The following is a 57,018-nucleotide window of genomic DNA, read 5'->3' on the forward strand; positions in this document are numbered from 1 at the left end:
CTTTGGTAGCGGCGGCACCGGAAACGCCGTTTTGGAGCGCGGCGCTCACGGCCCGGAATGACGAAAACCGATGGATTGCCGTCATTGCAAAGGCTGAGAATGATAGCGTAAGCAGATACAATGCGCGTCCGGAAGAACATCATCATGTCGATTGCTGCCTTCACTTTGGCAGCCTTTCCAGCGCTCAGCACAGCCACGACACCGATGGCCATCACCTACAACTGCCAATCGACCCACGGCAGGCCGGACCGCCCTCTGGTGAGCACTTACTCGGCTGCGGAAGCTATCTTTCTTGCTGTGGAGCCAGCTACCAATCCCCACGCCGATAGTGCAAGGTTTCCGGAAATCTCCGTACGAGAAAAGAAATGGTCTTGGGAAGTATTCCGCTGGAATTCCCGGAATGGGGACCGAGATAGCCAACTTGCTATCCGCATCGACCGGTGCAGTGGGGAGATATCCAATGTCGAATTTGGGCTGCGCCGCTGACAAGCAAATGACCTGACGGTTTCCGTTGGCTGGCAAACCGTCGTTATCTTGTTCTGAAACCGTTCAAGCGAGAGGGGCAATCATCAAGCGCGGCTGTCATGCGCCATCGTTTTCCAGTCCACCGAAACATACCAGTACACTCTTCTAGGCTAACTTCTGTCGCGATGCTCGTAACGCCTTTTCCCCGCATATAGTCTTCGCTTGAGAATAAAAACGTGCAACGCACATTACGATTTCCGGCGGGGGAGCAGTCAATTTCGCTGACACGGGTTGCGAAAGGCCGCGTGCAACTTACGGATGGGCGACAAGAGTGCTCCGATAGATAAGCGCTATAGAGAGAATTAATTACATCACTTGATGGCGTGAATGAAAAATGCTCGCTCTCAGCGTCTGACGCGACAGCTTCGTCCGTAAACCCGTTAAGGAAGGCGCAGCTGAGTGCCATTCCGAGTACTATGTTGACCCTCATACGCGATGAATCGCAGAAACGTCTAAGGTCCGCAACAGGACGCTTTCCGCTGGATCGGTTTGCCGATTAAAATCCTGCAAGGCGGTTATTCCGGTTTCGGCGACCGGGTTTGCGCTGCCTGATGACCGAGAGGGGTGGTAACCGGACGCGATGTGCATCCCACTAAGCGCGCAATATTTACTTTTCTGAAGCTCTCATAGCGTTACTGCGACGACATCTTGGGAGCCAGTGAACCGTATGCTGAAGTTTGTTGACTGCTGGGGGCGGGTTGGTGCCTTCACTTTTGTGGTAGCCTGCTCATGGGCGGTAGCATTGGAGGCGCAGCCCGCTCAAACCAAGCCTGTCGAAACATGGGATATATATCAACGCACGCATGGCTGCGTGATCGCAAAGTCTGACTTTAAAGAACCGACCTTAGAGCCAGCCTACCTTCGACAGTTCCGAGGTCCGACCTTAATTCTTTTCAAGATTCCCATGCCTGTCGGAGCACCATTATCTCGAGGGGATGAAAGGGGGAAACTCCAACCGTCAAACTCTCCGGGAATACCAGTTCAAGTTCGCTGGGGTAGTTCGATGGACCCGCACAAGCCTAATTGGCCCGTCGAGCGCCTTATGTCAGTTGCATTAGAGCAATCTGCTCTACCGGCCTTTACGAGAGCGCTAGAGGATAATCGCACACTTTGTCTGGTCAGTAATCAAGTACAGGTTGAGATTGCCGTTCCCAAGGCGGATCGTTGGAGCCAGACCACGATTTGCTTGGAAAAAGTTGGCAACCAGTTGCTAACAGCTTCACCGAAAAATGCAAATGGCAGTACGGCGAACGTTAGTCGAGACGTACCTCTTCCCCGCGGATCCGGGAAAGAATGGTTTTCGGTGAACAATTATCCCGCCAGAGCGCGCGCAGCTAATATACAAGGAGATGTATCTGTCGCCGTAAGTGTTGATAAGTACGGTTACCCCGTAGGCTGTAGTGTTGTCGAATCGTCTAATAATAAAGATTTAGATGAAGGCGCATGTTCCCGCCTCGTCGCCGTGGCGCGATTTTTTCCCGCACTGGAAAAAGACGGCAGAGCAGTTAATGGTGTATGGAAAACCGTCATACGTTGGCGACTTTAGTGCGAATGCGGGACGCTGAGTAAAGTCGGCTCGCCTGAGATCATCGGCATGTCCGCTTTGGGGCGTGTCCGGTCAGGCCGTTTTTTCACCTTCCGGTGCTTAGCGGACCCCGCAGACGATCGCCCCGAACAGTTCGCCGTCGGGCGTAGCAGGACCATGGCACCGAAAATCCTTCGCGCGTTTTTACATCGTGACGACCTCCAAGTTCGGATCCCCAAGTCTGAGCCATTTCACGCGTACCGTCAGCCGGTCCGCTACAACCTCACATCCGGTCGCCGCTCCCACGCGGCTGCACCATAATCCCGCTTTCGCCGGGTCTGGCTCAGGTGACGAGACCAATCTCTACGAGCGGCATATGAAGCCAGAGGAGGGGGCGGTTCGTCTACCTGGATCCCGCGAGGTCGATGCCTCGCTGGATATTCGAACTAATTCGATCAGGCTGCCTTTAAGATGGCGCCTTTGGGCACGACGCCGGCCGTGGAAAATTGCCACAGCGCGATAAGCAGCTTTCGTGCCATTGCTACGATCATGACCCGGCGAATGCGTCCGCCGCCGTCCTAAACGCGCTGATTGAACCACTGAGATAATTCGGAGCCTGGTTGATGGCGAAGCCAGAGCCACGCGACCTGAATCATCGTCGTTCGAAGACGCTTGTTGCCCGCCTTCGATACTCCTTGCTCGCGGTCGATAGTACCGCTCCTCCATGGCGATGGTGCTAAACCTGCATACGCTGCAACCTGCCGTCGGTTGGCAAAGTGGCGGTAAAAGCCTTCACTGTACAAAGTGCCGGCGAACTCATGGCCGATACCCCGTAGCTGAAGCAGGAGCCCTGGCGCGTTTGCCGTCCCCACGGCCTCAACCGTAGGCAACATGGCGTCCCGGACTTTGTTGACCTCGTCGATCTGAGCTATCACCATCTCCAGGCGATCGAGTTCACGTTCGATCTGGCGACTGATGTGGTTCGGGAGAGGCCGGCCATCGCCGGTTCGCAGTTCCTCAAGAAGCGCCCGCCGATTCGCCTTCACTGGCTCGTATCCAGTGATCCCTTGGGCAAACAGCAATCCCTTGATGCGATTGACATGCTGGATGCGCTCGCCAACGAGTACCCGTCGTTCGCGCCCGATCCGCCGACGGTCTTCGTCCTCGACACTAGGCACCGCCACCATGGCACATACCCGCGGCTCGCCACGTTTGTAGGCGAGCAGCGCGCGCACCAGCGCCTCGCCATCAAGGCGATCGGTCTTGGCCCGCCGACTGCGCCGAGAGGTGGCAATCGAAGCCGCATCCACGACGTGGCTTTCAATGCCTTCATTCACAAGACAACGGTGAATCCAGAAACCGTCGAGACCCGCCTCCTGAATCACGACCAAACTATAGGAGATACCGGTGCGCTCGCGCACCTTCGTCTCCAGCTGACAAAATCTTGCGAGAAGAGCTACGATGTCACCCCCCGGTACCGTATGACGGGACATCCGCTCACCATTACCGGGCGCCAGTGAAGTGACGAGCCAAGTAGATCGGCTCAATTCCAAAGAAACGAAGATTGCATTCAGCTGCGTGCTGATGGTGGCATGAGATGAAACTGACACGAGCTACCTCCTTCACGATCTGCGTGCGCCGATCTTATCATCGCTGGCACCGTCCCGCGCCCATGGTATCTCTCTTCTGCGTCTCGAGGGCTTCGAGCGCCTGTGCCCAATCTTTGTAGCCCTTGGGGAAATCGACGCGGATCACGCGGTTGTCGCTGGCGTAGCGATGTGATGCCCGGTTCACGGCCCGGCGCCCCGCTATGTCGCAGTCGCCCGCCAGGATCAGTTCAGTCACGCTGTCGGGAATCGTCGCCAGGCCGAAACGTCGCGACCCAAGCGTTGCCCAGCACGGAAGCTTATGGAGCAGGCTCCAAGCCCGCGCCGTCTCGAACCCTTCGGCAAGCCCGATCGTGGGACCGATACCGCCCCCGCGCCATGCGCACATGCCGAGCGAACCGATGGTGGCCTTGCCGGTGTAGCGCGCGGTTTCGGGATCTAGGAAGATCCGCTGCAGGGCAACGAGCCGCTGGCCTTCGCGCACGGCGACAAGCACGGCGGGCTTGAACACGGTGTTGGGCTTCGCACCATGAGGGCATCGCGGAGGTGGGTTCAACGGGTGGAGGCAACACTTTAATTTTTTGCGGAAGATGGAGTGTCGCAATGAAGCAGCGTCGTCGGATCTATTACACGGCCAGTCAGCGAGCAGAGATATGGGATCGCTGGCAGCGCGGGGAGTCGATGAGTTCGATCGGACGAAGGTTTGATCGAGAGTAATCGTCGGTACTTTCGGTGATTTCGCCGACAGGCGGCATCCGGCCTGCCGCTTGCAAGCGCGGCAGTCGTGCGCTGAGCCTTGCCGAGCGCGAGGAGATATCGCTTGGCCTGAGCGTCTGCGAACCCTTGCGTGCGATAGCACGGCGACTGGGCCGCTCGCCCTCGACAATCAGTCGCGAAGTCAGGCGTAATGGCGGCGTTGCGCGGTATCGGGCGACCATATCCGATCAGGCGGCATGGGACCGCGCCTTGCGGCCCAAGCCCTGCAAGCTGGCTTGCTCGCCATCGCCGGCACAGGCAGTAACAGTCAAGTTGCGCCGCAAATGGTCACCGGAACAGATTGCGGGGTGGCTCAGGCGCAGCTTTCCCGAGGAGCCGCATAAACAGGTGTCGCACGAGACCATCTACAGAAGCCTGTATATGCAGGCGCGTGGGGTTCTGAAGAAGGAACTGCTGAGGCATCTGCGCGCCCGGCGCACGATCCGCATGTCGCGGCCGAAGGTGCCTTGGCCTATCGCCGGGACGACATCGTCGGGATGATGGACAACATGCAACGTCCTGGGAGCCGCGAAAGACGAGGGTGGCCCGTCGGCTCCCCCCTGTCCTGCATTAGCCCAGCGTCTTGGCTATCAGGCGTTCGAGCCGCTGCGCGAAGGCACGGGGGTCCGCGGGAGCTTCTCCCTCAGCGATACGCGCCTCGTCGAACAACAGGAATGCGATGTCCCGCCGCTCATCCTCGCTCGCCGTCGACTGGTCCAACCTGGCGATCAGCCCATGGCGCGCATTCACTTCCAGCACCGGCTTTTCGCGTTCGGGCGCACGGCCGGCGGCGGCCAGCATCTTCTCAAGCTGAAGATCCATGGCGTTGTCCGGCGCCACGATGCACACGGCGCTGGTGGTCAAACGGTCGGAGATACGGACGTCGGAGACCTGATCCGCCAGCACCTGTTTGGCAAAGGCGATGAATCCGCTGACATCTTCTGCCGGGTTCGATGTGTCTGCGCTCTCCTCTGCTAAAGGGATCAGGCTGAGGTCGCTGGCGCCCTGAGTCACCGACTTGAAAGGTTTGCCTTCATAATCGACGCCCATCGTCGTCCAGAAATTGTCGACCTGGTCGGGCAGCAGCAGAACCTCGATGCCCCGTGCCTTGAACCCTTCGAGCTGGGGAGACGTCGCGATCCGATCGAGGTCATCGCCGGTGGCATAGAAGATCGCAGTCTGATTTTCCTTCAGCCCCGCTACATAATCCTTGAGCGAGCGCCACTCGCCGTTCGATGCCGTGGTCTTGAACCGGGCGAGCCCAAGCAACTGAGCGCGTCGCTCGTAATCTTCGTAAAGCCCTTCCTTGAGCACTGCCCCGAAATTGTCCCAGATCGCTGCGTAGCGATCGGCGTCACTCTGGGAGAGCTTGTCGAGTTCCGAGAGGATGCGATTGCTCACGCCTTTCTGGATGGCCGTCAGCACGGGGCTTTCCTGGATCATCTCGCGCGACATGTTAAGCGGGAGGTCCGCGGAATCGACGAGGCCGCGCACAAATCGCAGATAGCGCGGGAGGATCTCCGCTTCATCGGTGATGAAAACCCTTCGCACATAGAGCTTGATGCGGCCATTGCGGTCGGGGTCGAAGAGGTCGAAGGGCTTGCTCTCCGGGATGAAGGTCAGCACCGAATACTCGTGCCGCCCTTCGGCCCGGTAGTGCAGCGTCATCGCCGGTTTGTCGAACTGCCCCGCCACGCTGCGATAGAAGTCGGCATACTCATCCTCGCTGATGTCCGATTTCGACCTGGCCCACAGCGCCGCGCCGTCGGCAAGCTGCCGAGCTTCTTCCTCGCTCCCGGTTTCCTCCATGAATATCGGCACCGGGACATGGCCCGACTGAGCCTTGACGATCCGTTCGATGGTGTAGAGCTCGGCATAGCTTTTCGCTTCGTCGAGCAAGGTCAGAGTTACCCTCGTTCCCCGCAAGGGAGCGGCAGCGGGATCGACCGGAGCTATGGTGTAAGTGCCCGAACCATCGGATGCCCAGCTCGCCGCCTCGTCCTCACCCGCGTGGCGGGAAACGACCTCGACTTTGCCCGCGACCATGAAGGCCGAGTAGAAGCCCACGCCGAACTGGCCAATGAGCTGCTGTCCCTCGCCGTTCTTGTCGGCGGCGAGCCTGTCCATGAACGCCTTCGTCCCCGACCGGGCAATGGTGCCCAGGGTCTCGGCCATGTCGATCGCGGACATCCCGATGCCATTGTCCGTGACGGTGAGGGTTCCGGCCTCCTTGTCCAGCGTCACGGTGATGCGCGGCTGGGCGTCGTCGCCAAGCAGCTCGGGCCGGGAGATCGCTTCATAGCGCAGCTTCTCGCAGGCATCGGCAGCGTTGGAGATAAGTTCGCGCAGGAACACGTCCCGGTCCGAATAGACCGAATGGACCATCATGTGCAGGAGCTTGGAAACATCGGCCTCGAAGGCGCGGGTCTCAGGGGCGGCAAACGTCTCGGTCGTCATCGTCTCTTCGGCTCACATGTTTCGGACTTACGCCAGCCAGATGGATCGGAGCGTTTCCACGTTCAAGAGGGCCGACTCTCGGATAGGCGGGTGAGGACTGGCAGCCCCGCCCATTTGATTTAGGAGGCTCGCATCAGCGCCCCCAGCTGTTTTCGCAGAGACGGTCCTTCCAAATGAGAATCCACATTGGTGAAGCCCTCTTTCGCAAGTGCGATAGCCAGGCTTTGCAGGTTCTTGCAGCTGCCTTCTCGAGCGATCTCGAAAGCGCGCTCCATAATCGGACGTCCAGTTATCAAGCAATCCTCCCGTTCCCAATTCGTGCATCGTCACCCTTCATCAAGGTGACGGAAAAATGAGGCCTGGCCGGTGTAGAAGATACATCCCGCGACCAGGCCCCAGGGAATCTCCAGTTGCGGGTTAGGTCAACCAGGATGAGGGTATGTGATAAAGGCAGACCGGCAAGAACGGTTGCTGCGATCTGAAAATATTCTCCGCCCAGGTAGTATCCAAACCTTGGTGGTCTCGATGCTGATAAAGTGGCCCGGCGCTAGCTTGCGGAACGTGCGCCGGGCCCAGGTTTTCACGTCAACCATGACTGTTCCTCAGGATAGGAACGTCTGGGGGATCCGCCTGGTTTACGTGGTTCATGCCCCGATCGGCGGAGGCTCAAAAATGCGTAAGGGATAGCTGCAGTTGATCGTCCTGTTTCGGCTCGGTGTTGGCCAACCGTGCGATCCTCGCCGCATCAGACCGGTCGTTGTCCTCGATGCAGACAAGATCGCGCGTGATCTCCGCCTTCTCCCTCAGGCGCTGCAGAACGGCGGGAAAAATGTCGCGCAGCTGGCGGCAGTCCTCATGCGTGGCGTCGGCCCTATCGGCTTGGTCGAAGCGGTGCTGGGCCAGCGCGATTAAGACATCGTCGGCTATCGGGCTGGTCACCACGATACCCAATCCATCTCGGCGTCGTCGACCGCTTCGAACATTTCTGGATCCGCGCCGGTGTCTCCCAGGCGCTTGCGGACCGCATCGGGGGTGCCGTCTTTCGGGAACCCACGATCCGATCTGGCGATCGAGGCGAGTTGGCCAATGAAGCCGCCTCGCTCGCTCTGTTCCAGTATCCAGCGCCCGAAAGGCAAGGATTTCGAACTGGTCTCATAGCCTCCGAGGTCAAGCGGACCATCCATCTTCGATAGTGCAGGCATCGCAGAATCACTCCTTGGTGGAATGACGCAATGCTATATGTTCCTCATTTGTTCTGCAATCCGTTACGGGACGGTTATGGGAACGAAACGGTTCGAGACAGTCTTCGAGTACTCGCAATGGGGCTTTGACACCGCGGTCGAGTGCCGCTGTGGGCACCAGGCGGGGCTGAAGTGCAAGCCTGCGGTAGCCGCGACGTGCAGTGCAGCCCGTCAGAGCGACGCTGATGCCACGCCGGTTTTGCACTTCGAATGGCGAGGAATCCCCGCTCGACGAGGTGGCCGCCCGCATGTGGGCATCGTGCGAGACGTGAGACCCGGCGACGCAGTGGACCAAGAAATAGGACTATGCTGGGCCGCACTGGCAGTTCGTGTTCCGGAACTATGCGCACACATTCCTGGCAGCGGCGCGCGGGGATCACGATCGCGACGGTTAAGCCCAGCCCCCCGGCCCGGATGAACCCCTTCGCGATTGACTTTATCGATATCGCCGGGCGCGAGGCGGAGCAGGAGCCCATCCAGCCCTGCGGCTGGCGCTTGCCTAGCTCTCGACCAGCCTCATCGCAGTGGACTGGCAAATAGAGCGCTTTTGGACCCGCTTGACGTAACCGCCCGGCACCCACGGCATGAACCTTTACTTTCAGACGCGGGATGTTTCGATCTATCTCAACCGCTGGAAAATCCTGGCTAAGGAGCGATCAGAGCCACGAAAGCGAGGGAGCTCAACGCCCGGTCAAGGCTGAGAAACGCGACCGGCAAACCGATAAGGATCGAGGCGACGGCAGCGACGCCCCAATAGCGCCGGGTCATTCGCGCTCTCCCGCATGATCAACCACAACTATGTCGATCATCGCTCGAAAGAAGGCGAGCAAATCCGCCGCCGGCATCGCAGGAACTTGGAAGGCTCCGTGATCGATGGCGCGCTCCACATCTTCTTCCGTTGCCTTGCGGCGAGCAACCGATACGTCCATCCGACAATCTCCGATTTCTGTCGGTCAAATCATCGACTTGCATAACATAGATTAATCTCGCACGACGTTGCATTCGTGCACACAGGATTTGAAATCCGGCAGAAGCTTGTGAAATTTTTGTTCCGCAGGCCCGGCCTATCGCGGCAGCGCAAACGCTTTCCTCGTAAGCCTCAAGATGCCTAGTTGCCTTCCTCCCGATACGGGCTCGGCTGTTCGAAAAAGCCCGTAGCGACCGCCGCAATCCCGCCTGCGACGATCAGAAAGATTATGGCCCCCACCACGAAAAAGCGGAGGACTGGCCGCTTCCCGCCAAGAGGTGTCACGAGGCCTTTATCCATAATCCACATCATATGCCCCGGTAGCTGAAAACCGCCGTCACGGGTGGCTTTCCAGAACCGCCAACTCGTGCTGAGGTTTCCCGACATCCTTACGTTAGGTTGAGAGGATCAAGACCGCAAAGATTGCGGTTCATAGCGAACTAGCGGGCTTTCGGTTAGTTGGTTGGGAAGCGTAACCGAGATCGGCGATTCCGGTTACGCCCCATTGTTGCCGTTCCGGCTCCTGAGGGCGCTTCCCGGAAGCTGCCGTTGTAAAGTCGGCCGCGGCAAAGCTAATCTTGACCGTCGGCAGCCCGGACTCCTGCTCCTTGATCATCCCGACGATTTGCGCCTCGGTAAAAACGGCTCTTCCTCATGTGCCGATTCCTTCTCGTGCGCAGCCTCTACATCAGAATTAGGGTTCTCTCAGCGGGTGCTGTCGTGGGTCAAAAGCAACGATCTTGCCGCCCGCCATCCGTCCAAGCTGGCCAAATTGACAGTGTGTTGAGATTGCTGAGACGGGCCCGATCGTTCATGAGCTTCATCGACTGGCGCAGCGACTGCCAGCAGGCCCAGAGCATCAGGATGGTGTCGCCGCGCCCGAGCTGCGCGACCTGCCGTTGCGCAAGGTCTTCCCACATCATGGTACCGGCATGCCCGCGGTCAGGACGCGGCTGAAGTGCAAGGCCTGCGGCAGGGGTGACGTACAATGCTCGCCGGCGCAGCGTGACCGGCATGGGTGATGGCCCCCTCACCCTTCCTTCGTTGGACGTCTGAACCGCCTTACCCTCGACATCGTAGAATATGCGCGGCACCGTGCCGAGCACGCCCCAATCAAGCCGGGGCCGGAGATCCGCCTGGTGCTAGACGTCCTGATGATGCCACGGGCAGCAACAGGCTTCGAGGTCACCCGCTTCTGGGCGGCCTGACCTAGAAACCTTACGTTGCCTGCACCTGGCGGGATTTCAGGGAGATGAACCTGAACTATCCGGTGCAAGCATGGAAGGAAACCGCCAAGAAGCGCGGGTGACCGCTATTGTCATGATGCGGTGCAGCGAAACCGTTCACGCCGCACATGCGGCCCGAAGGGCTTTACAGCCCTTGCAATCAACTGGCCCAGCTCTCGCAAGAGGTCCGGGCCTTATTGCGGTTCACGATAACGCCCATATTCCAAGGGCGATCACCGCCCAAAGCCCGGTATTGATGCCGACGATCCAAAACAGCCCGTTCACTTTTTTGGGTGTTTGCGGGGGCGCGTAATAGGTGATTTCAAAAGCGTGAGGCATAACCGACTCCTCGCGTCTCAATTGAGCGAGAATGGCATTGCGGCGCGCCAATCCAAGATGGAGATAGGTTCACACCTCTTCGTTCTTACCGCCGATCCGGCGGCATTGCCCCGCATTGCCGAGGTCGGCAGCGTCGCCGTCATCGATGCATGCGCAATCTTTACCGCATGCGGAGAAAGGACGCCGAGGTCGCGATGTTCTTCTGCACGCGTAAAACCCCCCGCGCGAACCATGCGGAAGAGATCTGGCAGCGCTACCCCGGCCTCGTCGCGGTCGATGGCGAGCCGAGCGCCATGTCCTGGGGCTTCCCGCCCCACGGCCGTCAGCAAGGCGGCCGGCAAGCCGCTCAAGCCCTCGCCGGTCAACAGCGCCCGCGACGACAAGCTGCCGATCTACCTGATCTGGAGAGGCAGCTTCCGCGAGCGACGCTGCCTGATCCCGATGACGCAATGTTGCGAGCCCGAAGGCAAGGACCGGCACAGCACCCGCACGTGGCACTCGCTACCCCGAGAGAAAATCTCCGCCATCACCGGGATCTGGCGACCGCTCGACGAGTGGGGTGACGCCTATTCCATGGTCATGGTGCCGGGCTGCGAGCAAATGTCCGACATCCACAACCGAATACCAACCATCCTGCGGCGCAAGGACTGGTCAGGATGGACCGATGAAACGCCGGATGAAGCCTTAGCGCTTCTGCGCACGTGGAAGGGGCCGCTGGTCGTAGATCGAACCGAAGGACTATGGTTTCAAAAGCGCCCGTTCGCTGCAACGCTCCAAGCACCGCGGCGGGGCTGCCGAGTGGAAGCGCCACGTACGAACCTTCCAGAGCCCGCTCGATGTCGTCGCCCGTGACGGGGCCGCCCAGCATTCCGGCAAGCACTGTAGCCAAGGTCGCGACTTGCTCAATCGGGAGGGAAACACCAGCATCAGCAACAGCCGCGCTGGCGTCTTCATCGGTGGCATGGCGGAGGTGTTCGATCGAGTCCATGCGAGCTCCGTCGGGTAGGCCTTCCACGCAACGGCGGCCGGGACCGTTTTGTTTCTTCGCCGGGGCGAAGGGCGCGAATCGACGATACGTGAGCGCAGACTGCTGGGCAATGTCAGTCAGTCGGGGATTTCTCGTCGCCAGCGGCACCGCGAAGCCAGGCCGGAACCGTCGGGCGTGCTTCGGCCTGTGCCAAGATGCGAGAACAGGCGAACGCCCGATCTGCCTCGTCGCCGTGTTCCGCAAGATCGAGCAAGGCCGGGGTGTCAGCGTCGGAAACGTGAAGGTCGTTCGACAGCAGCCAATCGGCCAATGCGTCGCGCTGATTGTCAGAAATCTGCACCATCATACTCCTCGTCGCCATCATCTCCACCCGAACGCCAATTTCGCCTGTTCGATCCCGGCGCCTGTCACACCCCTCCCTCTGCGTCGGCGGGGTTGTCTGGTTTAGGACGCCATTAAGCAGATAGCGGATGTCGGCGAATCGAGGGATGAACCGAAACATCATTTGGAAAGTCATTGATCAACGCTCCCCCCCCCCTGTCGCTGGGGCAACGTGAACGCGCTCATCGAAGCTGTCGAGCACGACAACAGAGTTTTGGATGCCGATCAGGCCCCGGAAAGCGACCCGCTGGATGTGATTGATTACGACCAGCGCGAAGGTGTAAAGGTCGATCCCTTGGGCGAACAGCGATCCCTTGATGTGATTTACATGCTGGATACGTTCGCCAACGAGTACCCGTTGTTCGCGTCCGATCCGCCCGTGGTCTTCGTCCTCGACGCCGGGGCACCCCCACCATGGCACATATCCGTGGCTCGCCACGTTAGTAGCCGAGCAGCGCGCGCACCAGCGCCTCACCATCAAGGCGGTCGGTCTCTGCCCGCCGACTGCACCGAGAGGCGGCATTGAAAGCCACATCCACGACGTGGCTTTCAATGCCTTCTTTCTCAAGACAACGATGAATCCCGAATCCATCGAGCCCCGCCTCCTGAATGACGATCAAACTGTAGGCGACACCGGTGCGCTTCCCACACCTTCTTGTGGAACTGCGAAATCCTTGCGAACAGGCCAAAGATGTCCCCACCCGGAACCGTTCGGCGCGACATCCGCGCAGCATTGCCGGGCGCCAGTGAAATGACGAGCCAAGTAGATCGGCTCAATTCCAACGAGACGAAGATTGAACTTTGCTGCGTGCTGATGGTGGCATGAGAAGAAACTGACACGGGCTACTTCCTTCACGATCTGCGAGGGGCTGATCCTGTCATCACCGGCACCGTCCCGCGCCCATGGCATCTCTTCTGCATCTCGAGGGCCTCGAGCGCTTGGGCCCAATCCTTGTAGCTCTTTGAGAAATCGACGCGGATCACGCGGTTGTCATTCGCATAGCGATGGGAAGCCCGGTTGACGGCACGGCGCCCTGCGGTGTCGTAGTCGCCTGCCAGGATCAGTTCGGTAACGCTGTCGGGGATTGTAACCAGACCGAACCGGCGCGAGCCCAACGTTGCCCAGCACGGAAGGTTGTTGATGCGGCTCCACGCGCGAGCGGTCTCGAAGCCTTCGGCAAGGCCGATGGTGGGACCGGTACCGCCCCCACGCCATGCGCCCAGGCCGAGCGAACCGATGGTCGCCTTTGCGGTGTAGCGGCCCGTCTCGGGATCGAGGAATATCCGCTGCAGGGCGACAAGGCGCTGGCCCTCGCGCACTGCGACCAGCAACGCGGGCTTGAAGACGGTGTGGGGTTTGGCACCATGAGGGCAGCGCGGATGAAAGCGGACGTCACCGGGAACAGGGAGCAGTAATCGCGAGGCCAGATAACGTTCACCCAGCGTACCCGGCACGGACTGCGCTTGCGACCAGAGCCGTTCGATATTTGCTGTTCCGGTCCGGGCATTGTCTGGCGGCGGTTGGTAGTGGCGGGTGATGGCAATGCGGTCCAGTTCGCGAAGCACGTCTATGGAATCGCAGCCTGCAAAACAGGTTACGAGAATGCCGCGATCTCCTTGCCGGAGGGACAGGCTGGGGGTGTGGTCATTATGGCAAGGGCAGCGACACATCGCCCGGGTTCCGTGCCAGGTGCCGCGCAGGGTGCTGACGATGTCGATGAGTTGCTGCGAGGGGCGGCGTGCGACGATGGTCATTGGTCGATGCCCAGCTGCGCCAGCGGCATGACTCGCGCGATGGCGTCGATAGTTTCGCTGTTGTCGAAATAGGAGGCGACGGCCTGTTCATGGTCAGGGTGGAGGTGATTGCCATTGACAGCCGGGCGGGCTCGCACATAGGCGATAAGCGCATTTTCGGTCGCCGGCTTGCTAGGGTGAGCATTGGCGACGTCAGTTGAGCCGGGCTCGCTGATGAAGGGACTAGGGCGTTCCATGGGAATTTACCTCCCTGCTGCAGATGCCCGTCAAGGCATCAATCGAAGGTTGAAGGGTTGGGCCGATCTGCTCGGCCCTCTTCCTCCTTCCCCTCTCTACTCCGATCGTCCCGGTCTGGATGGGATGTCGTTAAAACTTAAAGGGCCAGCATCGTCCGAGCGCTCCTGCCACTGTCGTCATGCCGCAGATCTATCGTCACGCATGCCCAAGCTTCGCCATGTGCTGGTGAATATGCGGGCGAAAGGCATTTGCGACCTCGTATTCAGCGGTACTGGAGCCCATCGCTTCGGCGACAAGCTCATCGTTCATCTACCGCAGGTGAATAGTGCCAAATGAGCGATACGGGCGCTGCAAACAGGCTTTCGCCGAATGGTATTATATCTGCCCATCATATAGGACAATGCCGCTCGCGAAGCGGTCGCCGCATGCCTGAGACAGGCTCCTAAGGCCTGAAAAATCACTCGCCTTAACGGTAGCCGAGGCCTTGATCTCAATACCGGCGATCATATCGCCGTCACGCTCCAGCACGATGTCGACCTTGCGCATCTGCTGGTCATGGAAATGGTAGGGCGTCAATCGGAGGTCTGACCCCGTCGTGAGCTTGACGATTTCGGAAAAGACAAACGTCTCCAGCAGCGGTCCGAAGGCTGAGGGGGCGGCGCGTAAGCGATCGATCGTAAGGCCTTTGGCCGAGGCGAGGAGTTCCGAGTCCAAGAAGTGGAGCTTGGGCGTTTTGACAATCCTTTTAAGGGCGGTGGTGAACCAGGCCTACAACGTTGTTATGAGGAAGATTTGTTCCAGCAGGCAGATGTACCGTTGGCTGGTCTTGTGGCTGACGCCAATGGCAGCGCCGAACTGGGAGTAGTTGACGAACTGTCCCGAGTGCTCGGCGAGCAGGCGAACGAACTTGGGCAACTCCGTCAGCTTCTCAATGTCGGCGATGTCCCCCAGATCGCGCGTCAGCACCGAGTTCAGGTATGCGCGGGCCCAATCCTGGGGGCGGCGTTCGCTCGTCCGTGAGATAACCTCGGGGAAGCCGCCAAGCATTACTGTCTCGACAAGCTGGTCGCCGACCCGGGCATTCTTCGCCGTCCCAAGCTTTCCGGAGAAAAGGTCGTCGAGAGACGATGGAGCAGTGCCTTCGATCTCAGCGCGGGCGAGCGGGAGGATCTGGATAGTCTCGATCCTGCCCGCCAGGCTGTCGGCAACCTTTGGCAGCGTCAGCACATTGGCGGAGCCGGCGAGGAGGAAACGCCCTGCCCGATAATCTTCGTTCAGTGTCTTTTTGATCGTGAGCATCAGTTCGGACGCGCGCTGGATTTCGTCGATGATTGCAAGATCGAGTCCTCGAATGAAGCCGACCGGATCGGATGTTGCTGCCGCTGGTGCGGTCTGATCGTCGAGAGTGATGTAAGTGCGACCTGCTTCACCCATCTGCCGGACAAGCGTCGTCTTGCCTGCGCGGCGCGGACCGATGACCAACACGACCGCCGTATCGGATAGGGCATCTTCCACCTTTTGGGAGAAAATCCGATCGTACATCGACACCTCGAAAATTGGAAATCTAACGAATGATAATTGGAAGTTAATCGTGTCCGGAGCGACCTTCCAATGTGATGCCCATTCGTCGGAGGGACGCGCTCGATCTCTTTTTTCGCGGCTCGGTCAGTTTCGGGGTGGGTAACGGCTAACTGGGAGTGCCGGAAAAGGTTTTCAGGCCCGCATCGACGATTTCGTGACGGCTCTTCAAGCGATCGAGAGGCTAGTAATCGTTACAGCGCACGCTGCCAAAGCGGAGTAGGGATTTCAGAGTCCGAGCCCGGCCAACAGCGCCCGACGCACGGCATGCGCATTGTCGTCTTGCCTGTCGATCGTCACGATCTGACCGAGCTGCGCCATGCGAGGATGTGTGATGGCCTTGCTTGCCTCATATTCCTCGGTACGCAAACCCATGGCCTCGACGACGATATTGCGGATCTCGCCGGTCTCGCGTGATCTTGCCTCGATCAGGAAGTCGGGACGGCACGGCCCATCGGGCGTCAAGGTGTCGAAGACGGGCTTTTCGATCGCGAGGTCGATGCCGCGTCCGTGAAGTTCCTGCTGGGTGCGCAGGATCGTGCCGAAAACGTCGCGCTCTAAATCGGAATCGACAGGTGCGAATAGCCGCCCATTGAGGATGGGTTGGGCATAGGCGCGCAGCGGCGCATAGCCCTTGGCCTCGGGATACTTGCCAACGACGATAATGACCAGGAACGGGCCTGCGATGGGGTTTCCGCGCACGGATGGGGACTGGATGCGGTTGGCGATCGTGACAGTGCCGCCGTCAGGCAGCGTGATTTCCTGCCCATGGATGCCCTTGGCGTAGAGCAGCACGAAACCTTGTGGCGCATGGTCGCGCGGCCACTTCGCCTCAAGCGCGCGAAGCGCGGCATACACGGCACGCGCCTGCAGGGGCTTCGCGTGGGTCCAAAAGGCTTGCTCCAACCGGATGCCCGGCGCGATTTCGATCTGGCTCGCTGCTCGAGCGAGCGAGGCGAACTCACGGCGAATCGACCATTCCTCGCGGTACGCGAGCGGCGCGATCCGGTTGACGCCTGCAGCGGCCATGAGGCGCCATAGCAGGCGCGCGAGCCTTGGGATCGAGGCATTACGAGTGCGATCGTCGTTGCAATCGTCCTCGGGGCGCAGCGCCAGTTTTTCCGGCGCGGGCTTGAGCACTTCGAAGAAGCCTTCAGGCGGCTCGAGCGGGGTCGATCGGGAGCGGACTTCGCTGATGCGGATCGTCATCTGGTCGCGGAAGAACGGGCATTCGGGCAGATGTTCGGGCCGTTTCGGGCTGATGAGCCGGCGCAGATAGTAGGTTTCGGCCTCGGATAGGTAGGCTGGGGTGAGGATCGGCGGCGGCATGTCGGCCCCGAGGCATCCGCAAGCGATCCACCTTTGGCCAATTCGCGCCTGCTGCACCAACATGATGCCGGCTTTTTCGTCGGTCTCGGTTCCTTCCCCGATGTACCAACGTACAAGCGCCTGTTGCAGTTCATGCCGCAAGGGTATCCGGTTGCCGCCAGTACCGTCCGTATCGCGATGGACCAGCCACATGATGAACATCCTGAATGGGAGAAGCGTCACGAAGAAGTGTACATTCGGTATCATGCTTGACAATGTGCGTCTGAGTGACTTCTACTAAATCTCCAATCCGATTGGCGGTGACGATGGCCCATTTCCGACTGGCGGTGTTGATCCTTCTACTTTGCATCGTACCGGAAGTCGCCGCGGCTGATCCTGCGCACCGCATTCGGACAGTGGAAATTATCAACATGCATACCGCGGACGTGCAACCCGCAGCATACATGGACCACGTCACCGCTTCTACATCAGTGACAACTGTGCCAGAATTTCACCTCTACACACTCCGCCACGATCAGGTTGCCACCGGGGCGCAGACCTCGGACACCGCGCTGCAGCTAACGACAATACCGGGACATTCCCCTCATTCCGTACCGAAAGTTGTGCCAACAAGGTCATCGATCATGATTCCGGCCTGGCTATCGGACACCGCCGCTGACATTCCAACGGTTGCAAAAGGATCAGGCTGTACCGACCTGTCTTATCGTCCAACCGGATTTCTGAAACCGCAGGCCGAAATGCGCCGTGCGCGATACTACAGTGCTATGAGCGCCATTGCCTGCGAGCATGGAATTCCAGCAAGCCTCTTTGACGCGATGATCATTCAGGAGAGTCAGTACGATCCCGAAGCGGTGTCTCCCAGGAATGCGCGCGGGCTGATCCAGCTGATGCCGGGTACGGCCAGGGAGCTCGGTGTCGATCCCGCTGATCCGGCACAAAATCTGCGTGGCGGTGCGCGCTATCTGCGCCGGCAACTCGATAGGTTTGGACAAGTGCATCTGGCCCTTGCGGCGTACAACGCTGGCCCCGCACGCATCCGCGGCGATTCCATTCCCGCGATCAGGGAGACGCGCGATTACGTATCGAATATTCTAAGTAACTGGTCTCGATTGGCCCGAAATCGCATCGTACCGTCCGGCCTCTCCTCTCCACCTGAGACCTTAATTCGCAAGGCAAGCGTCTCGATATTCTAGGTGTGTGGTCCCACGGTTTGATGGTGCGACCCCTTTCGTTGGGATGGAAGGAAGCATTATCGGACAGGCTCGTCACTGGAGCGCCACGACCACGCACACCGTCCAAGCAGCAATAAAGCGATCGCAAGCTTCGTTCGCGACGCTGAGCCGGGAGTTGGGAATCAATCCCAAGACGGTGGCGAAGTGGAGGAAGCGAGCGATGGTCTGGGACCTGAAGACCGGGCCGAAGGCCCCTCATTCAACGACCTTGACAGAAGCCGAGGAGGCGAGGGTTGCCGCGTTCCGGCGTCACACGCTGCTGCCCCTGGATGACTGCCTCTACGTGGTTGCAGCCGTCGATCCCGCATCTGACACGGGCAGCTTTGCGCCGCTGCCTTCAGCCGCACGGCATCTCCCGCTTGCCGGACGCTGAGGGCGACAAGCCGAAGCATCAGCGCCTCAAGCGCTATCCCGTTGGCTTCTTTCACATCGATATCGCCGAGGTGAAGACCGCCGAAGACAGGCCGTATCTCTTCGTTGGGATCCACCGCACCAGCGGGTTAGCGGTCACACAACCGGTAGACAAGGCTGATCGGCGAGCAGCATGGGAGTTCCTGGAACACCTGCTGAAATCCGCGCCGTACCAGATCCACACGATCCTGACCGATAGCGGCATCCAATCCGCCGAGCAGCCGTGCAAACGGAACACTGCATGGTCCCGCCAAATCTGCTCCGACATGGTCTGTGACGCAAACGGCATCGAGCACCGGCTCACCAAACCGAACCACCTGTGGACTAACGGTCAGGTCGAGCGGATGAACCGGACCATCAAGAAGGCGACCGCCAAGCGCTTCCATTCCGAGAGCCACGACGAACTCCGAACGCCTCTTGCCGGGTTCATGGCCGTCTACAACTTTGGCCGTCGGCTCAAGACGCTGAGCGGTCTCACACCTTACGAATACATCGCCAAATTCTGGATGGCAGAGCCAGAACGGTTCATCGTCAACCCGATCCACCAGATGCCGGGACTAAACACCTGGTGCCAAGACAGAAGCGATCTCTAGTAAGCCGGCAAGCCCGAGCCCTCGAATACGAAGACCTTGATCACCGCGGTCACCCGAAGGCGGCCATACTATCGCCTGCGCGAGTTGGAATGGTGCGGCGGCCTGACAAACTACATCGACATCCATTTCTGAAAGCGGCCCATCGGCATGGCCCGGCTCATCCGGGAACGTGCAGGCGGGCGAAGTCGCCTTCGATCGAGCGGTCCAGCATCTCCCGATATTCTGCAAAATAGAGCATGTCGGGCGTGATCAGGCCAAGCGGTGCGTCCTCCCCATCGCGCAGTTTGCGCAAGGCGATGGGCGCAGCGGCCGGCACCAGCTGCGAGCCATGGCCCACTTCGAGGGTCGTCAGGATGCCGAACAGTCCGCCATCGATCGTCGGGCGCGAGAGGATGGCGAGGCGGTACTGCCCCTGCTCGTTGGTGACGAGATAGATGTGGCCCGAGAGGTTGGGCATGGAAATCTGACCGGCCTGCTCGAACCGGGAATCCGAACGGCCCGATTCAGCAAAGCCGAGGCAGGCTCTCTCCGCAACCCAGCGGATCGTCGTCAGGTATGCGAACAGGCCGCCTGCGGTGCCGAAGCTGGGCCGGACGGTGAGATAGCATCCCTCCAGCCAGGTCACGGCCGAGCGGGCGTAAGCCCCCATCGCCTCGGGCGCGACGTCACCGCCGGTCGGCGCCACTGGCGCAGAGCCGGGACGAAGGCTGACGCCCAGCGCTTCCTCGATCCGCAGGAGTGTGGCGAGCGTGAAGGCCCGTTTGCCCGCCAGAGCTTTTTCCAGCGTCGATAGGCTGATGCGCGCCATGTCCGCCAGCGCCTGGCGCGACAAACGGCGCCGGGCGATTTCCTCGCGTACGCGCCGCGCGGTCTCGGCGCTTTCTACTGAGAGGCCCTCGGCGTCTGGCCGGTCATCTCCTAGGGTCGTGTCCATGCGTACATATGCGCACATATCCGCACATTGCGTCAATCCTTCCGCTAGTTTGCGTCGCCGTGCGCAAGGCTCGGCAGGAACCGGCTGAAACTGCTCGTGGCTGTGTGCACCGCCCTGCGCATAGAGGGTGGGCTCCCCAGTCGCAGGAGCCATCCGATGCCGCATTCACTCTCTCTCCGCCGCGCCCTGATCCCCGCCGCCGTGCTGGCCTTCGGGGCTCCCATTGCGCTTGCCGTTGACGCAACCACCGCGGCCGCTGCCGACGAGAGCGCCTCCGACGACGCTTCGGGCGATGAGGGGCCCGCCACCGGCACCCTGATGCTGCGTGGCCAAGGCATCGTCCGGAGCATGCCCGCCGTGCGCCTCGGCACCGACATCGACGTGACCGTGACCGGTCAGACGGCCCGCGTGCGCGTGGTCCAGGCGTTCCGCAACACCTCGGGCAAGTGGATGGAGGCCAGCTACCTTTATCCACTGCCGCAGGACGGTGCGGTGGATTCGCTCAGGATGGTGGTAGGCCAGCGCGTGATCGTCGGCCACATAGAGCCCCGCGAAAAGGCCCGCGCCACTTACGAGGCGGCGAAAGCGAGCGGGCGCAAGGCGGGCCTCGTCGAGCAGCAGCGACCCAACATGTTCACCACCATGGTCGCCAACGTCGGCCCGGGCGAGACGGTGCTGATCGCTATCGAGTACCAGGCCCCGGTAGGCCAGGCCAACGGCACCTTCTCGCTCCGACTGCCGCTGGTTGCCGGCCCGCGTTATACACCGCCGCACACGCTGGGAACGGTGGATGCCGTGGCCGATGCTAATGCCGTCACCGCCGCCCCGGTGCTCACTCCGGGACTTGGAGAAACGGTCAACCCGACGTCGATTGCGATCCGTCTCGCCCCCGGTTTCGAGGTCGCCAACCTCATCAGCCGCTACCACCGCGTCAATATCACCGGTCCACTCGGCGATCGCACGATCAAGCTGGACGGCAGAGTCCCGGCGGACCGGGACTTCGTTCTGGAATGGCGCTCCGCCTCCGCCGATCCGACACTTGGCCTGTTCGCGCAGCATACCGCCAACGGCGATTACGTGATGGCCTCGGTGACCCCGCCCGCCGACACCTCCTCGCTGCCGACACCTCCGCGCGAGATGGTGTTCGTGATCGACAACAGCGGCTCGATGGGCGGCGATTCGATGGAAGAGGCCAAGGCCAGCCTGCTCCATGCGCTGGGTACGCTGCGACCGCAGGACCACTTCAACGTGATCCGCTTCGACGATACTATGACTCGGCTGTTCGACCACAGCGTCGCCGCCACGCCTGACCAGGTCGATCTCGCCCGGCGCTTCGCCGGATCGCTGGAGGCGCAGGGCGGAACGGAGATGCTGCCCGCGCTCAAGGCGGCGCTGGCGGATGCCGCGACCGGTGGCGGCAGCGATCCATCCATCCTGCGCCAGATCGTGTTCCTGACCGACGGGGAAATCTCCAACGAGCGCGAGATGGTAGCCGCGATCGGCGCCGATGGGGGCCGCAGCCATGTCTTCATGGTCGGTATAGGCTCGGCGCCAAACGACTACCTGATGGAGCGCATGTCGACGATCGGCGGGGGGCTCTACACGCATATCGGCGCCCCGAGGGAAGTCACCGCCAAGATGATGCCGCTGCTCGACGTGCTCAGTCATCCCGCAGTGCGCGACCTCTCCGTGCGGGTTGAAGGCGGTTCGCTCGACCTCACCCCCTCGCGCCTTCCGGACGTCTATGCCGGCAGGCCGCTGGTGCTGGTGGGGCGTACCGACCACCTTTCGGGCACCCTGACCGTGAGCGGCACGATCGGCGGCAAGGCGTGGGAGCGACGTGTCGATCTGGCGAGCGCTCTGCCTAGCCCGGGCATAGAAAAAGTCTGGGCCCGCAGCCGCATCAGCGACATCGAGGCAGACCGCGCGCTCGGCAAACTGGAAGACGAACAGGCCGATGCCGAAGTCGAACGGATCGGCATGGAAAGCACCATCGTCACCAGTCGCACCAGCCTCGTCGCGGTCGACGAAACACCGTCTCGGCCCGCCGGCGCCCGTCTGACGCGTGAGGAACTGCCGATCAACCTTCCGGCGGGCTGGGACTTCGACACTCTCTTCGGCCAGGGTGCTGCTTCGGACGTCGCTGATCCACAAGGTTCGGGCGATAGCGCCGCGATGCAGGCTGCGACGCTGGAACTGCCCCAGACAGGCACCGGTTTTCTCGGTCTGCTCGGCCGGGGCCTAGCCCTTTTGCTCGCGAGCCTTGCCGGTTTCGCCTGCCTGCTGCGCCGGAGGGCGGCGTGAGCCGCGCCGGCAAGCTTGCGCGCCGTTCGAGAGCGGCCCTTTGCGGGCATGGCGTCGCGGCGACCCTGTTGCTGGCGTTATGCCTGGGCGGAATGGTCGAAATCGGCAGGGGGCTGTACATCCCCGCCAAGGCAGCGGTCGCACAAGCACTGCTGGACCATGCCTTCGAGGCGAGTCTTGTCGACCACCGGCCCCGCAGGCCCTGGCCCTGGGCCGATACCGCGCCCGTCGCGCGTCTATCGGTTGCAAGGCTGGGCGTGACGCGCATCGTTCTCGGCGGAGGATCGGGCCAAGCCCTCGCTTTCGGCCCGACGCTGCTCCCGGCCGGGGCAATGCCAGGGCACGCCGGCACCGCCGTTATAGCCGCTCACCGCGACACCCATTTCAGATTTCTGCATGACATGCGCACAGGTGATTTTGTCACCCTTCAGACGCGCGAGGGGACGCTGCTGCGCTACCGAGTGACCGGTACGAGCATCGTGCGGTGGGACCGCTATGCTCCGCCGGATGATTCAATGGGCGAACGGCTTGACCTTGCGACCTGCTATCCTTTCGACGCGATCCGCAGCGGTCCCTGGCGCTATGTTGTCCATACCGAGTCGCTGTAAATGCCTTCCTTCCCGTACCGTTTACACCTAGCGACCCAGATTTGATCGCCGAGCGTCTCATAAGGGATCGGCCATGGGAACGGCTGCTAGGCGCAGGTCGGCCTGGAAGCTGTGGTACGCCTCGCTGGCGGGCGCCTGGCAACGTGAGCGAGGGACGGGCCTTAAAGTCGCACTTGCTAGCGAACTTGTGAGCGGTCTCTTTGCGGGCGGCATCACGGTTTTTGGCGCAGGACGTGATCTGCGCGCCCTTTCCAAGTGAAGAAGTGCTTGCTCCAGCTACATAATCAACGCAAGCGAAGGCTTTCCCGGGTTCTTGTTGTGGACGCTACATGAGATTCAATCCTGCCCGCATCGAGGCCCGTTATGACCATGGATCGCGCCGGGGGATGGACCCTTGGACAATGCTTGGCCTGGCGATGGCCGTCGTTTTCTTTATCGGCAGCGGCAGCGTCGCGTACATGAATGTGACTGTGTTGCGCGACGATATGCGCAAGATCGTTCATTCACACGAAGTCATCGTCGGGATGAACGATCTCACGTCCTCCATGCAGGATGCCGAAACCGGGCAGCGGGGGTATCTCCTGACTGGAAACGAGAGGTATCTCGCTCCCTATCGTGCGGCCCTGTCCGACATCGATGCCCGCTTCGCGACGATTGCGACCTTGACCCGGGACAATCCCGATCAGCAGGCCCGTGTTGCGCCGCTGCGCGCTCGCATCGACGGCAAGCTGGCTGAACTGAAGGAAACGATCGCACTCCGGCAGTCCGGCGGCACTACGCAGGCGCTGGCGATCGTCAACAGCGATCGCGGCAAGATCGAGATGGACGAGCTGCGCGCGCAGCTGGGTGTCATGAAGCAGGAGGAAATCCGCCTGCGCACCGAGCGCATCGCCGAGATGGAGCAGGCGTACCGCTCGGCGTGGGTGAGCGGATTGCTTTCCAGCCTGCTGGGGATCGCGCTGACCCTGATCATCGGCCTGCTGATGTACCGCTCCGCCGTAGCCAATCGCAAGCGGCAGTGGCTACAGACTGGCCAGGTCGAGATGGCCGCCGCGTTGCTTGGCGATCAGCCGATCGACACGCTGGGGGATGGCATTCTCGGTTTCCTCGTCCGCTATCTTGGGGCGCAGGCCGGCGCCGTGTTCTCGTCCGAGAACGGACATTTCCGCCGCGTCGCCGCTTACGGAGTGGCGCCTGATGCCCAGATCATCGAGCGGTTCAATCGCAAGCAGGGATTGCTCGGCCAGGTTGCGGTGGACGGCGAGCCGGTGGTGCTCAGCGACATTCCCGACGGCTATCTGACGATCGGCTCTTCGCTTGGGAGCGACAAGCCGCGCCATCTGGTCATTGCTCCTGCCAGCGCCGACGGTTCGGTCCAGGGTGTGATCGAACTTGGCTTTCTCCAGCGGGTGGATGAGGACGTACTGGCGTTTCTTGCCGAAGCGTCCAGTTCGATGGGCAGTGCGATCCGCTCGGCTCGCTACCGATCGCAGCTTCAGCATCACGCCGAGGAACTGCAGGTGCAAAGCGAGGAACTTCGGGTTTCCAACGAGGAACTGGAGGAGCAGGGACGCGCGCTCAAGGAATCCCAGGCCAGCCTCGAGCAGCAGCAGGTGGAACTGGAGCAGACCAACTCGCAGCTCGAAGAGCAGGCGCAGCTGCTTGAGAACCAGCGCGACGATCTCGCCAGCTCGAACGCAGCGGTCGAGGCCAAGGCGGCCGAACTGGAACAAGCAAGCCGCTACAAGAGTGACTTCCTGGCAAACATGAGCCACGAACTGCGCACTCCGCTCAATTCGCTGCTGATTCTCTCGAAGTTGCTGGGCGATAACCGCAGCGAGAATCTGACCGATGAACAGGTCCAGTTCGCCCGGACCATCGAATCCGCAGGCAACGACCTGCTGGCGCTCATCAATGATATTCTCGACCTTTCGAAAATTGAGGCCGGGCATCTCCAGATCCGTCCGGAAGCCGTGCTCGTCGAACGGTTCGCGCGGGATTTACGCCCGGTATTCGAACCGGTGGCGGCAGATCGCGGCCTTGGCTTCTCGGTCACGGTAGACCCCGCTGTGCCCGGCGAAATCGAAACGGATCGCCAGCGTCTCGAGCAGATTCTCAAAAACCTGCTCTCCAATGCCTTCAAGTTCACCGAGCGCGGGTATGTCACGCTGGAGATCGCGCTCGCCGGGCAGGGGCAGGTCTCTTTCACAGTGGTCGATACCGGCATCGGCATACCGCATGAGCAGCAGAAGGCCATCTTCGAAGCTTTCCGGCAAGCTGACGGAACCATCAGCCGCAAATTTGGCGGTACCGGTCTCGGACTGTCGATTTCGCGCGAACTGGCGCGGCTGCTCGGCGGCTCCATTGCCCTGACCAGTATCGTTGGCGAAGGCAGCCGCTTCACGCTGACGATCCCGCTGACCTTCGATCCGGCTCGGCTGGCGGAGGTGTCCTTGCCCGTGCCAGCCGCAGCGCCCCAGCCCAATTCGGCGCAGCCGCGTGCCGTGCCGATCGTGAGGCAGGTTGAGGACGATCGCGAGGTGCTCGGCGCCGGACAGCGGGTTTTGCTTGTAGTGGAGGACGACGCGGCATTCGCGGGAATCGTGCGCGACATGTCGCGCGAGATGGGCTTCCAGTGTCTTGTCACCGGCACGGCCGAAGAAGCTCTGCACCTTGCCCGCAAGTTCAAGCCACATGCGGTCGTGCTTGACGTGGGATTGCCCGATCAATCAGGCCTTGCCCTGCTCGACCGCTTGAAGCAGGACGTCGAGACGCGTCACATTCCGGTTCACGTGGTTTCAGGCAGCGATCATACCCAGACCGCTCTGGCGCTCGGGGCGATCGGCTACCTGGTCAAGCCGGTGAAGCGCGAGGAACTGGCGGGCGTGCTGGAGGCGCTGGCCGCCAAGCTTTCCTCCGATGTGCAGCGGGTTCTCATTGTCGAGGACGACGCGGTGCAGCGCGACGCGGTCAGCCGTTTGCTGGCTACCGGCCATGTCGAGACAGTTGGCGTCGCCAGCGCCGCCGAATGCCTTGCGGCGCTGCGCGAGACGACCTTCGACTGCATGGTCCTCGACCTCAATTTGCCTGATGCCAGCGGGTTCAGCCTCCTGGAAACACTCAGCAAGGAAGGTGCGTACGCCTTCCCGCCCGTGATCGTCTATACCGGACATGATTTGTCGCCCGAGGATGAGCAGCGGCTGCGGCGCTATTCCGACTCCATCATCATCAAGGGCGCGCGCTCACCCGAACGGCTGCTCGACGAGGTTTCGCTGTTCCTCCATCAGGTCGTGACGGACTTGCCGGCCGAGCAGCAGACGATGATCCGCGCGGCCCGTAATCGTGATGCGATCCTGGAAGGCCGGCGAATTCTGGTCGTCGAGGACGATGTGCGCAACGTATTTTCCCTTACCAACATCCTCGAGCCGCAAGGCGCCAGCGTGGAGATCGCCCGCAATGGCCAAGAGGCGCTCGACGCGCTCGATGCCTCGGCATCCGAGCCTGCCAAGCGCATTGACCTCGTGCTGATGGACGTGATGATGCCGGTAATGGACGGGCTCACCGCCACTCGCGCGTTGCGGCAGGATCCCCGCTGGTCAAAGCTGCCGATCATCGCCTTGACCGCCAAGGCGATGCCGGACGACCAGGAACGGTGCATCGAGGCCGGCGCCAACGACTACATGGCAAAGCCGCTGGAAGTCGACAAGCTGCTCAGCCTGGTGCGCGTATGGATGCCGCGGTGATCATGAGGTCATGCTGATGGACGCCGATAAAATCGAGGATATCGAAATCCGCCTCCTGCTGGAGGCCATCTATCGCCGCTACCACTACGATTTTCGTAATTACGCTCAGGCGTCCATCAGGCGGCGCCTGCGCCAGGCACGCGAGCGCATGGGGTTTGCCACCTTCTCGGCGTTGCAGGACAAGCTGCTCCACGATCCTGCTTTGGCCGCGAAAGTTCTGCGCTTCCTGACCGTACAGGTCAGCGATTTCTTTCGCGATCCCAGCTATTTCAAGGCGCTGCGCGAGAAGGTCGTGCCACATTTGCGCACGTATCCCTCGCTCAAGGTATGGATCGCGGGCTGCAGCGCAGGCGAGGAACTGCACTCGCTTACCATCCTGTTCCGCGAGGAGGGGCTGGAGACGCGCACATTGTTCTACGCAACCGATATTAATTCCGAAGCGCTGGAAGCCGCCGAGCGCGGCATCTATCCCCTCGAGCGGATCAAGGCTTTCACCGAAAACCACCGGCTTTCAGGAGGGCGATCGTCGCTCTCCGACTATTACACGACCGGATACGGGGGGGCAGTGTTCGATAAGTCCCTGCGCGAGCGGGTGGTGTTTTCGGACCACAGTTTGGTTACCGACGCGGTCTTCTCCGAAATGCACCTGATTTCCTGCCGCAACGTGATGATCTACTTCGACCGGGCGCTACAGGATCGCGCTGTCGGCTTGTTCCGCGACTCGCTGACCCGCAACGGGTTCCTCGGGCTGGGCTCGAAGGAATCCTTGCGATTTTCAGCCCACTCTGCCGATTTTGCGGATTTCGTGCGCGAAGAGAAAATCTACCAGCGGCGAAAAGCGTGAGAACAGCCTCTGCCTCTGCGGCCATCGTGATCGGCGCCTCGGCTGGCGCAATTCAGGCACTGCTTCGCATCCTGCCTGCGCTGCCCGGTGACTTCGCCCTGCCGATTATCGTGGTTGTCCACGTGCCTCCAGGACGCCGCAGCGAACTGGCCGCGCTCTTCGCTGTCAAGTGCCAGGTTGCGGTTCGCGAGGCTGAGGACAAAGAGCCGATTACGGCGGGTACGATTTACTTCGCTCCGCCGGACTACCACCTGCTTGTCGAACGGACCGAAGGTTCAAGCCATACGCTGTCGCTGTCCACCGACGCACCGGTCTTCTTTTCTCGGCCATCGATTGATGTCCTGTTCGAAAGCGCAGCCGAAGCATATGGCTCCCTCTTGATGGCACTGATCCTGACCGGCGCTAACGAAGACGGTGCGCGGGGCCTTAAGGCGGTGGCGGAAGCGGGCGGACAAGTCTATGTGCAGGACCCTCAGAGCGCTTATGCCCGGGCGATGCCCGATGCTGCGCTGGCCGCCTGCGGCAGAGCCCAGGTGCTCTCGCTGTCGCAGATCGCTGATTGCCTCCTCGAAGCCGGAAGAAAAGCGGCATGAACATGAGTGATCACGTTCCTGTCCTCCTTGTCGATGACCTTCCTGCCAACCTGACCGCGCTCGAAGCCTTGCTCACAGACGAAAATATAACAGTTTTCGAGGCTCGATCAGGTCCAGAAGCACTGGAGTTGCTACTCGCGCATGACTTCGCGCTGGCGCTTCTCGATGTGCAGATGCCCGAGATGAACGGCTTCGAGCTCGCGGAACTGATGCGTGGCATGGAACGGACACGCCATGTTCCTATCATCTTCGTGACGGCGGGCACAGCTGATACGCAACGACGTTTCCAGGGTTACGAGGCAGGTGCGGTCGACTTCATCTCCAAACCGATCGAACCGCATGGTCTGCGTAGCAAGGTGCGCGTTCTGTGCGATCTTCATCGGCAACGGCAACAGATAGCGGCCCAGCGCGATGAGCTGGCGGCGTCTGCGGCCGCGCTTCGCGAGGCCGATCGCGCGAAGGATCGGTTTCTTGCCGTACTTGCCCACGAACTGCGCAACCCGGTCGCAGCGCTTATGGGCGCGGTGGACCTTCTTGGCCGCCCGCGTTCCGCGGATCAGGCGGGTATCATCCATGCCAGAATGGAACGTACGGTGTCCCACCTCGCGCGTCTGGTGGAAGATCTGCTCGACGTTTCCCGCATTACAGAAGGGAAGGTGACACTGAAAATTCAACGGATTGCACTGTCTGATGTCCTGAACTTCGCAGTTGAAAGCAGCCGGCATCACATGGATGCGGGAAACCATCATCTGACCGTTGCGCTGCCCGAGGCGCCGGTTTGGTTCGATGGCGACTATTCCCGGATTGCCCAGATCGTCGCGAATCTGCTCGGAAACGCGGCTAAGTACACCCCGCCTGGTGGCGCCATCAAGCTGTCGGCCCGCACCATCGGCGGCGAGATAGTCATTGAGGTGGCGGACAATGGCATGGGCATACCGGCAGATATGCAGGCGCGCATTTTCGAGGCTTTCGCGCAAGTGGAGGATCATCGCGCCTATGCGCAAGGAGGACTGGGCATCGGTCTTGCTCTCGTGCACCGACTGGTGACCTTGCATGGCGGCAGCGTCTCGGTCGAAAGCGATGGCCGGGGAAGAGGAAGCGTCTTTACGGTTCGGTTGGTTCAAGTCGAAGGCGGTGATTAACCCCGACGGAGTGGTGCGTGTTTTCAGGACAGGATTTGAAGCTACTCCGGACCTGATGGACTCAATTCGAAATGAAGGCGACGAGAGAGCTCTAAAGTGCGGATTAGCTTCGTTAAGGATCGAGTTGTTCGGGAGGCATGCCCGTGCCTCACTCTGCGACCGATACCCTCACGAAGTCGCCCTTGGCAGCAGCATCCCCGCGCCGTGCGGGCACCGAACCCGCGGCATCGATAGCTAGGTTATGCACCCTTCGCCGGTCATGGCATCGCGGGCACTATCCGCCATGTTGACGAGGGCTGTTTCGAACTGGCTGACATCGACTTCCACGACACACGAACCGCCGATCAGATCGAAGACGAGGTCCACCCCATTACAGTGCGCAGCATGTCCGCGACTCTGCCCACTTTCACGGCCGCATCGAAGACTTCGGTCGTCAGCGCCTGCCGCCAGGCAAAGGCCAGAAGCTGGCTGGTGAGCTTCGCAGCGCGATCTGCCGTTTCCGCTAAGTTATCGGCTGGGCAGAGCAGTTGCATTGTGCCGAATTGCTAACCCATGATGGTAACGGCGGCACCGACGATCTTGCCATAAAACTCCAAGCGATCCTGCTCGTTGATGAGCGCGACGCTGATCTGGTGAAGCAGGTCTATGTCGGAGAGCCCATCATGCGCGCCCTGCGTGATTGGGCCGATCGGCGACACGAGGCCGCCGTGATGCGCGTTGGTCATTAGTCTGGTCCCCGGCGCGCGCGGAACCAATTGGCCCATCGCAGCCCGGTAACTCCCAATAAGTGGAGAAGTTGCGGCATTCCGATGAACGGCGAATGCTCCCGACATGGCCATTACGCCGCGCCTGGAACGATGCTGCATGGAGCGCGACTATCGGTGGAACATCGCCGCGACACGGCGCGTTGGAAAAGGCCGATCAACTGAGCAGACGACTGCCGACTCAAGTTTCCTCCCGAGCCCGGAGCACAAGCAAGACATGTCCATCACCCCGGTCCCTGACCGCTCCGCGCATACCGTGAACACCATCGTCGATCTGGAGCAAGGCGCCGCCGCGGGCGCTGTCGCAGGCTTCGCGGCAGCAGCGGTGATGAACGGTTTCCAGTCGCTGGTCACCCCGCTGTTCCGCCCGCAAAGCGGCGACGGTCCGGCTGCCACCGAGCAGGCCGCCGAGCGCGTCGCCCTGGTGCTATCCGGCCGGGGACTGGCAGAGGGCGACAGGCGCGCGGCAGGCACGGCAGTGCATTACCTGGTGGGCACGGCGACCGGCGCACTGTACGGCGCCTGGGCAGAAAGGCGCCCCGGCGTGACGCGCTGGCAAGGGCTGGGTTTCGGGCTCGTCTGCGCAACCCTGATAGACCAGATCGCCGTACCCCTCGCCGGGCTCGCCAGGCCGCCCTGGCGCTACACGCTGCGCACGCACCTTTATGGCTACGCGTCGCATCTGGTCTTCGGGCTGGTCACAGAACAGGTGCGCAAGCTGCTGCGCGATCGGATCGCCAGACGTCGTCCTGCCGCCACCGCCGGGCAGGCCATCGGCCGGCAGGCGCCGGACGACCGGGCCATGGCCATCGACGATGTCTGCGTGCCGCTGCTGCTGGGACTAGCCGGCGGCCAGCGGACTTTCACGCCGCCCGCCGCGATCACCATCGCTGCCGCCAGCAGCGGTCTTGGGCTTGAGGGCACGCCGCTGGCACTGCTCAACTCGCGGTGGACCGGCCTCCTGTTCGGCGCCGCCGCGGCCGGCGAATACGTCATGGACAAGCAGCCGGGCATTCCCGCCCGGATCGCCCCTGCCGGACTTGCGGGCCGGGCTGTCGGAGGCGCGCTGTCCGGTGCCGCCGCCGCGCGGCCGGGCAAGGCCTGGCTGGCCGCAGGCGTGGGTGCGGCCGGTGCGATCGCCGGTGCCTACGTCAGTTACCGCGTGCGCATGACGCTTGCCCGCGCGCTTGGCCGCGACCGCCCGGTGGCCTTCGCCGAAGACGCGCTGGCGATGGTCGGCACCGCGCTGGTGGCCACATATGCCTCGGCCCGGCAGAAGCAGCGGGAGCAGGCGGATACGCTCGTGCGGCACGGCGGAACGGCGGCGGCATGATGGGCAGACGCCGCATCGGCGAGCGATCCGAAGGCCAACTTGCCCTTGAAGACTACGGCGCCATCGGCGAAGGCCGATCGATTGCGCTGTCCGGCGCCGACGGGTCGATCGACTGGTGGTGCGCACCCAACATGGACTCGCCGCCGCTGTTCGACCGCCTGCTCGATCCGGTGAATGGCGGATGCTTCGCGATCACGCCCGACGCGCCATTCACCGTAGAGCGCTGCTACCGCAGCGACAGCAACGTGCTGGAGACCACGTTCACCACCGAGACCGGCCGCGCCCGTCTGGTGGAATCGATGAACAGCGGCAGCGCGGGCCGCCTGCCCTGGGCCGAGATGGCCCGCCGGCTCGAAGGGCTCGAAGGGCGGATGCGTTTTTGCGTGACCATGCGACCGGGGCGTCGCGGTGACACCGTGAACCCTTATCACTCGACCATCGGCGATCACACGGTGTTTCATGTCGAACGGGTGCTGGGACTGTTCCTGCACAGCGGCGGCGTGGAGTGCCACTGGGCCGACGAGGGCGTCACCGGCGCGGTCGAAGTGAAGGCGGGCGGGCGCGAGGTACTGGCGCTCATCGCCGGGCAGGACGAGCCACTGGTGGTCCCCTCCATCGCGGAGATCGACGCGCGTATCGAGACCTCGGATCAGGAGTGGCGGACCTGGGCGAGGACCATCACGTGTCAGGGCGAACCGCGCGCGGCGTTCGTGCGCTCGGCGCTGGCGCTCAAGCTCCTTCTCTATTCGCCCTCAGGCGCCATCGCCGCCGCGCCGACGACCTCCTTGCCGGAACGGATCGGCGGCTCCAAGAACTACGACTATCGTTATGCCTGGGTCCGTGACGCCGGCTACACGATCAAGGCCTTCCTGGCCGCCGGGGCACAGGCGGAGGCCAAGGCGGCCTTCTCCTGGCTGCTGGACCGCCTGGCCAAAGTCGGCTTCAGGGTCTGCTACACGCTGGGCGGCGATCCGGTGCCTCCGGTCCGGGAATGGGCGATGCCGGGCTATCGCGGCTCGCGCCCGGTGGTAACCGGCAACCAGGCGAACGACCAGTCCCAGCACGGTGTCTACGGCGACATCTTCGAGACGGCGTCCTGCTTCGTGGGCAGCGGCAACATCCTCGACAGCGCGAGCGCCGAACTGCTTTCTCATCTCGCCGACGAATGCGCCGACCGCTGGCGCATGCCCGATGCCGGAATTTGGGAACTGCCCGAGTACGAGCACTACACGATGTCCAAGATCAGCTGCTGGCAGGCGCTGGCCCGCGCGGTGGAGCTTGCCGATGCGGGGCAGCTCCCCACCACCTGCCGTGAACGCTGGTTTCGCGAACGCGACCGTATCGCCGCCTGGATCGAGGAGAATTGCTGGTCGCAGGAAAAGCAGGCGTTCGTGATGCATCCCGGCACCGATCGGCTGGATGCCTCGATCGCCCTTGCGGTGCGGTTCGGTTTCGACGGCCGCGAACGTCTTGCCGCTACGCTCGATGCGATCGACCGCGAGCTTGGCACCGGGCCGTTCCATTACCGCTACAGCGGCATGGACAAGGAGGAAGGCTGCTTCCTGGCCTGCTCGTTCTGGATGGCGGAAGCGAGGGCGTCGCTGGGAGACTGGGCAGGTGCCCGCGCCCGGCTGACCGCGCTTGTCGACGCGCTGGAGCGGGGGGCGGGCATCTACCCCGAAATGGTCGACCCGAAGACCGGGGAATTCCTCGGCAACCTGCCGCAGGGCCTTACCCATCTGGCCCATATCATGGCGCAATCGGTGCTGGCGGAGGAACCACGGCCGGGCTGAGGCGCTGTTTTTCCTGAACCCCATCAGGAGCATTTCATGACCGATCGCCTGTCGATGCAGGACCCCCGCGAGCAGTATCCCAAGCCGCCCTTCCCGTCCCAGCCGCAGCCCGTCCCCGGCCTTGCCCGCAGGATGGAGCCGGTCCCCGACCACGGGGAGACCAGCTACAAGGGCTCGGGCAAGCTGGCCGGCCGCAAGGCGCTCATCACCGGCGCCGATAGCGGCATCGGCCGTGCCGCCGCGATCGCCTACGCGCGCGAAGGCGCCGACGTCGCGATTTCCTATCTGCCGAGCGAGGCGGCGGACGCCGCCGAAGTCATCCGCCTGATCGAAGCCGAAGGGCGCACCGCCGTCGATCTACCCGGCGACGTCACTGACGAAGCATGGTGCCGCAGGCTGGTCGATCAGGCGATAGCCGGGCTTGGCGGCCTCGACATTCTGGTGATCAACGCCGGCCACCAGCAGAGCCGCGAGGACATTTCGAAGGTCACGTCGAAAGACTTCGACGAGACCATGAAAACCAATCTCTACGCCCTTCACTGGATTGCCCAGGCGGCAGTCCCGCACCTGAGCGCGGGCGCCTCGGTCATCACCACGGCATCGGTACAGGCTTACGAGCCGTCGGCCATCCTGCTCGATTATGCGACGACCAAGGCCGGCATCGTCGCCTATACCAAAGCCTTGGCGAAACAGCTGATCGAGAAGGGCATCCGGGCAAACGTCGTCGCACCGGGGCCTTTCTGGACGGCGCTGCAATCCTCGGGCGGACAGCCTGACGAGGCAGTCCAGAAGTTCGGAACCCAGAGTGCGTTCGGGCGCCCGGGGCAGCCGGTCGAGATCGCGCCGATCTACGTGCTGCTCGCCAGCCAGGAAGGCAGCTACATTTCAGGCGAAGTCTACGGCGTGACCGGAGGTGCAGGCATTGCCTGATCGCCCCGGTGCGCAGTAACGAAAAAGGCCCCTGCGAACACCGCAGGGGCCTTTTTCTTGTTTTGAAGGTTCGCCTCAGCTGAAGGCGGGTTTCGCAGCCTTCACCGGCTCCGGAATATCGACCAGCTTCAGGCGCTGCTCCTGCTCATCGGGATCAATGCGGCGATGGCGCTCCTGCGGCTCGATCTTGACCGCCCCGCCAAGCTTCAGGGCAGCGGCGATCGCCTCGATCACCAGCAGGTCGGCAAGTCCCTCCTCGCCATCGGGCTCTACGCTGCGGCCCTTCAGGATGCAGTCGGAAAAGTATTTCAGTTCGCCGCCGAACTGATCGGTGGCCTTGTAAACCTCGTGCTCGCGGTTCCCCGAACTCTTTCGGAACTGCTCAAGGCCTTGCCCGTATCCGAAAGCCGAATCCATGTGGATCGAGCCCTTGGTGCCGGCAATCGTCAGATTGTCGATCTGGTCGGTGAAGTAGCTCACGGTGAACTGCGCCAGCCGGTAGCCGGGCATCCTGAGGGTAACCGCGATCGTGTCGTCAAGTTCGCCAAGTCCCGCTTCCTCGTGGCGTACCGCGATGGCCGAGACGACTTCCCATGGCTCGGCGCCGAACAGGAAGCGGATCGCGTTGATCGGGTAAGGCGCCATGTCGAAGAGCGGCCCTGCCTCGATACCGGAACGGCTGCGGTGGTTGGCGGGATCGACCATCTGCCCGAAGCACGACGTGAACGCAACGAGTTCGCCCAGTTCGCCCGCCCTGATCCGGCGGACCGCATCGAGATTGGCGGGCTCGAAATGTAGCCGGTAGGCGGTCATCAGCAGGGCATTGCCGCGTTCGGCCGCCGCGATCATCGCGCGGCATTTGTCGGCGCTGACCTCCAGCGGCTTTTCGCTCAGGACATGGATGCCCGCCTCGAGCGCCGGGATAGCGAATTCGGCATGGCGCCAGTTGGGCGTGCCGAGATAGACGGCGTCTATCTCGCCGGATGCCAGAAGCTGCGGAAATTCCTCGTATGAGTGGCGATGCTGCACGCCGTAACGTTCGCCCAGCGCGCCCAGCTTCTCGCGGTCCGAGGAGACGAGCGCGGTGATCTCGGAATTGCCGGTGTGCCTGACGCCAGGCATCAGCGCTTCCTGCGAGATGTCGCCAAGGCCGACGATGGCGTAGCGGATTTTCCTGCCGCCAAATCCGAGTGCGGATGCAATGCTCATGGTGTCCTCCTCCTCAGATGGTCATGACCGAGCCGGAATCGACCCGCATGTTGCTGCCGTTGACGAAGCTGGCGCGCTCGGAGCACAAAAAGACGATCATGTCGGCGACCTCTTCGGGCTTGCCGCGCCGCTTGAGCGCCATTCCGGGGCGCTCTTCGTCGAGGAAGCTGCGGATCGCCTCATCGACGTCGACACCCTTTTCCTTTGCCCGCTTTTCCATCATCTTGTCGGTCATCGGCGTTTCGATGAATGCGGGCGAAACGGTGTTCACCAGAACGTTGTCGCAGCCGTAGGCCTTGGACAGGCCCTTCGCGAGATTGATGATACCGGCCTTTGACGCGCAATAGGCCAGCTCGTCGACATAAGGCTGCACGCCGTCTTCCGAGCCAATCAGCACCACCCGCCCCCACTTTGCCGCGCGCATCGCCGGAATGGCCTCCCGCGCCATGCGTACTGCGCCCATGAGATTGATGTTGAGCGTTTCGAGCCAGCCGTCGTCATCGACATCGATGAAATCGCCAGTCGCACCGGTCACACCGGCGGCATTGACGAGGATATCGGGATCACCGAGCGCGGTGCGCACCTTCGCGTAGAGTTCGGTAACGCTGTTCCGATCGGTGACATCCGCCTCCACGGCGATCACCTCGCCCAGCGGTTCGAGTTCGGCGAGCGTCTCGTGCAGGTTGCCGCCGGGCTGGTCGCTGATCGCAACTCGAACGCCTTCACTCAGCAGGCGTCGCGCCGTCTCCTTGCCGATGCCGCTGTCCGCGCCGGTGACCAGCGCAATGCGCCCTTCGATATCGAGCTTCATCGTATCGATCTTCCTCTTCGTCGGATGTCTGAGATGTTTCTGATTAAAGGGCTGTCGGCACGGCGAAGTTCCCTGGAACCGCATCGTCTGCCCACGACTTGCCTCACCATTCACCGCAAGCAAGGATGCAGGATGGACGCCGAAGCCCGTGACGTGCTGGACTATCTCGCGCGGCTCGCGCCTGCGGCCGAAGGGACGCCGGACGATGCACGCTGGCTGGAGAATTTCCGCTACCAGACGCGGCTCCTCGCGGGCCTCGACGCTCCGCCGATGGAACTTCATTCGGTATCGCATGTCGTCGTGCCCCGGACCTCAACGCCCGCGCTTGCGATCCGGCTGTATCGTCCGCACCCTGGCCGCTTGCCGCTGCTGCTGCACATGCACGGCGGCGGCGCCATCGCCGGGTCCGTCGATGGCCACGACGCCGCCTTGCGGATGCTGGCCAGCCGCACCGGCTGGCTGGTTGCCGCGCCGCTCTACCGGCGAGCGCCCGAGCACAGGTTCCCGGCGCAGCTCGAGGACGGCTGGCGCGCGCTCGGCCATTTGCGCGATCAGGCGGACACCTTGAACATCGATGCGTCCACCATCGTCATCTCGGGTGACAGCATCGGCGGGACGCTCGCGAACGCCCTGGCGATGCGCGGCCGCGATGCCGTCCGGGAGACCGGGAGCCCCGCCATCGCGGGGCAGATCCTGCTCTATCCCAATACCGATCTGAGGCGCGATGCCGACTATCCCTCACGCACGCGCGAGAACGGCCACATCATCGCGCTCGAGGATCTCGAACGGCAGATCGACCTGTACCTGTCACGCGAAAGCGATCGTCACGATCCGATTGTCTCGCCAGTCCTTGCCGATCCGGCGCGTCTGCCTTCAACTCTGCTGGTGACATGCGGGGCGGATCCCCTTTGCGACGAGGGCGACGCTTATGGCCACCTGCTGGCCAGCGCCGGGGTCCCGGTACGCCATGATCACTTCGCCGGCATGATCCACGCATTCATGCAAACGGGCGGCCACACACGTGCGACCGCCCGGCTCTTCGATTGCATTGCAAATTGGCTGCAGCGCTTCGCGCCTTCACCCTAAGTCTTCAGGCGGATGCCGGCATGTCCCATCTGGCTTCCACCTCCGGAGCTTCGACATCGCACTGACAGGTAAGCAGTGCCTGCTCCTTGCCGTCCTCCCGGAAGAAGACAGCGAACGCGCCTTCATCGACATCGCCCTCGATCCGGCGATCCTTGGCCGAAGCGGCATGGCCGACATAGCGAAGACTGGTATCGTAATGCCCGGACCAGAAGAACGGGGTGTCTCCGAACCCTTCCTCGACCTTGCCCAGCAGCAGCCGCGCAAGGTACTGGCCCTGCCTCTGCGCATGGACCCAATGCTCGACTCGGATCGGGTGGCCCAGTCGCGGATCGGGATAGGAGGCAATGTCACCGATCGCGAAGACGCCGTCAGCGGAAGTCGCAAGCGCGGCATCGACCCTGACCCCGCCACCTTCCTCGTTGGTGGCGAGCGCGATCCCGGCAGCTTCGGCAAGTTCGACGCGCGGCTTCACGCCGGCACCGATGACCAGGAGGTCGGCATCGACCGTCGATCCATCGTCAAGGGTTAAGGCCTTGCCATCATAGCTTTCGATCGTTCTCCCAAGTCGGAACGCAACGCCCTTGTCTTCATGCAGGCCCCGAACGAAGCGCCCGACCTCCTCGCCGAGCACTCCGGCAAGCGGAACATCGTCCTTCGCAATGACGGTCACGGGAAGCTTGCGCTGGCGCAGCGACGCGGCGACTTCAAGGCCGATGAAACTGGCCCCCATGACCGCCACGCTCTTCGCCTTTTCCGCGGCCTCGATGAGGGCGTCGGCATCGGCAAGCGTACGAAGAACACGGACGGTGTCGCGATCGAAGCCGTCGATGTCAGGGACGATCGGCTCAGCCCCTGTCGCGAGGATGAGCGTCTCGTAGGACACGCGCTGCCCATCAGCCGTGGACAGGGTCCTCGCCTGGGTGTCGATGGCCGTCACCTCAGTTCCGGTACGCACCTCCACCGAGGCAGCCCCCTGCCCGGCACCGGAAGCGAGCATGCATTCGTCACGCTCCTTCTTTCCGGCAAGATACTGCTTGGAGCAGAACGTGCGATCGTACGGGACATCGGCATCGGCGCTGAGGATCAGCACGCGGTCCCCCTGCCCGGCCCGCTCGAGAACGTCGGCGCAGGCGTGACCCGCCGCCCCGCCGCCCACGATGACGATGCGGCGCTGATCCGGCATAGCTTTCAGGCTTGCCTGCGTATTCGCATCGGCCCTGCCGGTGACGCGGATCACTCCGCCCTCTTCGGTCACCGCAAAACACGAAAGCGGCTCGATCGCAGGCGCGCCCACCGCCTCGCCGGTTTCGGCCGAGAAGCGCGCGTGGTGCCATGGGCACCGAAGCTCTCCTGCCGCAATGATGCCCTGTTCCAGCCCGGCTCCCAGATGCGTGCATTCGCCCGATAGAGCGCGCACCCTGTCGCCTTGCCGGACGAGGACGACGGGCTTGCCGTCGAACTCGCCCGCAAGAATCATGTCCGGCTTCAGGTCGCTGCTCGCGATGCCTGCGGCAAAATCCGGCTTGGTATCCGCCATGATGCTCAAGCCTTCAGGAAAGGGCGACCTTCATGGGCCACAAGGAGGTCGTGCATGTCGGACGCATGCTCTTCCTCGTCCGCGAGAATGTGCTCGAGCATGATGCGCGTCGTCGGGTCGTTGTCGCCGAAGTAGCGGATCAGTTCCTGATAGTGCTCGATGACGAGGCGCTCGGCGATCAGGTCCTGCTTGATCATCTCGATCAGATTTCCCGGCTCGCCGTATTCGGTGGCCGAACGGGTCGCGAGGTCCTTGGGATCGAAGTCGGGAACGCCGCCCAACTGGTCGATGCGGTTGGCCGCCATCAGCGCGTGACCATGTTCGCTTTTGGCATGCTCCTCGAATTCCGCAGCGACGCTCTTGGACGTGATGCCGTCCGCGGCGATCGCGTGCATCTGGTAGCGCAGCGTGCAGACGATCTCGGTCGCGACCACTGTCTGCAGAAGTTCGATCGTCTTGTCGACGTCGCCCTGATAGCTGGGCATCACCGCGCCGTCCCCGAGCGACTTGCGCGCGCGTTCACGAAGGGTCTGGACGTCGGTGAGAAAGGCGCTTCGGTCCTGGGTCTGGGTCGCCATGGTGATCTCCTGTGATGGGGGGGTTCACCCTTAAGGCTGTCGGCGGTCCATGGGTTCCGCGCGAACGACTCGCAGAAACGGAAGGCGCCTGTTCGCCGACAGCAACAGACGCGAAACAGTTCCCGGCGTTTGCGCGGCGTTTTCCCGGGATTGCGACAAACCGGCGAACTCTTTGCGAACGCGCGACGTTACATCTCCCGACTGCAGCATGAGGGGCCAATGAACACAGCTGACACATCCATCTCCGACCAGCACGGAGCCGATGCGAAGACGCCGGCGCAGTACGGCGCCGCGGCATGGAAGGATATCGCGAGGCGTGTCTGGACAAACAGCGGCCGGCACGATCTCAATCTGCTTTCCGCGGCGGTCGCTTTCTATGCGTTCCTGTCATTCGTGCCACTGCTTGGTGCAGTCGTGATGACCTATGGGCTGATCGCCGATCCGGCCACGGTCGCCAAGCACATGGCGACGATCATCGACCTCGTTCCTGCCGACGCCGCCCACCTCATCTACGACCAGCTCACGAGCCTCACCCTGGCGGCGGCCGACAAGAAGGGGCTTGGCCTTGCAGTTGCGCTCCTCATCTCGATCTACGGCGCTTCAAGAGCGTCGGGCGCCATGATCGGATCGCTGAACATCGTATACGAGCAGCAGGATCACCGCTCGTTCGTGCGCGGCACCATTCTTGCCCTCGCACTTGCCGCATCGGCGGTCGTGGTCGGCATCGTCGGGCTGGTTGCGGCCTCGATGCTCAGCCTCGCGGGCGACCTCATCGCCGATCTCGGCCCGATCGGCGCCCCGCTGATCCAGGCAGCGACCTGGGTCGTCGCCGCGGGCCTGTGCAGCATCGCCATCGGCGGGATGTACCGCTTTGCGCCAGACCGCGCCGATGCGCGCTGGCAGTGGCTGACCACCGGGTCCCTGATGGCGACGGCGCTATGGCTGGTCGCCACCGTCGGCTTTGGTCTCTATGCCTCGTCGCTGGGCAATTACGACACCACTTACGGTTCGCTGGGCGCCGTGGTCGTGCTGCTGATGTGGCTTTATGTCTCGGCCTATGCGGTGCTGCTTGGCGGTTTGGTCAATGCCGAGACGGAACGACAGACCGCCCGCGACACGACCACAGGCCCGGAACTGCCAATCGGCTCACGCGGGGCAACGATGGCAGACACCAGCGCCGCGCTGTCACCGAACGAGAACTGAGAGGGGTTACAGGTCGAAACCGGGGCGCGCTTCACGAAGCCCGCTGCGAGCCTGCGCCGGAACGCTCGGCCCCTCCGCTGGTTGGCTCCTGCATGCCCAGAAAGAATTGCCAGCGTCCCGACCTGCATTTCACCCGCTCGGAACGCGCGTCGTTGCCAGCCTGCCCGGCGTATCGCCAGACTCCCTCATGGCGATAAGGCCGCGCATCGCCGGGCGCGAACATGCCCGCGCCGGCACATCACCGATCTCGCGGGCCTTCTTGAAGAGGGTGGCGCCGCTTTTCGCCGGCAACGAGATTTCCGGCGGGCCGATGCTGCTGGCAACGTTCGTCGCCCTTGTCCTGAGCAGTTCACCTCTCGCGTCAGGCTGGGAGGATTTCTGGGGCCTCTCGCTGGAGATCAGTCTGGGCTCGCATTCCCTCTCTCACTCGCTGGCAGAGTGGATCGACCACGCGCTCCTGCCTCTGTTCTTCGTCATCATCGGCACGGACATGAAACGCGAGATCGTCACGGGCGAACTCTCGCGCTGGCGTTCGGCCGCTTTTCCGCTGCTGGGGGCAATCGGCGGCATGGTGGTGCCGGTGGGACTCTTCCTGGTCATTGCCGGACAAGGCCCGGAAGCGGCGGGATGGGGAGCGGTCGTCGTCACCGACACTGCTTTCGGCCTCGCCCTGCTGGCAATCTTCTCCGACCGGTTCCCAGCCGGTCTTCGTGCCCTTCTGCTGGCGTTTGCCGCCATAGACGACGTCGGCGGACTGCTGGTCATCGCCGGCGCCTATACCCGGCACATCGAAATCGTCGGCCTCGTCGTGGCGGCAGTATCGTTCGGCGTCATGCTGCTGCTGCGCAAGCTGCGCTGGTTTTCCTCCTTCCCTTACGTGTTGCTGTCGATAGCAACCTGGGGCGGGATATTCGCATCCGGCATTCATGCCACGATTGCCGGCGTCGTCATCGGTTTCGTCGCACCGGTCCGCCCGAGGCTGGACAAGGATGCCTTTTCACGCGGAGTGCAACGCAAGGTCGATGATTTCCAGGATGCCTACCGGCAGCTGCGCCAGGCCGATGGCGACGATCGCATAGACCGCGCTGCCCATCATGAGGTTGAGGCCCACCTTGGATACCTCGACGAGATGACGGCGGCTACAGAAGTCACCGGCGATCGTCTCGTCGGGGTCCTGACCCCCTGGGTCAGCTATTTCGTCCTGCCGCTGTTTGTACTGAGCAATGTTCATGTGGCAATCACCCCTGATGCTCTTGCCGGCGCAGTGGCATCGCCCCTCGCCCCGGCGGTCGTCGCCGCTCTGGTTCTTGGCAAACCGATCGGCTTTCTGTTTGCTTCGTGGCTTGGAACCCGGACCGGAATTGCCCGTCTGCCGAGCGGCGTGACATGGCGCATGGTTCTCGCAATAAGCAGCCTTGCCGGTATCGGTTTCACGATATCCCTGTTCATAGCCGACCTTGCATTCGCGGACAGTAGACTGGTCGAGCAGGCATCGCTCGGGACGTTGGCTGCGTCGGCAGTGGCTGGTCTTGCAGGCTATGTCTTCCTTCGGTTTGCAGGTGATCGCCCGAAGATGTGATCCGAAAAAATGGCGCTGAATTCGCCGCTGCCAGCAATCTTCGGCCGTAAAAAATCGGCCGACCGGCGCGCATGCCCGGAATGAGAGCCGCAGCCCGAGGCCGAGGTCCGCTGCGGGCACCGACGATGCGAGTAGCCAATGCGACGGATGCCACGATGAAGTCGTCCGGCAGTGGATCGATACCTGCGCCTTGCGTGTTTGGCCTTCATGCAGCGCGAAGGCAATCGCGCGCCGGATTGAAGCAAAGGAGAGCATCGATGAACCGCGATGAACGCAATCCCGAAAATCGTCAGGCAGGTGGCTATCGCAATCAGGACAGTTCCTGGGACATGCCGCGTCAGGCCAGTCAGTGGCAGGACGAGGGCAGTCGGCAGGCCGGCGGAATGGACGATGCCACCGAAGAATCTCGAAGCGCCTATGTTCCGCGTCGGGGTGAAGGCCGCGCCCGCAATCTCGGCGATCGCTACGAAAGCGATTCGGCGAGTTCCCGTTATGAAGAAGCCTCGCGCGGCACCTTTGGACGCGACCCGCGTCTCGAGGGGCGTTACGGATATGGCCGGGACGAAAATATCCGGCGCGCATCCTCGCCGCGCAGAAACGACTATCCAGTACATGATTTCGATGCGAGTGGGGGCAACGACTATTCCAGCTTCACCAGCGAGGATTACGGCGGCCGCGATTTCTCGGCAAATCGCGGCGCGTTGAGTGGAGGAGCGCACCCCAGCAACAGCTATCGGCCAAGCTGGGGACCGGGTAGCTGGTCCAGCCGGCACCACGATGATGACTACGGCGCATGGCGTGCCGAAGGCGAAAAGCGCGGGTTCCTGGAAAGGGCCGGAGACGAGGTGGCCAGCTGGTTCGGCGACAAGGATGCGTCGCGTCGCCGTGACATGGACCACCGGGGACGCGGCCCATCGGATTATACCCGCTCGGACGAGCGAATTCGCGAGGATGTCAATGATGCCTTGACGCAGGACTGGCGGCTCGATGCAAGCCATGTCCGGGTCGTGGTGAAGGAGGCCGAGGTGACACTCGACGGCACTGTGTCCACACGGCAGGACAAGCGCCGCGCTGAAGATCTCGCGGAAAACGTGTGGGGCGTCAGCCACGTCCAGAACAATCTTCGCGTGACCGGGTCTACTGTGCGGCACGACCAGTCGGCCGTTGATGGCATTCCGACTACACCTTCGTCAGCAGCCACGCGGCCGACCACGACATCCTGACGGCGGAAAAATGCCAGGGGATGGAGGGGAGCCTGATGGCTCCCCTCCTTTCAAAGTCCGAAGGTGCGCGGGAGGCTCCCGGGCGGTTCGTCCAAGGGTGCGGCATTATTCCTCCTCTCTGTGCTCAAGATTGCGCTGAAGGCCGCTTTGCACGCGATCCCTGCGGTATGCTGCATCATCGGCCTTGCCCTTCCCACGCCGGTCCGGGTCCATTCCCACGCCCCCGGTTGCTCCCGCGTTCGGACCAGGGTTGAGGCGCTCCTCTTCCAGCGAGCGTACACCTTCGGGAACCTTGTCTTCGGGTTTCATGGCAGGATCATTTCTCGGCACGGGCAGTCTCCTTTGCTTTCCTGATTGAAGTGACTGCATCCCGCCCGCGTTTCGAGTAAAGGCGCCCCCGCAGGCCAGCGCGTGTTGTCGCCACGACAGGCTGCAGTTCCGGCACGCCGACCGACCCTCCACGCGGGAGCAAAGCGGATCGCACCGGCGTTCGCATGTGCAGATATGGACCCGCAGAGGAAGACGACAGCCTTGACAATTTTTGATGCCGGGAAGCTAGAAAATCCCGTTCCAGCCCATCTGCTTGCGGCGATCAGCACATCCTGGAACGTGCACCGCGTGCAGATACTTCGCACCTGCGCCAAGGAATATTGCCGTTGGTCGGCTCGGCCAAGGGCCACCCCAAACCCCCGTTGACCATGCCGCCGCGTCCATACGGCGCATCGGTTGAATAATGGAGAACCCCCATCCGGACGTCGGATGCCGAGCCATACCCTTACATGGTGCAAGCGTTCCGACGCCTTGGGCACGACAATCTCTGCCCATCGTCACACCGGCGACGCCGTCCAGCGAGCCGCATCCGGTGCGGCTCGCTGGACGGTACTTCAGTTTGAGTGGCTCGTGTCCCGGATCGACCTGGCTGATCCCATGCCCGCAGCCTTGGACGCACCGCCCAGCTTGCTGCGGACGCCCTCCTCGACCTTCCTGCCGGTTTCGGCGTCGATGTTGCGCCAGTATTCGAAGGCGCGCTGCAGCACCTTCTCGCTGACACCATCGCACAGGTGGCTAACCACGTTCTCGACGAGACGCCCTCGCGCGGCATCGTCCATCACCTCGCGCACCAGCGTTCCGGCCTGGCTCCAATCATCGTCGTCGGCGCGAAGGGTGTAGGCCTCGCGCACCATCTCGCCATCGGCCTGCCAGATGCCCGCCTCGTACGGGTCGCGCTCGGCGGCCGGGCCGCCGTAGCTGTTGGGGGCATAGACGGGATCTGTCGCCTTCTCGATCCGCATCGCCCCGGCCGTGGAATAGCTGTGCACCGGCGCAACCGGCCGATTGACCGGGATCTGCTTGTAGTTGACCCCGAGTCTGGCCCGGTGCGCGTCGGCATAGGAGAAGCCGCGCGCCCGCAGCATCTTGTCGGGCGAAAGGCCGACGCCGGGCACCATGTTGTTCGGCTCGAAGGCAAGCTGTTCGATTTCGCTGTGGAAGTCGGTGGGATTGCGCGTCAGCGTCAGCTTGCCGACCTCGATCAGGGGATAGTCGGCATGGGGCCAGATCTTGGTGAGGTCGAACGGATTGATGCGGTAGGTCTTGGCGTCCTCGTAAGGCATCACCTGCCAGAAGAGCGTCCAACTGGGATGGTCGCCCTGATCGATGGCGTTGAACAGGTCGCGGCGGTGGAAGTCGCCGTCCTTGCCCGCCATCGTATCGGCGTCGGCCTGGCTGAAGTAGGCGTTGCCGTCGCCCAGGTCGGTCTTGAAGTGGAACTTGACCCAGAACTTTTCGCCCTTAGCGCTCACCAGCGAATAGGTATGGCTGGAGTAACCGTTCATCTCGCGCCAGGTCTTGGGGATGCCGCGATCGCCCATCAGGTAGGTCACCTGATGCGCGCTTTCAGGCGAGAGCGTCCAGAAGTCCCACTGCATGTCGTGATCGCGCAGGCCATTGTCGGCGCGGCGCTTCTGCGAGCGGATGAAGTGCTGGAACTTCATCGGGTCGCGGATGAAGAAGATCGGCGTGTTGTTGCCGACCATGTCGAAGTTGCCCTCTTCGGTGTAGAACTTGACCGAGAAGCCGCGCGGATCGCGCCAGGTGTCGGGGCTACCGCTCTCACCCGCGACCGTGGAGAATCGGATGGCGGTGTCGACCTTGGCACCCGGCTGGAACAACTTTGCCTTGGTGTAGGCGGTGACATCCCCGGTGGTCTCGAAGTGGCCGAAAGCGCCGCTGCCCTTGGCGTGGGGCTGGCGTTCCGGGATCCTCTCGCGATTGAAGTTGGCCATCTGCTCGATCAGGTAATGATCGTTGAGGACGATCGGGCCGTCTCGGCCGATAGTCAGCGAATGCTCGTCGCTCTGGATGGGAATGCCGGCATCGTTGGTGGTGCGCGGGGTGGACCGGTCTGTCATGGGAGCCTCTGGCTTTCTGAGTGGATGCTATCGCTACCCATGAGCCTCCCAGAGGTTCCCCAGTCGTTTTGGATCAGACCGCCACCTTGCGCAAAGACTGCTCGATCTCGCCGCCGCAATAGGAGCTGCCATATTCGTCCCGCGCCTGCTCGGCGAGACGCTTTAGTCGAGGCATCTCGGTCATGCGCCGCACCAGCGCGGCAACGTTCGGAGCTGCATCGCGGAGCAATGCCTCGATCGCGGGGAAGCGCTCCGTCATCGTCGACCACAGGACCGCGCTGACGATGTCCGCCACGCCCGGCGTGGCGGTGCCCAGCAGGGTTCCCTCATCGTGCCTGAGCCCGCACCGAATGCCGGTCGCCTCCCAGATTTCCATCCAGCGCCTGAGACGCGGCACGAAGTCCCGCCAAGTTTCCTCCGTCCACATCTGCCGCCCCCCATCCAGCGTGATTTCGTCGAGAACATCGTTGGCGTCGTTGACGACCTTGAGGATCCGCGCCCGTTCTTCGATCGAAGGGGGCAGGAGATCCAGCTTCTCGCCCAGATAGAACGCGATCGCAGGCATTTCGGAGAGCGCAAACCCGCTTGCGTTGTCGACCAGGATGGGAGGCCCCATGAACGGGGTCGACTGCTCGGCGGGTGAACTCGCCATGAGCTGGCCGATCTCATCGCTGTCATGCTCGGTCCAGGTCTTCCCGGCGAATGCGAGGATGCCGCGGATGAACTGGCCGCGAAAGGGCACTGGCCAGTAGTAGAGGTCGAAGTCGGTCATCGCTTTCTCCTGCAGCATGAAGACCTCTCAATGCGCTGCGCCATGCCCGGTTTCGTGACAGCGACGAGCCGCCCTCGCCAGCGGTCACCCCGCCTTTGCCAGTGCAGAACCCTGTGCCCGTTCAAGGGTTATAGGCACCAAAGGAACCTGCATCATGGCAACCCACGAAGCCCGCCTGATCGGTATTACGATCGACTGCCCATTTGAGGCGGCTTATGCCTTCGCTCACGTGCCGGAGAATTTCCCCGAATGGGCGGCGGGCATGTCGTCGTCGCTCCACCGGGACGGCGATGAATGGCGGGCTGACACGCCCGCCGGTGAAGCGAGGGTCCGGTTCACCCCGCCCAACGATTTCGGCGTTCTCGATCACTGGGTCATGCTGCCCGGCAAGCCGGTCATACATATCCCGCTGCGGCTGATCGAGAACGGGACAGGGACGCAGGCGGTCTTCACCCTCTATCGCCAACCGGACATGTGCGACGATGATTTTATTCGTGATGCCGCCATGGTCTGCCAGGATCTCGAGAACCTCAAGGCACTTCTGGAACGTAGTCAGCCGGACAGGGATGCTCCATGACGAACGAGCCACGTAGCGAAGAAACGGAGCAGCCGGACAAGGCACTCGATGCGTCCGAGGCCCGGGGTGTCGAGGAGCGCAAGGCCGGCTCCTCCAAGATCGTTCACGAGGTCGTGCGTTTGCAGGGAGAAGAGGAGCTCGCACGGCCCACCCTCGCCCTGACCCTGTCGGGTATCGCCGCAGGCCTTGCGATCGCTCTCTCCCTGCTGTGCGAGCTGTTCCTGCGCAGCCACCTGCCCGATACCGACTGGGCGCCGCTGATCTATTTCCTCGGCTATCCGATCGGCTATGTGATCGTGGTGATGGGCCGGCTGCAGCTCTTCACCGAAAGTACGGTGACGGCGGTGCTGCCGATCGCGACATCGCCTTCGCTGGGCAATTTCGGCCGCCTTGCCAGGCTCTGGGCCTGCGTGCTCGTGGGCAATCTGATCGGCGTCACGCTGGTGAGCGCGCTCATGGCCGGCGAGATCATCGTCACGCATGAGCAGCGAATGGTGGCCCTCGACATTCTTGGCAAGCTCGAACTCCAGCACTGGACCCGCACGCTGACGCTGGGGATACCTGCCGGCTTCATCATGGCGGCGGTCGCCTGGGTGCTGCCCAATGCCCGGGGCAGCGAATTCTGGGTCGTATTCGTGCTGACCTACGTGATCGCGCTGGGCGGCTTTGCACATGTCGTGACCGGATCGTCGCAGGCGAGCTTCCTGTGGCTCAGCGGCCGCATCAATTTCGGTGAAGCCTGGCTCGAATTCACCCTGCCGGCGCTGATCGGCAATATCGTCGGCGGCACCGGCCTGTTCGCGGTGCTGGCACATGGCCAGATGCGCAGCGATCTTGGCGCGGACGATCCGCATCCGAACCGAACCACCCAAGTTGACCGCATGGATCAGCACAAGAGAGGACCTGTCCCATGAAGCTCTACTATGCGCCGGGCGCTTGCAGCCTTGCCGACCATATCGCCATGGCCGAAGCCGGCTTGCCGTACACGCTGGAAAAGGTCGACCTGGAGGAAAAGCGCACCGAGACCGGCAGCGACTACACCACCATAAATCCCAAGGGCTACGTTCCCGCGCTTGCCCTCGGCGATGGCACCATCCTCACTGAAAACATCGCCATTCTCAGCTATCTTGCGGACCAATCCGAGAAGATCGCGGCGTCACCGGATAACCGCTGGAAATTGCTGGAGACGATCGCCTTCATCTCGACCGAAGTGCACAAGGGCTTCAAGCCGTTCTTCATGCCCGACAGCACCGATGAAGCGAAGAAGGCAGCAGGAGACAATCTGGCCAGGCGCTTCGCCTACCTCGAGACGCAGCTGGCTGAACGCGACTACATCGTCAGCGACAGCTTCACGTCGGCAGACTGCTACCTCTTCGTCATGCTGATGTGGGCGCAGAAAAAGGCCAGGCTGCCTCTGCCGGATGCCCTCACCCGCTATTTTGACCGCCTGACCCAGCGCCCGTCGATACGCCAAGCTCTGTCAGAGGAGGGTCTGGACTAGCTCGCCCTCAGGCCCCTGCGAGAAACCCGTCGTCGCGCTCCATGCCGACGGGCCCGCCGGTCCGCGAACAGATCTCGCGCAGCGCGGGCTTGAGACCTTCCTCGAATGTGGGGTGATAGAACGGAAGGGGCAGTATATCGCTCGCCGTCAGGCCCCGGTCGATCGCCATGACGAGGAGATGCGCCATGTGCTCGGCCGCCGGCGTCGCCAGCACGGCACCGATCAGTTTCCCGTTCGCCGAACCGGCATGGAGGCGTGGCAGTCCCCGGCTCACACCTTCGACCTTTGCCCGCCCCTGATCCTCGTAGGACGCGCTTGCGATCACGCTGTCCTTTCCATCAAGCTCGCCGATGTTCGCCAAGGGAGGATCGGTGAACATGATCGAGAAAGGGACCATGCGCCGGCCGGTTATCATTTCCGGGAAACAGGCGGCATTGCGCCCCGCGAGCGTCCCTTCCGCCTGCGCCTCGTGCAGCACGGGACGCGAATGGTCTGCATCGCCGGCCATGAAGATCGGCGCATCGCCGCACTGCGGCGTCGCAGGAGATATTTGCCGTAGGGGGATGATCCCTCTGTTGCCAGTCTCCTCCCCAAACACCATGCCGAGAGTCTGTTCCCGCACCCGCCTGTCTTCAGCAGTGGGGCCGGCCAAATGGCCAGTCGATGATATGTCCTGCCCACAGGAGAGCCCAGATCAGCATGGGCTGGAAAGCCAGTCTGGGGCCATGATACCACCAGGAAAGGTGAACGCCCGCGACCGGAATGTCATGCAGCGCGTGATTGAAGTTCGCCGGCCACACGCACAAGGCATAAGCCGCCAATGCTATGGAGGCGCCCCGATACGCCCTCGGTGACCAGCGCTTCGGAACGAGCAGACCTGCGGCGCCGGCGATTTCGCACCATCCCGTTGCCCATACCACGAAGTCCGGTAGGGGCACCCAGCGCGGTGTGATCGCCGCAAACCCGTCCGGGGCGGGAATGTGTTTGTATCCGGCAAAAACAAGGCAAGCGCGAACAGGCATCGCAGCAAGCTTCGCACGAGCGGAAATAGCCAGGGCGAAGTCGCTTCGCAAATATGCTGGTTCATGATCATTCTCATTTCGCGGGAACGCTGGCCTGCAGCATTTGCCGTCCATCCTCGCAGTGTGTACAAAAATGACCACATGACTATGATTTAATTGAAAATTCCCCTTCAATTCGATGTCGATCATCCCCAAGTGTTGGCCATGGCCCAGCATGATATCATAATGAATCGCAGGGCGATGATGCTTGCCGGTGCCGCAGTTGCGGTCGCTTCATGCTCGCGCTCCTCTTCGCCCCTGCGATCGACGTCGCCGCTTGCCGCTCCGGTACTTCCGAAGTCCGCAGGCCCTGCCAGCGTTCCGGCAATGGTGCGCAATGACGGACCGCGCGCAGCGTTCTCGACCGTCGACCCAACGCTTCTGCGCAAGGCTCTTGCGTCCCTTGATCGGCATGGCGAGCGGATCAGGCAGCGCGACCGGATCGCGATCGTGGACTTTTCCGCGCCGTCGTCGGACGCGCGAATGCATTTTCTCGACGTGGAAGACGGCAAGGCCATTCGCCTGCTCGTCGCGCATGGATCGGGTTCCGATCCGCATCACACCGGATACCTTGAACGCTTCTCCAACGCGTTCGGATCGAACGCATCAAGCGAAGGGGCATATCTGACCGATGACTACTACGTCGGCAAACATGGCCGTTCGCAGCGGCTGATCGGGCTCGACGCCACCAACAACAATGCGCTTGAACGCGCCGTCGTCGTGCACAGCGCGTGGTACGCAAATGACGACATGATCAAGGCGCATGGCAAGCTCGGCCGCAGTCAGGGTTGCTTCGCGGTGGGGGAGAACAAGCTCGATGACGTCTTCTCGTTCCTCGGCAAGGGGCGGATGATCTTCGCGGCAAGAAGCTGAATCCGGGCCTAAAAATCAGACGGTGAGCAACGTCCAGCATGCCTGTCGGTTGTACCTGGGGTCATCCAAGGAGATCCATGTGCGCAATCGGTTGATCGTTTCCCCGTTGCTTGCCGTGACTGTTGCACTCACAGCGTGCGGGTCCGGCTCCGGGACGCCCGACGCGCCTGCGCCGGCCGTGAGCATCACTGAAGTTCATTGGAACGACGCGGCGGTGCGCGACCTGCGCGCTGCGATTGACAGCCGGGCAACGCATGGCCTCGATCACATGAATTTCTCGCTCGATGGCCGCCCCGGCAATGCAGAAGGCGATCGCGCGCTGACGGAAAGTGCGTTGCGCTACGCATCGGCGCTGGCGCGCGGTGCCAGCGACCCTAAGAAGCTTTATGATATCTATTCCGTGCCGAGACCTGATCCGAACCTCCTGCCCGGCCTTGCCAAAGCTTTGAAGGGCGGTGACCTCAAGGACTGGCTGGACGGTCTCGCACCCCGGGATGACGGCTACCAGCGCCTTTCGAAAGCCTACCTCTCCCTTCGTGGCAGCAGGGATGCCCTCGCCCCGGCCATCGCACAGGACAGCGAGCCGCTGAAGCCCGGCGACAGCGATCGGCGCGTGCCGCAAATCGCCCGCCAGCTCGCGGCCTCCGACTATCTTGATGGCAAAGATGCGCAAGGTGACCGCTATTCCCCGGCCATGATGAAGGCCGTGCAGCGCATGCAGGCGGACTACGGCATCAAGCCCGACGGCGTCATCGGCAAGGATGCGCTGGAAATCCTCAACCTCTCCGATGCGGACAAGGCACGTGCGATTGCGGTCGCGATGGAGCGCATGCGCTGGCTGCAGCGCGATCCGCCCAAGACCCGCATCGACGTCAATGTCGCTGCGGGGCGCCTGACCTATTGGCGCGACGGCAAGATGGTCGATACGCGCAAGGTCGTCGTCGGGAAGCCGGAGAACCAGACCCCGCAGCTGGGTTCGCCGATCTATCGTCTCGTCGCCAATCCGACCTGGACTGTCCCGCGCTCGATCCAGAGCAAGGAGATCGCCGGCAAGGGCAGCGCCTATCTGCGCCGCAACAACATGGCGTGGAAGGACGGCTGGGTGGTACAGCAGCCCGGCCCCAGGAACTCGCTGGGCCTCGTCAAGTTCGACATGAAGAACGAGCATCAGATCTACCTGCACGACACTCCCGCCAAGCAGCTGTTCCAGGAAGTGCAGCGCCAGCGCAGCCACGGCTGCGTGCGCGTGGAGGATGCCATGGGCTTTGCGGAAATGCTGGCGAGGGACGAAGGTGTGCTCGACGAGTGGCACCGTGCCCGCGCCACCGGCAAGGAAACCTTCGTGCCGCTGCCACGCGAAATTCCAGTTCGTCTTCTCTATGACACAGTCCTTTTCGGCGAAGATGGTGAGCCGGTCATCCGCTCCGACCCCTATGGTCGCAACGAGAGCGTGGCGACCGCACTGGGCTTCGCGGCAGGAACCAGTCACCCGTTGCACGCCAATGGCGGCGACGTCGGGCCGTAAGGCAGGGATCGGACCCATCGGCAACTCTTCGCCGATCGGCGCATTTGCTGTTCTTACTTTCCTGACAAAGCGTTGAAGGAATTCGACCTGCCCTCAGCCAATCCCAGCGCAGCGCCGATCGCGCTGCACCCGCTTCATGCGATCCTGCTCGCTTTTCCGGTGTCGATGTTCCCGGGCGCTCTGCTGGCGGACATCACCTATCTCAACAGCTCGGAAATGCAGTGGTCGAACTTTGCATCCTGGCTGATCGCCGGAGCGCTGGTGTTTACCGGCCTTGCCCTGGCCTGGGCGTTGATCGGCATGCTTGCGCGCCGGGCGGGAAGAGGTTGGCTCTGTGCGATCCTGGCGCTGCTATTCGTCGTCGGCCTCGTCAATGCGTTCCAGCATAGCCATGACGGGTGGAGTTCGGTCGGCACGACCGGTCTTGCCCTCTCCGTCATTTCCACGGTGCTGGCGCTGGCAGCGGGATGGATTGGCTACACCGTTTCCCGCGAGGTGCGAGCATGAACCGCGTTGTCCTTTCCGCCCTGAGCCTCGCCGCGCCGCTCGCCCTTGCCGCTTGCGACAAAGCGCAAGATCTCGATCAGACCGGCCCGCGGCCGGCGCTCCCCGAGCAGAACCAGACCCTTCTTCCGCCGATGAAGATCGCCAGCCCCGCAGGCTGGAACGGCGCGATGCCCAACGTGCCCAAGGGCTTTGCCATTTCGCCCATCGCCACCGGCCTCAAGGTTCCCCGCCAGACGCTCGTCCTTCCCAACGGCGACATTCTGGTTTCCGAAGGACTTGGCGGCAGCGCGCCCAAACTGCGCCCCAAGGACGTCATCGCAGGCTATATCAAGAGCCTCGGGAAGAGCGGCACGAAGGGCGGCGACCGTATCACCTTGCTGCGCGACCGCGATGGCGACGGAAAGTATGAACTCCAGACCGTTCTCATCGACAAGCTGAACGCGCCTTATGGCATGGCGCTTGTGGGATCTGACCTCTACATCGCAGATCAGGACGCCCTGCTGCGCTTTTCCTATCGCGGCGGAGAAACGCGCATCGATGCGCCCGGCGAAGTGGTGACGAAGCTCCCCGCCAATCCCAACCATCACTGGACCAAGTCCCTGACGGCGAGCGCCGACGGCTCGCGGCTCTACGTCGGTATCGGCTCGAACAGCAACATTGGCGAGCGCGGCATGGCTGTGGAGGAAGATCGCGCGGTCGTCTGGGAAATCGACCGCGAAAGCGGGGCGCATCGCACGTACGCCTCGGGCATCCGCAATCCGACGGCTCTGGCGATCAATCCGGCAACGCAGGCCCTCTGGGCCGTCGCCAACGAGCGCGACGAGCTGGGCGCGGACCTCGTGCCGGACTATCTGACCTCGGTGAAGCCGGGGGCATTCTATGGCTGGCCTTACAGCTACTACGGCGGTCACGTCGATCCGCGCGTCCACCCCCAGAAGCCTGACATGGTCCGCAAGGCGATTGCCCCTGACTATGCCCTGGGTTCACACGTCGCAGCGCTTGGCCTTACGTTCCTTACCGGCGGCGGCTTTGGCGGAAACTATGCCGATGGCGCATTCGTGGGCGAGCATGGCAGCTGGAACCGTCGCCAGTTGGCAGGCTACAAGGTTGTATGGATCCCCTTCACCAATGGCCGGCCCTCGGGCAAGCCCCGCGACTTCGTGACAGGGTTCATCGGGCCCGAGGGGAAGGCGCGTGGACGCCCGGTCGGCGTCACGTACGATCCCGAGCGCCGGGCGCTGCTGATCGCCGACGACCTTTCGAACACCGTATGGCGAGTTACCGCTGCACGCTAAGCGCTCTGCCTTTATTCTGACTGCATGTGGCTGAACGGTGCCTCGATTTCGGCTGCAAGGTACCCTTGGTGCATAGCGCAGATCAACTTGGCCACCACCAAGCAGATAAATGGAAGTGGGACGCAAACCGAACCCCGTGTGCCCGGGTTCGGATACTGAGGGGCCGCCCACCTTCCAGCCACAACGTTTGGGTCCCCGATCATTTGATCGCCCGGCCGTGGCAAAGCGCAATGCCTATCGAATCGCTCATCGCTGCCATGAAACTTCGGATAGGCGCGTCTGTGTCAAAGGACACACAATTACCCCTTGTCTGATCGCGTGTTATCTAGGCCAGGCATTTCGTCGCACGCCGCGGCCGCGGCTGCTTGACATGAGGGTTAACCGGGAAGACGAGAGCGCATGTCCGAACACGCTGCTCAAACCCTTTCCCTGCCCGCTGACCTTGCCGCGCGGCTTGCCTCGCTCACGCGTGACGGCGGATTTTCCGATGAAGCCGCACTTATCGAAAGTGTGCTGGGTCAACTCTCTGCGAGGACAGAAGCGATTGCCGGCTGGCCCTACGGAGGAGGCGAATGCGGGCGCCGTATTCGCGAACTTGACTGGTCCGCCAATCCGCTCGGTCCGATTGGGAGTTGGTCACTGGAACTGCGCGCGACCGTTGCCAATATCGTGAACTCTCCTGTCGCCAAGGTGCTGATGTGGGGGCCAGAGCACGTGATGCTTTACAACGATGCCTATTCCATCGTTGCAGGCCCCAATCATCCCCAGGCGCTTGGCGGTACAGTGCCCGGGATCTGGCCTGAGATCTGGGACTGGAATCGTGAGATGTTGGCCGCCGGAATGCGCGGCGAATTACGGTCCTATCGCGATCAGATCCTGGTCCTGGAGCGTAACGGTTACGCCGAGCCCGTGACGTTCGATTTGTTCTACACCCCAGTCTATGAAGCCGATGGCAGTATCGGCGGGGTGATGTGCACCTGCATAGACAATTCTGCGCGGATCGCCCTTGAGGCGGACGTGGCCGCCAGCAACAAGCGTTTCCGCACTGCGATGGAGGCCATGCACGGTGTCCTGTGGACCAACAGCGCCGACGGCCGAATGCTGGGCGAACAACCTGCATGGGCTGCCCTGACCGGCCAGTGCCTTGAGGAGTATCAGGACTACGGCTGGGCGCAGGCTGTCCACCCAGATGATCGCGAACCGACGATCGTGGCATGGAACGCCGCCGTGGCGGCCAAGGCCATGTTCGTCCATGAGCATCGCGTACGCCGCCATGATGGGGAATGGCGCACCTTCGCCATTCGCGGACTCCCCGTTCTTGACGAGGGTGACACGATCATCGAATGGGTCGGGGTCCATTCGGACATCACCCACCAGCGCGCTGCGGAAGAAACACTGCGCGAGCTCAATGCGACGCTCGAGGCCCGGGTGATCGCCGAGATCGACGAGCGACGTCAGGCAGAAGTCAAGCTGGCCCAGGCGCAGAAGATGGAAACCGTCGGCAAGCTAACCGGAGGCATTGCGCATGATTTCAACAATTTGCTTCAGGTGATCTCCGGCAACCTCCAGTTACTCGCGAAGGACGTCTCGGGGAACGAGCGCGCCGAAGCCAGACTGACCAATGCCTTGGCGGGCGTCACCCGAGGCTCGAAGCTCGCCAGCCAGCTTCTTGCCTTCGGTCGCAGGCAGGCTCTCGAACCCAAAGTGGTGAATGTCAGCCGCTTCGTGCGCGGCATGGACGACATGCTGCGCCGCGCAATCGGTGAAGACATCGAACTGGAGACCATCGTTGGCGGTGGTTTGTGGAATACTTATATCGATCCGGTCCAGGTCGAGAACGCCATCCTCAATCTGGCGATCAACTCGCGCGATGCGATGGATGGCCAGGGCCGCCTGACCATCGAAGTCGGGAACGCCCATCTCGACACCGAATATGCACTCACGCACGATGAAGTGACGCCCGGCCAGTACGTGATGCTGGCGGTAAGCGACACCGGGACAGGAATGTCGCGCGAGATCATCGAAAAGGTTTTTGAGCCATTCTTCTCGACCAAGGGCGAAGGCAAGGGGTCAGGCCTCGGCCTCTCAATGGTGTACGGCTTCGTCAAGCAATCCGGCGGACACATTAAGATCTATTCGGAGCCGGGCGAAGGCACGACCATAAAGCTGTACCTTCCCCGGTCGATGGAAAGCGAAGATATCGAGGTCCACGTCGACAATGGGCCGATCGTCGGCGGCACCGAAACCGTTCTGGTGGTCGAGGATGACGAAGAGGTTCGCGCCACCGTTGTCGAGATGCTGACCGATCTTGGCTACCGCGTCCTGAAGGCGCCCGATGCGGGGGCCGCGCTGATCGTGATCGAAAGCGGCGTACCAATCGACCTGTTGTTCACCGACGTCGTCATGCCCGGCACCCTCAAAAGTCCGGAGCTGGCACGCAAGGCGCGAGAACGACTGCCTTGCATCGCCGTGCTGTTCACATCGGGATATACCGAAAATTCGATCGTCCACGGTGGCAAGCTCGATGCCGGGGTGGAATTGCTCTCCAAGCCCTATACACGCGAAGCACTGGCCCGAAGGCTGCGCCACGTGATCGCGAACCAGCGTCAACGAGCCGGCGCCGAGCATCCAGGGCACACTGAAGGGCGTCCGGCCCATGACCAGCAGGTCATCGACGGCGCCCGTGCCCGCGGACCGCGCACGGTCCTGCTCGTCGAGGACGATCCGTTGATCCGGTTCAATACCGGCGAGATGCTCGAGGACGCCGGCTACGTGGTTGTGGAGGCGGGAAGTGCGGAAGATGCGATGTCAGCCTTGCAGACCGCGCCGATCGACATCCTTGTCAGCGACATAAATCTGCCGGGAAGCTCGGGCATCGATCTTGCCAGCCGCGCCAGGGACCTTCGCCCATCAATTCGCATCGTCTTTGCCTCAGGAGATACCTCCCGGGCTGGTGACATCGATGGCGCGATCTTCCTCGCAAAACCCTACGGATGCGGAGAACTGACCCAGGCTATGGAAGATGCAATCCGGTCGCCGGCGCCGTCAACCGGTTCCAGACTGAGTTAGGGCCCCAAACGGAAGAATGGGCTGATGTCTTCGGTCTGCCGCATTGCCCAGGCCATGCGGGAACCG

Annotated in this window: 52 protein-coding genes and 4 pseudogenes (1 of these 56 running past the window's edge); 29 read left to right on the forward strand and 27 right to left on the reverse strand. The window is 62.3% G+C overall.

The window, feature by feature from the left end; genetic code table 11:
- Window positions 1-120: 120 nt before the first annotated feature.
- Both HWN72_RS28535 and HWN72_RS28540 read left to right on the forward strand, forming a co-directional pair.
- Window positions 121-486, forward strand: a complete 366-nt coding sequence (locus HWN72_RS28535) for a hypothetical protein (protein ID WP_172705147.1) — start codon at window positions 121-123, stop codon at window positions 484-486.
- 706 nt (window positions 487-1,192) lie between these two features.
- Window positions 1,193-2,071, forward strand: coding sequence for an energy transducer TonB (locus HWN72_RS28540; protein WP_083274875.1), 879 nt, complete (start codon window positions 1,193-1,195; stop codon window positions 2,069-2,071).
- Window positions 2,072-2,505: 434 nt separating this feature from the next.
- Here HWN72_RS28540 and HWN72_RS28545 read toward each other — a convergent pair.
- Window positions 2,506-3,660: pseudogene (locus tag HWN72_RS28545) on the reverse strand (IS110 family transposase).
- A gap of 37 nt (window positions 3,661-3,697) precedes the next feature.
- Window positions 3,698-4,168, reverse strand: a complete 471-nt coding sequence (locus HWN72_RS28550) for a toprim domain-containing protein (protein WP_289357717.1) — start codon at window positions 4,166-4,168, stop codon at window positions 3,698-3,700.
- Window positions 4,169-4,389: 221 nt separating this feature from the next.
- On the opposite strand from HWN72_RS28550, the gene HWN72_RS31405 reads away from it, so the two are divergent.
- The gene (locus HWN72_RS31405; protein ID WP_309141598.1) at window positions 4,390-4,914 is read left to right on the forward strand and encodes a helix-turn-helix domain-containing protein; all 525 of its coding nucleotides are present in this window, start codon (window positions 4,390-4,392) and stop codon (window positions 4,912-4,914) included.
- A 69-nt stretch (window positions 4,915-4,983) separates the two neighbouring features.
- Here HWN72_RS31405 and htpG read toward each other — a convergent pair whose 3' ends face one another.
- The 7 genes from htpG to HWN72_RS31410 all read right to left on the reverse strand — a co-directional run bounded on the left by htpG (window position 4,984) and on the right by HWN72_RS31410 (window position 11,008).
- Complete coding sequence (htpG, locus tag HWN72_RS28560) at window positions 4,984-6,870, reverse strand: molecular chaperone HtpG (protein WP_211152065.1); 1,887 nt, start codon at window positions 6,868-6,870, stop codon at window positions 4,984-4,986.
- A 666-nt stretch (window positions 6,871-7,536) separates the two neighbouring features.
- Window positions 7,537-7,812, reverse strand: coding sequence for a hypothetical protein (locus HWN72_RS28565; RefSeq protein ID WP_289357718.1), 276 nt, complete (start codon window positions 7,810-7,812; stop codon window positions 7,537-7,539).
- Window positions 7,806-8,072: a hypothetical protein gene (locus HWN72_RS28570; RefSeq protein WP_083274876.1), complete on the reverse strand. Its 267-nt coding sequence runs from the start codon at window positions 8,070-8,072 to the stop codon at window positions 7,806-7,808. The genes HWN72_RS28565 and HWN72_RS28570 overlap by 7 nt, the downstream gene beginning before the upstream one ends.
- Before the next feature lie 803 nt (window positions 8,073-8,875).
- On the reverse strand, window positions 8,876-9,040 hold the full coding sequence (locus HWN72_RS28575) for a hypothetical protein (RefSeq protein ID WP_156800016.1): 165 nt from the start codon (window positions 9,038-9,040) through the stop codon (window positions 8,876-8,878).
- A 763-nt stretch (window positions 9,041-9,803) separates the two neighbouring features.
- Window positions 9,804-10,094: a hypothetical protein gene (locus tag HWN72_RS28580; protein ID WP_008831861.1), complete on the reverse strand. Its 291-nt coding sequence runs from the start codon at window positions 10,092-10,094 to the stop codon at window positions 9,804-9,806.
- Window positions 10,095-10,508: 414 nt separating this feature from the next.
- On the reverse strand, window positions 10,509-10,694 hold the full coding sequence (locus tag HWN72_RS28585) for a hypothetical protein (RefSeq protein ID WP_156800017.1): 186 nt from the start codon (window positions 10,692-10,694) through the stop codon (window positions 10,509-10,511).
- Complete coding sequence (locus HWN72_RS31410; protein WP_248006439.1) at window positions 10,661-11,008, reverse strand: hypothetical protein; 348 nt, start codon at window positions 11,006-11,008, stop codon at window positions 10,661-10,663. The genes HWN72_RS28585 and HWN72_RS31410 overlap by 34 nt, the downstream gene beginning before the upstream one ends.
- On the opposite strand from HWN72_RS31410, the gene HWN72_RS28590 reads away from it, so the two are divergent.
- Entirely contained in the window at window positions 10,920-11,495 is a 576-nt protein-coding gene (locus HWN72_RS28590; RefSeq protein ID WP_248006421.1) for an SOS response-associated peptidase family protein, read from the forward strand. The two genes, HWN72_RS31410 and HWN72_RS28590, sit on opposite strands and share 89 nt — an antisense overlap.
- Before the next feature lie 248 nt (window positions 11,496-11,743).
- Here the strand turns inward: HWN72_RS28590 and HWN72_RS28595 are convergent, their stop codons facing one another.
- From HWN72_RS28595 to HWN72_RS28610, 4 genes and pseudogenes are all read right to left on the reverse strand, one after another.
- Window positions 11,744-12,148, reverse strand: coding sequence for a hypothetical protein (locus HWN72_RS28595; protein ID WP_211152066.1), 405 nt, complete (start codon window positions 12,146-12,148; stop codon window positions 11,744-11,746).
- Window positions 12,149-12,292: 144 nt separating this feature from the next.
- Window positions 12,293-12,701 (reverse strand): annotated as a pseudogene (locus HWN72_RS28600) (IS110 family transposase); the annotation flags it as partial.
- A gap of 163 nt (window positions 12,702-12,864) precedes the next feature.
- A complete protein-coding gene (locus tag HWN72_RS28605; protein WP_211152068.1) occupies window positions 12,865-13,767 on the reverse strand; it encodes a toprim domain-containing protein in 903 nt (300 codons plus the stop codon).
- The gene (locus HWN72_RS28610; RefSeq protein WP_211152069.1) at window positions 13,764-14,003 is read right to left on the reverse strand and encodes a hypothetical protein; all 240 of its coding nucleotides are present in this window, start codon (window positions 14,001-14,003) and stop codon (window positions 13,764-13,766) included. The genes HWN72_RS28605 and HWN72_RS28610 overlap by 4 nt, the downstream gene beginning before the upstream one ends.
- On the opposite strand from HWN72_RS28610, the gene HWN72_RS28615 reads away from it, so the two are divergent.
- A complete protein-coding gene (locus tag HWN72_RS28615) occupies window positions 14,002-14,340 on the forward strand; it encodes a hypothetical protein (RefSeq protein ID WP_211152070.1) in 339 nt (112 codons plus the stop codon). The two genes, HWN72_RS28610 and HWN72_RS28615, sit on opposite strands and share 2 nt — an antisense overlap.
- A 39-nt stretch (window positions 14,341-14,379) precedes the next feature.
- Here the strand turns inward: HWN72_RS28615 and HWN72_RS28625 are convergent.
- Together HWN72_RS28625 and HWN72_RS28630 are read right to left on the reverse strand one after the other, a co-directional pair.
- Window positions 14,380-15,546 (reverse strand): annotated as a pseudogene (locus HWN72_RS28625) (ATP-binding protein).
- Window positions 15,547-15,810: 264 nt separating this feature from the next.
- Complete coding sequence (locus HWN72_RS28630; protein WP_211152108.1) at window positions 15,811-17,103, reverse strand: hypothetical protein; 1,293 nt, start codon at window positions 17,101-17,103, stop codon at window positions 15,811-15,813.
- Window positions 17,104-17,216: 113 nt separating this feature from the next.
- Here HWN72_RS28630 and HWN72_RS28635 point away from each other — a divergent pair, with 113 nt between their 5' ends.
- Both HWN72_RS28635 and HWN72_RS28640 read left to right on the forward strand, forming a co-directional pair.
- Entirely contained in the window at window positions 17,217-18,104 is an 888-nt protein-coding gene (locus tag HWN72_RS28635; RefSeq protein WP_083274877.1) for a lytic transglycosylase domain-containing protein, read from the forward strand.
- Between the two features lie 58 nt (window positions 18,105-18,162).
- Window positions 18,163-19,147: pseudogene (locus tag HWN72_RS28640) on the forward strand (integrase core domain-containing protein).
- A gap of 157 nt (window positions 19,148-19,304) precedes the next feature.
- Here the strand turns inward: HWN72_RS28640 and HWN72_RS28645 are convergent.
- Window positions 19,305-20,081, reverse strand: a complete 777-nt coding sequence (locus HWN72_RS28645; protein WP_036530598.1) for a helix-turn-helix transcriptional regulator — start codon at window positions 20,079-20,081, stop codon at window positions 19,305-19,307.
- A 156-nt stretch (window positions 20,082-20,237) separates the two neighbouring features.
- On the opposite strand from HWN72_RS28645, the gene HWN72_RS28650 reads away from it, so the two are divergent.
- From HWN72_RS28650 to HWN72_RS28675, 6 genes are all read left to right on the forward strand, one after another.
- Complete coding sequence (locus tag HWN72_RS28650; RefSeq protein WP_211152072.1) at window positions 20,238-22,385, forward strand: marine proteobacterial sortase target protein; 2,148 nt, start codon at window positions 20,238-20,240, stop codon at window positions 22,383-22,385.
- Window positions 22,382-22,993: a class GN sortase gene (locus HWN72_RS28655; RefSeq protein ID WP_211152073.1), complete on the forward strand. Its 612-nt coding sequence runs from the start codon at window positions 22,382-22,384 to the stop codon at window positions 22,991-22,993. Before HWN72_RS28650 ends, HWN72_RS28655 begins: the two co-directional genes overlap by 4 nt.
- A 401-nt stretch (window positions 22,994-23,394) precedes the next feature.
- Window positions 23,395-26,736, forward strand: coding sequence for a response regulator (locus tag HWN72_RS28660; protein ID WP_211152109.1), 3,342 nt, complete (start codon window positions 23,395-23,397; stop codon window positions 26,734-26,736).
- A 16-nt stretch (window positions 26,737-26,752) separates the two neighbouring features.
- Window positions 26,753-27,580: a protein-glutamate O-methyltransferase CheR gene (locus HWN72_RS28665; protein ID WP_008828866.1), complete on the forward strand. Its 828-nt coding sequence runs from the start codon at window positions 26,753-26,755 to the stop codon at window positions 27,578-27,580.
- A 26-nt stretch (window positions 27,581-27,606) separates the two neighbouring features.
- Window positions 27,607-28,173: a chemotaxis protein CheB gene (locus HWN72_RS28670; protein WP_008828867.1), complete on the forward strand. Its 567-nt coding sequence runs from the start codon at window positions 27,607-27,609 to the stop codon at window positions 28,171-28,173.
- A 2-nt stretch (window positions 28,174-28,175) separates the two neighbouring features.
- Window positions 28,176-29,315, forward strand: coding sequence for a hybrid sensor histidine kinase/response regulator (locus tag HWN72_RS28675; RefSeq protein WP_309141599.1), 1,140 nt, complete (start codon window positions 28,176-28,178; stop codon window positions 29,313-29,315).
- Between the two features lie 344 nt (window positions 29,316-29,659).
- Here the strand turns inward: HWN72_RS28675 and HWN72_RS28680 are convergent, their stop codons facing one another.
- Together HWN72_RS28680 and HWN72_RS28685 are read right to left on the reverse strand one after the other, a co-directional pair.
- Window positions 29,660-29,848, reverse strand: a complete 189-nt coding sequence (locus tag HWN72_RS28680) for a hypothetical protein (protein ID WP_008828872.1) — start codon at window positions 29,846-29,848, stop codon at window positions 29,660-29,662.
- 12 nt (window positions 29,849-29,860) lie between these two features.
- Entirely contained in the window at window positions 29,861-30,040 is a 180-nt protein-coding gene (locus HWN72_RS28685; protein WP_211152113.1) for a hypothetical protein, read from the reverse strand.
- Window positions 30,041-30,296: 256 nt separating this feature from the next.
- Between HWN72_RS28685 and HWN72_RS28690 the strand changes: the two genes are divergently transcribed.
- Genes HWN72_RS28690 through HWN72_RS28700 form a run of 3 tightly spaced genes read left to right on the forward strand, consistent with a single transcriptional unit; the run spans window position 30,297 to window position 34,135 of the window.
- Window positions 30,297-31,412 (forward strand): DUF1440 domain-containing protein, encoded by a 1,116-nt coding sequence (locus tag HWN72_RS28690; RefSeq protein WP_069709992.1) that lies wholly within the window; start codon window positions 30,297-30,299, stop codon window positions 31,410-31,412.
- Complete coding sequence (locus tag HWN72_RS28695) at window positions 31,409-33,205, forward strand: glycoside hydrolase family 15 protein (protein WP_211152074.1); 1,797 nt, start codon at window positions 31,409-31,411, stop codon at window positions 33,203-33,205. The genes HWN72_RS28690 and HWN72_RS28695 overlap by 4 nt, the downstream gene beginning before the upstream one ends.
- Before the next feature lie 36 nt (window positions 33,206-33,241).
- On the forward strand, window positions 33,242-34,135 hold the full coding sequence (locus tag HWN72_RS28700; RefSeq protein ID WP_211152075.1) for an SDR family oxidoreductase: 894 nt from the start codon (window positions 33,242-33,244) through the stop codon (window positions 34,133-34,135).
- Window positions 34,136-34,210: 75 nt separating this feature from the next.
- On the opposite strand, the gene HWN72_RS28705 is transcribed toward HWN72_RS28700, so the two are convergent.
- Both HWN72_RS28705 and HWN72_RS28710 read right to left on the reverse strand, forming a co-directional pair.
- Window positions 34,211-35,344 (reverse strand): Gfo/Idh/MocA family protein, encoded by a 1,134-nt coding sequence (locus HWN72_RS28705; protein ID WP_211152076.1) that lies wholly within the window; start codon window positions 35,342-35,344, stop codon window positions 34,211-34,213.
- A 13-nt stretch (window positions 35,345-35,357) separates the two neighbouring features.
- Window positions 35,358-36,155, reverse strand: a complete 798-nt coding sequence (locus tag HWN72_RS28710; RefSeq protein WP_211152077.1) for an SDR family NAD(P)-dependent oxidoreductase — start codon at window positions 36,153-36,155, stop codon at window positions 35,358-35,360.
- 132 nt (window positions 36,156-36,287) lie between these two features.
- Between HWN72_RS28710 and HWN72_RS28715 the strand changes: the two genes are divergently transcribed.
- Window positions 36,288-37,241, forward strand: a complete 954-nt coding sequence (locus HWN72_RS28715) for an alpha/beta hydrolase (RefSeq protein WP_008827830.1) — start codon at window positions 36,288-36,290, stop codon at window positions 37,239-37,241.
- Between the two features lie 4 nt (window positions 37,242-37,245).
- Here the strand turns inward: HWN72_RS28715 and HWN72_RS28720 are convergent, their stop codons facing one another.
- A complete protein-coding gene (locus HWN72_RS28720; protein WP_211152078.1) occupies window positions 37,246-38,778 on the reverse strand; it encodes an FAD-dependent oxidoreductase in 1,533 nt (510 codons plus the stop codon).
- A 5-nt stretch (window positions 38,779-38,783) separates the two neighbouring features.
- A complete protein-coding gene (locus tag HWN72_RS28725; protein ID WP_008827828.1) occupies window positions 38,784-39,356 on the reverse strand; it encodes a bacterioferritin in 573 nt (190 codons plus the stop codon).
- Between the two features lie 219 nt (window positions 39,357-39,575).
- Between HWN72_RS28725 and HWN72_RS28730 the strand changes: the two genes are divergently transcribed.
- From HWN72_RS28730 to HWN72_RS28740, 3 genes are all read left to right on the forward strand, one after another.
- On the forward strand, window positions 39,576-40,559 hold the full coding sequence (locus HWN72_RS28730) for a YihY/virulence factor BrkB family protein (protein ID WP_211152079.1): 984 nt from the start codon (window positions 39,576-39,578) through the stop codon (window positions 40,557-40,559).
- Window positions 40,560-40,746: 187 nt separating this feature from the next.
- Window positions 40,747-42,138, forward strand: coding sequence for a Na+/H+ antiporter NhaA (gene nhaA / locus HWN72_RS28735; RefSeq protein ID WP_211152080.1), 1,392 nt, complete (start codon window positions 40,747-40,749; stop codon window positions 42,136-42,138).
- 155 nt (window positions 42,139-42,293) lie between these two features.
- Window positions 42,294-43,361, forward strand: a complete 1,068-nt coding sequence (locus HWN72_RS28740; RefSeq protein WP_248006423.1) for a BON domain-containing protein — start codon at window positions 42,294-42,296, stop codon at window positions 43,359-43,361.
- Between the two features lie 105 nt (window positions 43,362-43,466).
- On the opposite strand, the gene HWN72_RS28745 is transcribed toward HWN72_RS28740, so the two are convergent.
- The 3 genes from HWN72_RS28745 to HWN72_RS28755 form a co-directional block, all read right to left on the reverse strand.
- Entirely contained in the window at window positions 43,467-43,670 is a 204-nt protein-coding gene (locus HWN72_RS28745) for a hypothetical protein (protein WP_008827824.1), read from the reverse strand.
- Between the two features lie 575 nt (window positions 43,671-44,245).
- Window positions 44,246-45,772, reverse strand: coding sequence for a catalase (locus tag HWN72_RS28750; RefSeq protein ID WP_211152081.1), 1,527 nt, complete (start codon window positions 45,770-45,772; stop codon window positions 44,246-44,248).
- Window positions 45,773-45,845: 73 nt separating this feature from the next.
- Window positions 45,846-46,544 carry a glutathione S-transferase gene (locus HWN72_RS28755; RefSeq protein ID WP_211152082.1) on the reverse strand — a complete coding sequence of 233 codons (699 nt, stop codon included), beginning with the start codon at window positions 46,542-46,544 and terminating at the stop codon, window positions 45,846-45,848.
- 154 nt (window positions 46,545-46,698) lie between these two features.
- On the opposite strand from HWN72_RS28755, the gene HWN72_RS28760 reads away from it, so the two are divergent.
- From HWN72_RS28760 to HWN72_RS28770, 3 genes are read left to right on the forward strand one after another with little or no spacing between them, the layout of a single operon-like run.
- Complete coding sequence (locus HWN72_RS28760) at window positions 46,699-47,121, forward strand: polyketide cyclase (RefSeq protein ID WP_008827821.1); 423 nt, start codon at window positions 46,699-46,701, stop codon at window positions 47,119-47,121.
- Window positions 47,118-48,035, forward strand: a complete 918-nt coding sequence (locus HWN72_RS28765) for a formate/nitrite transporter family protein (protein ID WP_008827820.1) — start codon at window positions 47,118-47,120, stop codon at window positions 48,033-48,035. The genes HWN72_RS28760 and HWN72_RS28765 overlap by 4 nt, the downstream gene beginning before the upstream one ends.
- A gap of 47 nt (window positions 48,036-48,082) precedes the next feature.
- Entirely contained in the window at window positions 48,083-48,622 is a 540-nt protein-coding gene (locus tag HWN72_RS28770; RefSeq protein ID WP_248006424.1) for a glutathione binding-like protein, read from the forward strand.
- 7 nt (window positions 48,623-48,629) lie between these two features.
- Here HWN72_RS28770 and HWN72_RS28775 read toward each other — a convergent pair whose 3' ends face one another.
- Window positions 48,630-49,130: a dihydrolipoamide dehydrogenase gene (locus tag HWN72_RS28775; protein ID WP_008827818.1), complete on the reverse strand. Its 501-nt coding sequence runs from the start codon at window positions 49,128-49,130 to the stop codon at window positions 48,630-48,632.
- A 124-nt stretch (window positions 49,131-49,254) separates the two neighbouring features.
- Window positions 49,255-49,833 carry a hypothetical protein gene (locus HWN72_RS28780; RefSeq protein WP_231958393.1) on the reverse strand — a complete coding sequence of 193 codons (579 nt, stop codon included), beginning with the start codon at window positions 49,831-49,833 and terminating at the stop codon, window positions 49,255-49,257.
- 51 nt (window positions 49,834-49,884) lie between these two features.
- On the opposite strand from HWN72_RS28780, the gene HWN72_RS28785 reads away from it, so the two are divergent.
- From HWN72_RS28785 to HWN72_RS31695, 6 genes are all read left to right on the forward strand, one after another.
- Entirely contained in the window at window positions 49,885-50,556 is a 672-nt protein-coding gene (locus tag HWN72_RS28785; RefSeq protein ID WP_008827816.1) for a murein L,D-transpeptidase catalytic domain family protein, read from the forward strand.
- Between the two features lie 79 nt (window positions 50,557-50,635).
- Complete coding sequence (locus HWN72_RS28790) at window positions 50,636-52,081, forward strand: L,D-transpeptidase family protein (RefSeq protein ID WP_069710225.1); 1,446 nt, start codon at window positions 50,636-50,638, stop codon at window positions 52,079-52,081.
- A 72-nt stretch (window positions 52,082-52,153) separates the two neighbouring features.
- Window positions 52,154-52,588 carry a DUF2231 domain-containing protein gene (locus tag HWN72_RS28795; protein WP_008827814.1) on the forward strand — a complete coding sequence of 145 codons (435 nt, stop codon included), beginning with the start codon at window positions 52,154-52,156 and terminating at the stop codon, window positions 52,586-52,588.
- On the forward strand, window positions 52,585-53,883 hold the full coding sequence (locus tag HWN72_RS28800) for a sorbosone dehydrogenase family protein (protein WP_211152083.1): 1,299 nt from the start codon (window positions 52,585-52,587) through the stop codon (window positions 53,881-53,883). Before HWN72_RS28795 ends, HWN72_RS28800 begins: the two co-directional genes overlap by 4 nt.
- A gap of 399 nt (window positions 53,884-54,282) precedes the next feature.
- The gene (locus HWN72_RS28805; RefSeq protein ID WP_211152084.1) at window positions 54,283-56,952 is read left to right on the forward strand and encodes a response regulator; all 2,670 of its coding nucleotides are present in this window, start codon (window positions 54,283-54,285) and stop codon (window positions 56,950-56,952) included.
- A gap of 54 nt (window positions 56,953-57,006) precedes the next feature.
- Window positions 57,007-57,018, forward strand: partial view of a response regulator gene (locus HWN72_RS31695; RefSeq protein ID WP_083274880.1) — the beginning only. The gene runs 456 nt beyond the window's last position; the window shows 12 of its 468 coding nt (coding positions 1-12); it begins with the start codon at window positions 57,007-57,009; its stop codon lies off the right edge, out of view.

The sequence above is a fragment of the Novosphingobium sp. HR1a genome (assembly GCF_015594425.1).
In the GTDB taxonomy this organism is placed as follows: domain Bacteria; phylum Pseudomonadota; class Alphaproteobacteria; order Sphingomonadales; family Sphingomonadaceae; genus Novosphingobium; species Novosphingobium resinovorum_A.

Coding starts and splice junctions, on each gene's coding strand:
- HWN72_RS28535 (WP_172705147.1), top strand. CDS start 121: ATGCGCGTCCGGAAGAACATCATCATGTCGATTGCTGCCTTCACTTTG.
- HWN72_RS28540 (WP_083274875.1), top strand. CDS start 1,193: ATGCTGAAGTTTGTTGACTGCTGGGGGCGGGTTGGTGCCTTCACTTTT.
- htpG (WP_211152065.1), bottom strand. CDS start 6,870: ATGACGACCGAGACGTTTGCCGCCCCTGAGACCCGCGCCTTCGAGGCC.
- HWN72_RS28570 (WP_083274876.1), bottom strand. CDS start 8,072: ATGCCTGCACTATCGAAGATGGATGGTCCGCTTGACCTCGGAGGCTAT.
- HWN72_RS28575 (WP_156800016.1), bottom strand. CDS start 9,040: ATGGACGTATCGGTTGCTCGCCGCAAGGCAACGGAAGAAGATGTGGAG.
- HWN72_RS28580 (WP_008831861.1), bottom strand. CDS start 10,094: ATGCCGGTCACGCTGCGCCGGCGAGCATTGTACGTCACCCCTGCCGCA.
- HWN72_RS28590 (WP_248006421.1), top strand. CDS start 10,920: ATGGCGAGCCGAGCGCCATGTCCTGGGGCTTCCCGCCCCACGGCCGTC.
- HWN72_RS28595 (WP_211152066.1), bottom strand. CDS start 12,148: ATGACTTTCCAAATGATGTTTCGGTTCATCCCTCGATTCGCCGACATC.
- HWN72_RS28605 (WP_211152068.1), bottom strand. CDS start 13,767: ATGACCATCGTCGCACGCCGCCCCTCGCAGCAACTCATCGACATCGTC.
- HWN72_RS28615 (WP_211152070.1), top strand. CDS start 14,002: ATGGGAATTTACCTCCCTGCTGCAGATGCCCGTCAAGGCATCAATCGA.
- HWN72_RS28610 (WP_211152069.1), bottom strand. CDS start 14,003: ATGGAACGCCCTAGTCCCTTCATCAGCGAGCCCGGCTCAACTGACGTC.
- HWN72_RS28630 (WP_211152108.1), bottom strand. CDS start 17,103: ATGTGGCTGGTCCATCGCGATACGGACGGTACTGGCGGCAACCGGATA.
- HWN72_RS28635 (WP_083274877.1), top strand. CDS start 17,217: ATGGCCCATTTCCGACTGGCGGTGTTGATCCTTCTACTTTGCATCGTA.
- HWN72_RS28645 (WP_036530598.1), bottom strand. CDS start 20,081: ATGGACACGACCCTAGGAGATGACCGGCCAGACGCCGAGGGCCTCTCA.
- HWN72_RS28650 (WP_211152072.1), top strand. CDS start 20,238: ATGCCGCATTCACTCTCTCTCCGCCGCGCCCTGATCCCCGCCGCCGTG.
- HWN72_RS28660 (WP_211152109.1), top strand. CDS start 23,395: ATGCTTGGCCTGGCGATGGCCGTCGTTTTCTTTATCGGCAGCGGCAGC.
- HWN72_RS28665 (WP_008828866.1), top strand. CDS start 26,753: ATGGACGCCGATAAAATCGAGGATATCGAAATCCGCCTCCTGCTGGAG.
- HWN72_RS28675 (WP_309141599.1), top strand. CDS start 28,176: ATGAGTGATCACGTTCCTGTCCTCCTTGTCGATGACCTTCCTGCCAAC.
- HWN72_RS28680 (WP_008828872.1), bottom strand. CDS start 29,848: ATGCAACTGCTCTGCCCAGCCGATAACTTAGCGGAAACGGCAGATCGC.
- HWN72_RS28685 (WP_211152113.1), bottom strand. CDS start 30,040: ATGACCAACGCGCATCACGGCGGCCTCGTGTCGCCGATCGGCCCAATC.
- HWN72_RS28690 (WP_069709992.1), top strand. CDS start 30,297: ATGTCCATCACCCCGGTCCCTGACCGCTCCGCGCATACCGTGAACACC.
- HWN72_RS28695 (WP_211152074.1), top strand. CDS start 31,409: ATGATGGGCAGACGCCGCATCGGCGAGCGATCCGAAGGCCAACTTGCC.
- HWN72_RS28700 (WP_211152075.1), top strand. CDS start 33,242: ATGACCGATCGCCTGTCGATGCAGGACCCCCGCGAGCAGTATCCCAAG.
- HWN72_RS28705 (WP_211152076.1), bottom strand. CDS start 35,344: ATGAGCATTGCATCCGCACTCGGATTTGGCGGCAGGAAAATCCGCTAC.
- HWN72_RS28710 (WP_211152077.1), bottom strand. CDS start 36,155: ATGAAGCTCGATATCGAAGGGCGCATTGCGCTGGTCACCGGCGCGGAC.
- HWN72_RS28715 (WP_008827830.1), top strand. CDS start 36,288: ATGGACGCCGAAGCCCGTGACGTGCTGGACTATCTCGCGCGGCTCGCG.
- HWN72_RS28720 (WP_211152078.1), bottom strand. CDS start 38,778: ATGGCGGATACCAAGCCGGATTTTGCCGCAGGCATCGCGAGCAGCGAC.
- HWN72_RS28725 (WP_008827828.1), bottom strand. CDS start 39,356: ATGGCGACCCAGACCCAGGACCGAAGCGCCTTTCTCACCGACGTCCAG.
- HWN72_RS28730 (WP_211152079.1), top strand. CDS start 39,576: ATGAACACAGCTGACACATCCATCTCCGACCAGCACGGAGCCGATGCG.
- nhaA (WP_211152080.1), top strand. CDS start 40,747: ATGGCGATAAGGCCGCGCATCGCCGGGCGCGAACATGCCCGCGCCGGC.
- HWN72_RS28740 (WP_248006423.1), top strand. CDS start 42,294: ATGAAGTCGTCCGGCAGTGGATCGATACCTGCGCCTTGCGTGTTTGGC.
- HWN72_RS28745 (WP_008827824.1), bottom strand. CDS start 43,670: ATGAAACCCGAAGACAAGGTTCCCGAAGGTGTACGCTCGCTGGAAGAG.
- HWN72_RS28750 (WP_211152081.1), bottom strand. CDS start 45,772: ATGACAGACCGGTCCACCCCGCGCACCACCAACGATGCCGGCATTCCC.
- HWN72_RS28755 (WP_211152082.1), bottom strand. CDS start 46,544: ATGACCGACTTCGACCTCTACTACTGGCCAGTGCCCTTTCGCGGCCAG.
- HWN72_RS28760 (WP_008827821.1), top strand. CDS start 46,699: ATGGCAACCCACGAAGCCCGCCTGATCGGTATTACGATCGACTGCCCA.
- HWN72_RS28765 (WP_008827820.1), top strand. CDS start 47,118: ATGACGAACGAGCCACGTAGCGAAGAAACGGAGCAGCCGGACAAGGCA.
- HWN72_RS28770 (WP_248006424.1), top strand. CDS start 48,083: ATGGCCGAAGCCGGCTTGCCGTACACGCTGGAAAAGGTCGACCTGGAG.
- HWN72_RS28775 (WP_008827818.1), bottom strand. CDS start 49,130: ATGGCCGGCGATGCAGACCATTCGCGTCCCGTGCTGCACGAGGCGCAG.
- HWN72_RS28780 (WP_231958393.1), bottom strand. CDS start 49,833: ATGATCGACATCGAATTGAAGGGGAATTTTCAATTAAATCATAGTCAT.
- HWN72_RS28785 (WP_008827816.1), top strand. CDS start 49,885: ATGATGCTTGCCGGTGCCGCAGTTGCGGTCGCTTCATGCTCGCGCTCC.
- HWN72_RS28800 (WP_211152083.1), top strand. CDS start 52,585: ATGAACCGCGTTGTCCTTTCCGCCCTGAGCCTCGCCGCGCCGCTCGCC.
- HWN72_RS28805 (WP_211152084.1), top strand. CDS start 54,283: ATGTCCGAACACGCTGCTCAAACCCTTTCCCTGCCCGCTGACCTTGCC.